This is a genomic window from Streptomyces sp. PU-14G (genome assembly GCF_041028275.1).
Classification (GTDB): Bacteria; Actinomycetota; Actinomycetes; order Streptomycetales; family Streptomycetaceae; genus Streptomyces.
The window spans coordinates 1-41,074 of record NZ_JASKYT010000029.1 but is presented as its reverse complement, the minus strand read 5'-3'; the positions used below and the strand labels follow the sequence as shown (position 1 = coordinate 41,074).

At 73.0% G+C, this 41,074-nt stretch carries 37 protein-coding genes; 11 read left to right on the top strand and 26 right to left on the bottom strand.

Going from position 1 to position 41,074, the window contains the following annotated elements:
* On the top strand, nt 1-323 hold a 323-nt coding region (locus tag AB8Z75_RS05990; RefSeq protein WP_369200311.1), incomplete at its 5' end, for an amidohydrolase family protein.
* A 72-nt stretch (nt 324-395) separates the two neighbouring features.
* On the opposite strand, the gene AB8Z75_RS05985 is transcribed toward AB8Z75_RS05990, so the two are convergent.
* Both AB8Z75_RS05985 and AB8Z75_RS05980 read right to left on the bottom strand, forming a co-directional pair.
* A complete protein-coding gene (locus AB8Z75_RS05985) occupies nt 396-974 on the bottom strand; it encodes a hypothetical protein (protein ID WP_369200310.1) in 579 nt (192 codons plus the stop codon).
* 93 nt (nt 975-1,067) lie between these two features.
* On the bottom strand, nt 1,068-1,277 hold the full coding sequence (locus tag AB8Z75_RS05980; RefSeq protein ID WP_369200309.1) for a DUF2180 family protein: 210 nt from the start codon (nt 1,275-1,277) through the stop codon (nt 1,068-1,070).
* 139 nt (nt 1,278-1,416) lie between these two features.
* Here AB8Z75_RS05980 and AB8Z75_RS05975 point away from each other — a divergent pair, with 139 nt between their 5' ends.
* Entirely contained in the window at nt 1,417-1,866 is a 450-nt protein-coding gene (locus AB8Z75_RS05975) for a Fur family transcriptional regulator (RefSeq protein ID WP_369200308.1), read from the top strand.
* Between the two features lie 213 nt (nt 1,867-2,079).
* On the opposite strand, the gene AB8Z75_RS05970 is transcribed toward AB8Z75_RS05975, so the two are convergent.
* Together AB8Z75_RS05970 and AB8Z75_RS05965 are read right to left on the bottom strand one after the other, a co-directional pair.
* Nucleotides 2,080-2,991, bottom strand: coding sequence for an LLM class flavin-dependent oxidoreductase (locus tag AB8Z75_RS05970; protein WP_369200307.1), 912 nt, complete (start codon nt 2,989-2,991; stop codon nt 2,080-2,082).
* A gap of 133 nt (nt 2,992-3,124) precedes the next feature.
* A complete protein-coding gene (locus AB8Z75_RS05965; RefSeq protein ID WP_369200306.1) occupies nt 3,125-4,129 on the bottom strand; it encodes a 2-hydroxyacid dehydrogenase in 1,005 nt (334 codons plus the stop codon).
* A 139-nt stretch (nt 4,130-4,268) separates the two neighbouring features.
* Between AB8Z75_RS05965 and AB8Z75_RS05960 the strand changes: the two genes are divergently transcribed.
* Nucleotides 4,269-5,660 carry an MFS transporter gene (locus AB8Z75_RS05960; RefSeq protein WP_369200305.1) on the top strand — a complete coding sequence of 464 codons (1,392 nt, stop codon included), beginning with the start codon at nt 4,269-4,271 and terminating at the stop codon, nt 5,658-5,660.
* Between the two features lie 42 nt (nt 5,661-5,702).
* Nucleotides 5,703-6,464 (top strand): IclR family transcriptional regulator, encoded by a 762-nt coding sequence (locus AB8Z75_RS05955; protein ID WP_369200304.1) that lies wholly within the window; start codon nt 5,703-5,705, stop codon nt 6,462-6,464.
* Between the two features lie 10 nt (nt 6,465-6,474).
* Here the strand turns inward: AB8Z75_RS05955 and AB8Z75_RS05950 are convergent, their stop codons facing one another.
* From AB8Z75_RS05950 to AB8Z75_RS05940, 3 genes are read right to left on the bottom strand one after another with little or no spacing between them, the layout of a single operon-like run.
* Nucleotides 6,475-7,758 carry a MerR family transcriptional regulator gene (locus AB8Z75_RS05950; RefSeq protein WP_369200303.1) on the bottom strand — a complete coding sequence of 428 codons (1,284 nt, stop codon included), beginning with the start codon at nt 7,756-7,758 and terminating at the stop codon, nt 6,475-6,477.
* Between the two features lie 37 nt (nt 7,759-7,795).
* Nucleotides 7,796-9,628: an SDR family oxidoreductase gene (locus tag AB8Z75_RS05945; RefSeq protein WP_369200302.1), complete on the bottom strand. Its 1,833-nt coding sequence runs from the start codon at nt 9,626-9,628 to the stop codon at nt 7,796-7,798.
* Nucleotides 9,625-10,482: a M24 family metallopeptidase gene (locus tag AB8Z75_RS05940; RefSeq protein ID WP_369200315.1), complete on the bottom strand. Its 858-nt coding sequence runs from the start codon at nt 10,480-10,482 to the stop codon at nt 9,625-9,627. The genes AB8Z75_RS05945 and AB8Z75_RS05940 overlap by 4 nt, the downstream gene beginning before the upstream one ends.
* A 294-nt stretch (nt 10,483-10,776) precedes the next feature.
* Here AB8Z75_RS05940 and AB8Z75_RS05935 point away from each other — a divergent pair, with 294 nt between their 5' ends.
* The 4 genes from AB8Z75_RS05935 to AB8Z75_RS05920 are packed head-to-tail and all read left to right on the top strand — an operon-like array spanning nt 10,777 to nt 14,392.
* Nucleotides 10,777-11,733: an ABC transporter ATP-binding protein gene (locus tag AB8Z75_RS05935; RefSeq protein WP_369200314.1), complete on the top strand. Its 957-nt coding sequence runs from the start codon at nt 10,777-10,779 to the stop codon at nt 11,731-11,733.
* Nucleotides 11,723-12,700, top strand: a complete 978-nt coding sequence (locus tag AB8Z75_RS05930; protein ID WP_369200301.1) for an ABC transporter permease subunit — start codon at nt 11,723-11,725, stop codon at nt 12,698-12,700. The genes AB8Z75_RS05935 and AB8Z75_RS05930 overlap by 11 nt, the downstream gene beginning before the upstream one ends.
* Nucleotides 12,697-13,647, top strand: coding sequence for an ABC transporter ATP-binding protein (locus AB8Z75_RS05925; protein ID WP_369200300.1), 951 nt, complete (start codon nt 12,697-12,699; stop codon nt 13,645-13,647). The genes AB8Z75_RS05930 and AB8Z75_RS05925 overlap by 4 nt, the downstream gene beginning before the upstream one ends.
* A 22-nt stretch (nt 13,648-13,669) precedes the next feature.
* Nucleotides 13,670-14,392, top strand: a complete 723-nt coding sequence (locus AB8Z75_RS05920; RefSeq protein WP_369200299.1) for an ABC transporter permease — start codon at nt 13,670-13,672, stop codon at nt 14,390-14,392.
* A 116-nt stretch (nt 14,393-14,508) separates the two neighbouring features.
* Here the strand turns inward: AB8Z75_RS05920 and AB8Z75_RS05915 are convergent, their stop codons facing one another.
* The 6 genes from AB8Z75_RS05915 to AB8Z75_RS05890 form a co-directional block, all read right to left on the bottom strand.
* Entirely contained in the window at nt 14,509-15,867 is a 1,359-nt protein-coding gene (locus AB8Z75_RS05915) for a CynX/NimT family MFS transporter (protein ID WP_369200298.1), read from the bottom strand.
* 192 nt (nt 15,868-16,059) lie between these two features.
* Nucleotides 16,060-16,770, bottom strand: a complete 711-nt coding sequence (locus tag AB8Z75_RS05910) for a FadR/GntR family transcriptional regulator (RefSeq protein WP_369200297.1) — start codon at nt 16,768-16,770, stop codon at nt 16,060-16,062.
* 145 nt (nt 16,771-16,915) lie between these two features.
* The gene (locus AB8Z75_RS05905) at nt 16,916-17,539 is read right to left on the bottom strand and encodes a chorismate mutase (RefSeq protein WP_369200296.1); all 624 of its coding nucleotides are present in this window, start codon (nt 17,537-17,539) and stop codon (nt 16,916-16,918) included.
* Nucleotides 17,540-17,685: 146 nt separating this feature from the next.
* On the bottom strand, nt 17,686-18,516 hold the full coding sequence (locus tag AB8Z75_RS05900; RefSeq protein WP_369200295.1) for a hypothetical protein: 831 nt from the start codon (nt 18,514-18,516) through the stop codon (nt 17,686-17,688).
* Nucleotides 18,517-18,848: 332 nt separating this feature from the next.
* Nucleotides 18,849-20,252 (bottom strand): FAD-binding oxidoreductase, encoded by a 1,404-nt coding sequence (locus tag AB8Z75_RS05895; RefSeq protein ID WP_369200294.1) that lies wholly within the window; start codon nt 20,250-20,252, stop codon nt 18,849-18,851.
* A gap of 45 nt (nt 20,253-20,297) precedes the next feature.
* Entirely contained in the window at nt 20,298-20,915 is a 618-nt protein-coding gene (locus AB8Z75_RS05890) for a TIGR03086 family metal-binding protein (protein WP_369200293.1), read from the bottom strand.
* Between the two features lie 208 nt (nt 20,916-21,123).
* Here AB8Z75_RS05890 and AB8Z75_RS05885 point away from each other — a divergent pair, with 208 nt between their 5' ends.
* Nucleotides 21,124-22,155 carry a helix-turn-helix transcriptional regulator gene (locus AB8Z75_RS05885; protein ID WP_369200292.1) on the top strand — a complete coding sequence of 344 codons (1,032 nt, stop codon included), beginning with the start codon at nt 21,124-21,126 and terminating at the stop codon, nt 22,153-22,155.
* A 53-nt stretch (nt 22,156-22,208) separates the two neighbouring features.
* On the opposite strand, the gene AB8Z75_RS05880 is transcribed toward AB8Z75_RS05885, so the two are convergent.
* Complete coding sequence (locus AB8Z75_RS05880) at nt 22,209-23,834, bottom strand: MFS transporter (RefSeq protein WP_369200291.1); 1,626 nt, start codon at nt 23,832-23,834, stop codon at nt 22,209-22,211.
* An 84-nt stretch (nt 23,835-23,918) separates the two neighbouring features.
* Here AB8Z75_RS05880 and AB8Z75_RS05875 point away from each other — a divergent pair, with 84 nt between their 5' ends.
* Nucleotides 23,919-24,944, top strand: coding sequence for an Lrp/AsnC family transcriptional regulator (locus tag AB8Z75_RS05875; RefSeq protein ID WP_369200290.1), 1,026 nt, complete (start codon nt 23,919-23,921; stop codon nt 24,942-24,944).
* Between the two features lie 38 nt (nt 24,945-24,982).
* Here AB8Z75_RS05875 and AB8Z75_RS05870 read toward each other — a convergent pair whose 3' ends face one another.
* The 9 genes from AB8Z75_RS05870 to AB8Z75_RS05830 all read right to left on the bottom strand — a co-directional run bounded on the left by AB8Z75_RS05870 (nt 24,983) and on the right by AB8Z75_RS05830 (nt 36,184).
* Nucleotides 24,983-25,795 carry an HAD family hydrolase gene (locus tag AB8Z75_RS05870; protein ID WP_369200313.1) on the bottom strand — a complete coding sequence of 271 codons (813 nt, stop codon included), beginning with the start codon at nt 25,793-25,795 and terminating at the stop codon, nt 24,983-24,985.
* Between the two features lie 107 nt (nt 25,796-25,902).
* The gene (gene serS / locus AB8Z75_RS05865; RefSeq protein ID WP_369200289.1) at nt 25,903-27,180 is read right to left on the bottom strand and encodes a serine--tRNA ligase; all 1,278 of its coding nucleotides are present in this window, start codon (nt 27,178-27,180) and stop codon (nt 25,903-25,905) included.
* Between the two features lie 524 nt (nt 27,181-27,704).
* Nucleotides 27,705-28,634, bottom strand: coding sequence for a prephenate dehydratase (pheA, locus tag AB8Z75_RS05860; protein WP_369200288.1), 930 nt, complete (start codon nt 28,632-28,634; stop codon nt 27,705-27,707).
* Nucleotides 28,635-28,676: 42 nt separating this feature from the next.
* Nucleotides 28,677-30,146 carry an iron uptake transporter deferrochelatase/peroxidase subunit gene (gene efeB / locus AB8Z75_RS05855; RefSeq protein ID WP_369200312.1) on the bottom strand — a complete coding sequence of 490 codons (1,470 nt, stop codon included), beginning with the start codon at nt 30,144-30,146 and terminating at the stop codon, nt 28,677-28,679.
* Between the two features lie 397 nt (nt 30,147-30,543).
* On the bottom strand, nt 30,544-32,742 hold the full coding sequence (locus tag AB8Z75_RS05850; RefSeq protein WP_369200287.1) for a copper resistance protein CopC: 2,199 nt from the start codon (nt 32,740-32,742) through the stop codon (nt 30,544-30,546).
* A gap of 188 nt (nt 32,743-32,930) precedes the next feature.
* Nucleotides 32,931-33,449 carry a copper chaperone PCu(A)C gene (locus tag AB8Z75_RS05845; protein ID WP_369200286.1) on the bottom strand — a complete coding sequence of 173 codons (519 nt, stop codon included), beginning with the start codon at nt 33,447-33,449 and terminating at the stop codon, nt 32,931-32,933.
* Nucleotides 33,446-34,111: an SCO family protein gene (locus tag AB8Z75_RS05840; protein WP_369200285.1), complete on the bottom strand. Its 666-nt coding sequence runs from the start codon at nt 34,109-34,111 to the stop codon at nt 33,446-33,448. Before AB8Z75_RS05840 ends, AB8Z75_RS05845 begins: the two co-directional genes overlap by 4 nt.
* Before the next feature lie 119 nt (nt 34,112-34,230).
* Nucleotides 34,231-34,959, bottom strand: coding sequence for a YcnI family protein (locus tag AB8Z75_RS05835; RefSeq protein ID WP_369200284.1), 729 nt, complete (start codon nt 34,957-34,959; stop codon nt 34,231-34,233).
* Nucleotides 34,960-35,296: 337 nt separating this feature from the next.
* On the bottom strand, nt 35,297-36,184 hold the full coding sequence (locus tag AB8Z75_RS05830) for a hypothetical protein (protein ID WP_369200283.1): 888 nt from the start codon (nt 36,182-36,184) through the stop codon (nt 35,297-35,299).
* Nucleotides 36,185-36,479: 295 nt separating this feature from the next.
* Here AB8Z75_RS05830 and AB8Z75_RS05825 point away from each other — a divergent pair, with 295 nt between their 5' ends.
* Entirely contained in the window at nt 36,480-36,923 is a 444-nt protein-coding gene (locus AB8Z75_RS05825; RefSeq protein ID WP_369200282.1) for an ATP-binding protein, read from the top strand.
* A 37-nt stretch (nt 36,924-36,960) separates the two neighbouring features.
* On the opposite strand, the gene AB8Z75_RS05820 is transcribed toward AB8Z75_RS05825, so the two are convergent.
* From AB8Z75_RS05820 to AB8Z75_RS05810, 3 genes are all read right to left on the bottom strand, one after another.
* Nucleotides 36,961-38,064 (bottom strand): PP2C family protein-serine/threonine phosphatase, encoded by a 1,104-nt coding sequence (locus tag AB8Z75_RS05820; protein ID WP_369200281.1) that lies wholly within the window; start codon nt 38,062-38,064, stop codon nt 36,961-36,963.
* 251 nt (nt 38,065-38,315) lie between these two features.
* Entirely contained in the window at nt 38,316-39,758 is a 1,443-nt protein-coding gene (locus tag AB8Z75_RS05815; protein WP_369200280.1) for an aminopeptidase P family protein, read from the bottom strand.
* Nucleotides 39,759-40,059: 301 nt separating this feature from the next.
* Nucleotides 40,060-41,074: PP2C family protein-serine/threonine phosphatase (locus AB8Z75_RS05810; protein WP_369200279.1), on the bottom strand; the 1,015-nt coding region annotated here is incomplete at its 5' end.

Sequence of the window (41,074 nt, the reverse complement as noted above, 5' to 3'; positions counted from 1 at the left end):
GCCTCCGCCTGGTCGTCGCCCACCTGGGCATGCCCGAGTACGCCGACTTCCTCACCCTGGCGGAGCGCTACCCGGGCGTCCTGCTGGACACGACGATGGTCTTCACCGGCTTCTCGGAGGCCGCCGCCCCGTTCCCCCGCGCGGAACTGCCCCGGCTCGCCGACCTCGGCGACCGTGTCCTGCTGGGCACCGACTTCCCCAACATCCCGTACGCGTACGCCCACGCCCTCGAAGCGCTGGAGGAGCGGACCGGGCTGGGTCCCGCCTGGCTCCGGGCGGTCTGCCACGACAACGCGGCCCGGCTCTTCGGTCTGGACCGCTGACCGGCCGCCCGGCCCACGAGGCGGGGCGGCGGCCCGAGCCGTACGAAGAGGCGGCTCGGGGACGGAGGCTGCTCAGGAACGGAGGCTGCTCATCCACCGGGAGAGCCCGCCGTAGGCCATGGGGACGACTTCCTTGTAGGAGAGCTCGCCGTCCAGCGTCACCACGAGCCGGCAGAACGGCGGATACCACGTCGTCCGCAGATGGGCGCGCCTGTCGAAGACCGCCTCCAAGAAGGCAGGGGTGGCCTCGCGGGGCAGATCGTGGAAGGTGACGCCGTCGAGCGTGATGTGCGCGTCTCCTTCCTCGAAGAGCTGGACGGCGATCCTCGGCGTGAAGGGCGCGCCGTCCGGCCCGTCGGTCGCGGGGATCTCCAACAGCGCCTCGTGGGGCAGGGAACCGTCCTCGTCGGTGACGGCGAACGCCCCCGCCGCCGTGCGCCGCGACGACTCGTCCGCACCGATCGCGTGCTCGACCGCCACCGGCAGGCCCCGGCGCTCCGCGAGCGCGGACAGCACCCCCACCGCCGCCTCCGTGCTGGGAATCGGGGGCTGCGGGCGCTGCGGCTGATGGCGCTGCGACGGCTGATGGCGCTGCGACTGGTGGCGTTGCGGCTGGTGAGGGTCGGGTGGCGGAGGCGGCGTGTGGTCCATACCACCGAGCATGCCCGCCGACCGCTCCGCGCGTGCGGGCGACACTCGCCGCCCGGGCGGCGGCGCTCGCCGTCGCGTGGGGAGGCGACGCGGTCAGTGGGGGCGTTCGGCGCTGTGGCAGGGGCTGCACAGCACGCGGCGGGCGGGCCGGTCGCTGGACGCCTTGCCCACGCCGCTGGTCCGGTGGACGAGAACCTGGGTGACGCGTCCGTGGTCGGGGCACACCACGAGACCGCAGCGGCGGCAGACACCGATGGCCACCGTGCCCTCGTTGCCGGTCACGTCGCAGTCGTAGCACTTCATGGGTCGAGAGTAGCTGAATAGTTTTGACTCAGTCAATTCTACTGGGAAGGGTGGGTGGGCCTGGACCCCTGCGTCGCCCCTGCTGGAAGGGGTACCGGCGTGGCTAGACTGGATGTAGTCAAGAAGGGGCGTGACTGCCATGGATCAGCCGGTGAGCGAGCTGCTCAAGGCCAGGGGGCTGCGCAGCACCGCACAGCGCCGCGCCGTCCTGACCGCCCTGCACGGGCACGCGCACTCCACCGCCGCCGAACTGGAGAACCGGATCCAGTCGGCGGACGGAGAACCCCCCAACCTGTCCCGCCAGGGGCTCTACAACGTGCTGGACGACCTGTCGCGGGCCGAGCTGATCCGCTGCATCGAACCTGCGGGCTCACCCGCCCGGTACGAACTGCGCGTCGGCGACAACCACCACCACCTCGTCTGCCGGAACTGCGGCCGCATCAAGGACGTCGACTGCAGCGTCGGCCGGGCCCCCTGCCTCGAACCGGGCGACGAGGCGGGGTTCAGCATCGACGAAGCGGAGATCACCTGGTGGGGTCTGTGCGCAGACTGCCGCCCCGCCACCGAACAGCCCGCGCCCCGCCACTGAAGCGCCGCACCCGCGCCGCACCCGCGCCGCACCCGCGCCGCACCCGCGCCGCGCCTCCCGCTTCCCGCTCCCTGCTTCCCGCTCCCTGCTTCCCGCTCCTCGCTCCCTCGCTCCCTGGCTTTCGCCCCCGGCTTTCTGGCCTTCCGGAGCCCTCGGGGGTTCCGGACCCGGGGGCTCCGGTTCCGGCGTTCGGCGTTCGGCGTCCGGGGCCGATCACGCCAGTTGGGCGGCGGCCTCCGTCGCGACCTTCTCGAACACCGCCTGGTCGGCGGCGAACACCGAGTCCGGGATCGGGGCATGTACGACCAACTCGGTGAAGCCCAGCTCAGCGTGGGCGCCCGCGAAGTCCACGAACGCGTCGACGGAATCCAGCAGACCTGCCCCCTCCGGCGTGAACCCGGTGAGCAGCACCTTGTCCAACTCCGCCACGTCCCGGCCGACCTCCGCACACGCCCGGCCGAGCTCGGCGATCTGCCCGCGGAGCGCTTGGCGCGACTGCTCCGGCGTCCCCGTCGCGGACAGCCTCGGGTCGCCCGTCGTGACCCACGCCTGCCCGTGACGCGCCGCGAGCCGCAGCCCGCGCGGCCCTGTGGCGGCCACCGCGAACGGCAGCCGGGGCCGCTGGACGCAACCGGGGATGCCGCGGGCCGCATGGGCGGAGTAGTAGGTGCCCTCGTGCGTCACCGTGTCCTCGGTGAGCAGCCGGTCGAGGAGCGGCACGAACTCGGCGAAACGGTCCGCCCGCTCCCGCGGCGTCCACGCCTCCCGCCCCAGCACGGTGGCGTCGAACCCGTTGCCGCCGGCGCCGATGCCCAGGGTGACGCGGCCCGAGGAGATGTCGTCGAGGGAGAGCAACTCCTTGGCGAGGGTGACAGGGTGACGGAAGTTGGGCGAGGTCACGAGGGTGCCCAACCGCATACGCGCGGTGGCCCCAGCGGCAGCAGTCAGCGTCGGGACGGCGCCGAACCAGGGGCCGTCCCGGAAGGGCACGCGCCAAGAGAGGTGGTCGTAGGTGTAGCCGGTGTGGAAGCCGAGCTGCTCGGCCCGTTCCCACAGCGCGCGCCCGCCGTCGGCCCACCGGCGGGTGGGCAGGATGCAGGTGGACAGCCTCAGAGAAGTACGCATGGCAACGAGCCTATGGCGAAGCAGTTCTCGGGCCGCTGCCGTCGTTCCCGCAATCGGGCCCCGCGGAGGCGTGGTCGGTGGCCGCCCTCGTGCCGGCGGCGGACGGGCAGGATCACGGTGCTCAGCCGCGGGCTCACGCCTCAGGGCGTACGGCGGCCACGGAAACGGAAGCGGGCCCCGTCGTCGTCTCCGCCCTCGGCGGTGCCACCGGGTTGAGCAGCTCACCGCCCGCTCCCCAGCGCCGTACCTGCTCCACGATCAGTCGCTCCGCACGCGGCCGGAAACTCGCCGAACCACCCGCGACGTGCGGCGTGACCAGCACCCCAGGCGCCTGCCGCAACGGGTGCTCGGCGGGCAGCGGTTCCGGGTCGGTGACATCCAGCGCTGCCCGCAGCCGCCCCGTGCGCGTCTCGGCCCAGAGCGCGTCCGTCTCCAGCGTCCGGCCGCGTCCCACGTTCACCACGAGGGCGCCGTCCGGGAGAGCCGCCAGCTCCTCGGTGGAGACCAGGCCCCGCGTCGCCGGCGTCTCGGGGAGGACCAGGACGAGGACGTCCACGTGCGGCAGCAGGTCCCTCAGCTCGTCCACCGCGTGGACCCGCTCCTGCGGCCGGGCCCGGCGAGCCACCCTGACGACCTCCGCCTCGCAGGCCAGCAGCCTGGCCTCCAGCGCTCTGCCGATGGAGCCGTAACCGACGATCGCGACGCGGCTGTCCGCCAGCGACCGGGTGAAGTGCGGCTCCCAGCGCCCGGCCCGCTGGTCGGCCGCCCAGCGGGGCACCTCGCGCTGGGCGGCGAGGATCAGGCCCAGCGCGTGCTCCGCCGTCGACGCGTCGTGCAGGCCGCGGCCGTTGTGGAGGGCGACGTTCGCGGGCAGCAGCGGCTGGAGCTTCTCCACGCCCGCGCTGAGCGACTGCACGGCACGCAGGTGAGGCAGCCGCGCCAGTAGACGGTGCGCGTCCGGTACGGCGTAGGGCATCACCCAGAAGCCGACCGCGTCGAGCACCTCCTGCGGCGGGACGGAGCCGGGGGTCTCCCCGTCCCACACGTGGACGGTCACGCCCGCAGGCCACGGACCGTGCCGCTCGGCGAGACCGCTGTAGGGGACGAGGACATCGGCCGGTACGTCGGTCGGGCTCATGGTGCTCCCTTCGCAAGGGGACTGGTGTGGCGCGTGTCGGGCCGGTCACGACCCATTGACCGGGACCACGTGCACTCGTAACGTCTTCCCGCCTAGTGAAACACTTTCCACCTCACGGAAAAGAAGGGGTTGGGCGACAGTGACGTCATCCGGCTTCTGGAGCTCGACGCGGGCCCGGCACCTCATCCCCGTCGCGTTCCTCACCTACTCGCTCGCCTATCTGGACAAGTCGAACTACTCGATCGCCTCCGCGGGCGGCATGGCCGAGGAACTCCACCTCTCCGCCGCCGCCGACTCCCTGATCGCCGCCTCCTTCTTCCTCGGCTACTTCTTCTTCCAGATCCCGGGCACCATCTACGCCGAGCAGCGCAGCGCCCGCCGCCTCGTCGCCTGGTCCACCGTGGCGTGGGGAGCACTCGCCGTCGTCCAGGGCCTGCTCAGCAGCCCGGGCCAGCTCATCGCCGTCCGGTTCGCCCTCGGCGTCGTCGAGGGCGCCGTACTGCCGTCGATGGTGATGCTGCTCGGCCGGTGGTTCACCCAGCGCGAGCGCGGACGCGCCAACACCCTGCTCATCCTCGGCAATCCGATCACCATGATGTGGCTCTCCGCCCTCTCCGGCTGGCTGATCGCCGTCTCCGACTGGCGCGTCATGTTCGTCGCCGAAGGCGTGCCCTCCATCCTGTGGGGACTGTGCTGCCTCTGGCTGATCAAGGACCGGCCCCAGGACGCCCGCTGGCTCGGCGCCGACGAGGGCCGGGCCCTGCGCGACGACCTGGCCGCCGAACGGACCGCGGCGCTCGCCGCCTCACCCCCCAGCGGCTCGCTGCGCACCGACTACGGACGCGTCCTGCGCTCCCGGCCCGTCCAGATCATGGCGCTGCAGTACTTCACCTGGTCGTTCGGCATGTACGGGTTCGTCTTCTGGCTGCCCGCCATCGTCAAGAAGGGCTCCGGCGAGGGCATCGGCGCCACCGGATTGCTGACCGCCGTGCCCTACGCCTTCGCCGCCGCGGCGATGCTGCTCAACTCCCGGCTCTCCGACCGCAGCGGGCGGCGCACCGCAGCCGTATGGCCCTGGCTGGCCGCCGGCGGACTCGCCCTCTTCGCCTCGTACGCCGCACACTCCTCCTTCCCCGTCTCCTTCGCCCTGCTGGTCGTGGCCGGACTGTGCATGTACGCGCCCTACGGCCCCTACTTCGCGCTGGTCTCCGCCCTCGCCCCGCCCGGGATCTCCGGAGCGGCCGTCGCCTTCGTCAACTCCCTCGGCGCGCTGGGCTCCTTCGCGGGCACCTACCTCGTCGGCTGGGTCCGCGGCACCCCGCTCGGCGACGCCGGAGCCTTCGCCCTGATGGCGGTCTGCGCCCTGCTGTCCGCCGCGCTCATGGCGCTGGTACGCGATCCCCGGCCGACACCCGGCGCGGGCCACGCCACCGGTACGGTGAGCGGACACCGCACCGCACAAGAGGGCGCCCCCGCCGACGGCGCCCCCGGGGAAGAGGGCACCGTGCCCACGGGAGGGACCGCCTCGTGAGCGCCGAGAGGCCGGGATCGTGAGCGCCGGGAGGTCTGGGTCATGAGCGGAAGCGCGCCGTCGGACGACATGCTCAGCCGCGGGCTGCGGCTGCTGACCGTCCTCGCCGACCACCCCGCGGGGCTCGGCGTCAGCGCCGCCGCACGCGCCGCAGGGCTCCCGGTCAGCAGCGCCCACCGCCTGCTGGGCCGACTGGCGGCCGAACGCTTCGTCTCCTACGACGAGGACGCCCGCCGCTACGCCCTCGGCCCCCGCGTCCTGGAACTGTCCCGCGGGTTCCAGCGCTCGCCCGCCGGCTACTCCGTCGCTGCCGCGCCTCTCCAACGGCTCGCCTCGCGCACCGGCCTGCCCGCCATCGCCGGGGTCCTCCAGGGCGCCGACGTCCTGCTCGTTCTGACCGCACAGGGCACCCAGCACCTCCAACTGCGCAGCGCCGAGGGCACCCGCAACCCGTGGCACGCCACCTCCCTCGGCAAGGCGCTGGTGGCGGCCCTGCCCGAGGCGCGCCGCGAGGAGCTGCTCACCTCCCCCCTCGCGACCGTCACCCCCCGAACCCGTAACGACCCCGGGCTCCTGCGGGAGGAACTCCACCAGGTGCGGGCCCGGGGCTGGGCCGAGGTGGACGAGGAGAACGAGATCGGCGTCCGCTCCGTCGCCGTCACCGTCCCCCGGGCCTCGGGAACCCCCTCGCTCGCCGTCTCGCTGGGGGCGACCGTGGTGCTCACCAGCACCGAGGAGTTGCGCTCGTACCTGCCCGCCCTGCGCGACTGCGTGGAGGACGTGGGCGCCCGCATGCACTCCTGAGGCCCGCGCCTCACGGCGCCTCGGCCGCCATGGCGTCCATCCGCCGGGCTCTCACCTCCCGTTCCGCCGCCGCCGCGATGAACTCCGGAACCCGGGCTTCGCCGACCAGCTCCCGCACCGTCTCCACCGTCTCCGCGGGCAGCCGCACCGCCTCACCCCCTGAGGCCCCGCACAGCGAGGCGTCCTGTGGAGAGACGTCCGAGTCCTGCGGTGCGGTGTCCTGCGGGGAGGAGACCCTTGGTTCCGCCACCGAGACGCTGCCGGCCCCTGCCTCACCCTCAGCGGCTGCCGCGACGGCGGCCGAGCGCAGGTGGGCGCGTAGGTTGCGGGAGGCCAGCTTCTGCATGGCCCGTGCCAGCTCCGCCTCCACGGTCTGCTGCGCCAGTGGCCGCAGCCGGCGCACCAGAGCGGCGGCCTCCGAGGCGTCCGTCTCACAGAGGCGGGCACCGGCGTAGCGGACGAAGACGTGCTCCTCGGTGAAGTCCAGGAAGCGGGCGGCTATGTGCTCGACCTGGCCGCGCAGCTCCCGCAGCTGCCCGGTGATCGCAGGCAGGGGGACGCCCGCCTTGTGCAGCTCGGCGGCCACCGCCAGCTCCCGTGGGCTCGGGACCCGGAATCCCTCCTCCCCGCCGGGCAGCGGCTCCAGCACGCCGAGCGCCACCGCCTCGGCGACCGCCGCCTCGGGGACGACGGCTTCGGCGACCGCCGCCTCGGCGACCGCCGCCTTGGGGGCGGATGCTTCGGTGATGGCCGCGTCGGGGGCGGATGCGTCGGGGACCGCCGCGCCGGGGACCGCCGCTTCGGGGACGACGGCTTCGGCGACCGCCGCCTCGGGGGCGGCAACTTCGGGGGCCGTCGGCTTCTCCCGCTCGGCGCCGAACAACTCCGCCAGCTCCGCGCGGGAGATGCGGCCCGGCTCCTCGCTCGTCCACGGCCCGTCCACCTCGGCCACCAGGCCCAGCACCCCGCCGAGCCCCCGGCCTTCGTCCCAGGCCTGGAGCAGTTCTTTTATCGAGGCCAGGGTGTAGCCGCGCTCCAGCAGGTCGGCGATCTGGTGCAGCCGAGCCAGGTGCGAGTCGTCGTACACGTTGGCCCGGCCGCGCCGCTCCGGCTTGGGGAGCAGGCCCTTGTCCTGGTAGGCCCGGATCGTGCGGACCGTGGCACCACTGCGGTGTGCCAGATCCTCGATGCGGTACTCCACCGGGGTGGCGGGGCCGACAGTCGGCGGCTGCTCGGGGGCCGACGGGTCTGGTGCCGGCAGCTCGGGTGCCGGCGGGTGGGGGGACGGAGCCATGGCGCTCACTCCTTCGTCGCTGCGGGAACCGGTCAGGTCATGCCGGAGGCTGGATGCGGGCTATGCCGCGCAGGGCGCGCGGTGCGAGGCGGGAGAGCAGCCGTATCCCCCGGGCCTCGGGCGTCACCGGCACCACTGCCCGGTCGGCGACGACGGCGCGCAGGATGGCCTCGGCGACCTTTTCCGGCGGGTAGTTCCGCAACCCGTACAGCCGCGAGGCGCGGTGACGGAAGCGCCGCAGCTCTTTCTCGTCCTTCCCCGCGAATCGCGCTGTGCGGGCGATGTTGGTGTTGACGAAGCCGGGGCAGACGGCCGTCACACCGATGTCCTGCCCGGCCAGCTCGGCGCGCAGGCACTCGCTGAGCATCAGCACGGCCGCCTTGGAGGTGCAGTACGCGGGCAGGGCGCGGGAGGGCTGGTAGGCGGCGGCGGAGGCGAGGTTGACGATGTGGCCGCCCTGGCCTCGCTCCGCCATCTGCCGGCCGAAGAGCCGGCAGCCGTGCAGGACGCCCCACAGGTTCACATCCAGCGTCCGCTTCCACTCCTGCGTGGTGGTGTCGAGGAAGGAGCCGGCCACACCGATGCCCGCGTTGTTGACCAGCACGTCCACGGTGCCGTACTCGGTGGCGACCTTTTCGGCCAGCTTCTCCATCGCCTCCTCGTCCGCGACGTCGACTTCCTCCGCCCACGCCTCGGCTGCCCCCGCCAGGCGGGCCAGCTCCGCAGTGCGGGCGGCGCCGTCCGCGTCGCGGTCCACGGCGACGACGCGTGCGCCCGCCTCGGCGAACGAGAAGGCCGTCGCCCTTCCGATGCCGCTGCCCGCGCCGGTGACCAGGACGAGCTGCCCTGCGAACCGGTCGGCGTGCGGTCCTGCGGGCGAGGGCTGTGCCGGGGGCACGGGAGACTCGTGCCGGGTGACGAAACCGCTGATCCAGGCGGCGAGTTGGTCGGGCCGGGTGCGCGGGACCCAGTGCTTGGCGGGCAGAGTACGGCGAGTGAGCTGCGGCGCCCACCGGTCCAGGTCGTCGTAGAGGTGCTCGCTGAGGAAGGCGTCACCGGTCGGGGTGATGAGCTGCACGGGGACGTGGGCGTAGGCGTCGGTGCGCGGGCGGCGCATCCGGGCGCGCACGTTGTCGCGGTACAGCCAGGCGCCGTGCGCCGCGTCCTGCGGGAGGGAGGCGGTGGGATAGCCGTCCCCGGGGACTTTTTCGGTCAGCTCCAGAAGGCGCGGCCAGCGCTTGCCCAGCGGGCCCCGCCATGCCAGCTCGGGCAGCACCGGGGTGTGCAGCGCGTACACGTACCAGGACTTGGCGCTCTGGCCGAGCAGGTGGGCGGCGCGGCGCGGGGTGGGCCGGGCCATCCGCTGCTTGATCCAGTGGCCGAAGTGGTCCAGCGAAGGGCCGGAGATCGAGGTGAAGGAGGCGATCCTGCCCTCCGTGCGACGCACCGTGGCGAACTCCCAGGCCTGCACCGAGCCCCAGTCGTGCCCGACCAGGTGGACCGGAGCGTCCGGGCTGACGGCGTCCGCGACCGCGAGGAAGTCATCGGTGAGCTTCTCCAGCGTGAAGCCGCCGCGCAGCGGCACGGGGGCCGTCGAGCGGCCACAGCCCCGCACGTCGTACAGCACCACGTGGAAGCGGTCCGCGAGGAGCCCGGCCACCTGCGACCAGACCTCCTTGCTGTCCGGGTAGCCGTGCACCAGCAGCACCGTCGGCTGCTGTGCGTCCCCCAGCTCGGCGACGCACAGTTCGATCCCTCCGGTGGCCACGCGGCGCTCCCGCGCCCCCTCCAGCAGGCCGCCCTTCTGCCGCGCCGCTTCGGAGCGAGGGGTGCGCACGCCGCCCCGCCGGTTGCGTTTCCCGCCGTTCATACCGCCTGTGCCTCCTCCTGCCAGCGCCGCACATGCGGCAGATCCTCGTCCAGCCAGAACGCGCTCTCTTGGGCGTCCCGGGAATCGGTCACCACCAACAGCTCCTCGAACTTCGCGCCTGTGCCGCGGAACCCCAGGTGGGGCTCGACCGCCCACAGCCCCGTCCGCGGCGGGTGGTCGGAGAAGGGGAGCGGACTCCACCGGGAAGGCCAGCCGTCCCGGTGCCGGTGTCCGCGTAAGGCGTCCCGGGCCAGCCCCTTGAGGGCGCCGGTGCCGCAGCCGCGGACCGTGGGGGTCCAGCGGCGGTGCGGGGCGCGGCCCACCTTGTGCGCGCTCACGCCGAACGGGTGGGCGCGGTGCCGGTCGGCGTAGCCCTGCGTGCGCATGAGCCGGTCCACGTCCGCGGAGATCTCCCGCAGCGGGCGCCGCTCGCGCACCCGGGCGAGGATCAGCTCGCGGTGCGCGCGCAGGTCCGCCGTCAGCCGCGCGTGCACGGGGTGGGGGCCCAGGCAGCCGGAGTAGCCGGCAGCGGCGGTGCGGCCACCGTGGACCGGGGCGAGGTCGAGGATGAAGGGCATGCCCGGCTCCAGCTTCCGGTCCGTCGGGAAGGACCGGAGGGGGACGGCGAAGCCGGCGAACGCGGTGCGGTCCCCGAACCAGGCGAAAGGAAGGTGGAACCAGTCGCGCACCCCGCGCTCGCGCAGCCACTCCCGCTGCATCCGCGCGGCTTCCCGCTCGGTCACCCCCGGCCTCAGCCGGGCGGCCACCGACTCCGCGCAGGCGTAGGCGAGTTGCTGCACTTTTCGGTATCCCCGCAGGTCAACTGCGGCGTATTCGCTCGTTGCCGGGCGCATCGCCACCCTTTCGTCCGTGCCGGGCCCTACCGGCGAGAGCACGTTGACACCGACGAATGTGACATCGGCCCGTGGCGTGGTCAAGGACGCCTCCCAGCCTGTGGATAACTTTCCCCGCGCCCCGTCCGGAGCCCGGAGAGCCCGGACCACGACCTTGGTGCAGTGGCCCCCTACGGGCCTCTCCGACCTGAGGCGTACGGCCCCACGCACCTGAGAGGTACGGGCGGAGGCCGGGAAACCGACACCGCGTCTGACGCGGACGCGACGAGCCGTTCGTACCGTCGAAGGGTGACTGTGATCGCGATCGAAAGCCTCAGCAAGCGGTACCCCAGGGTGACCGCACTGGACCGGTTGACCGTCGGCGTCGAGCCGGGCGTCACCGGCCTGGTCGGCGCCAACGGGGCCGGCAAGTCCACCCTGATCAAGATTCTGCTCGGGCTGGCCCCCGCCACGGAGGGCACGGCCTCCGTCCTCGGCATGGACGTGGCCACCCAGGGCGGCGCGATCCGGGAGCGAGTCGGCTACATGCCCGAGCACGACTGCCTGCCGCCGGACGTGTCCGCGACCGAGTTCGTCGTCCACATGGCGCGGATGTCCGGGCTGCCCACGACGGCGGCCCGCGAGCGCACCGCGGACACGCTGCGCCACGTCGGCCTGTACGAGGAGCGCTACCGTCCCATGGGCGGTTACTCGACAGGCATGAAGCAGCGGGTCAAGCTCGCGCAGGCACTCGTCCACGACCCCCGGCTCGTCCTCCTGGACGAGCCCACCAACGGCCTCGACCCCGTCGGCCGGGACGAGATGCTCGGCCTCATCCGCCGCGTCCACACCGACTTCGGCATCTCCGTGCTGGTCACCTCGCACCTGCTGGGCGAGTTGGAGCGCACCAGCGACCACATCGTCGTCATCGACGGCGGCAAGCTGTTGCGCTCCTCCTCCACCTCCGACTTCACCCAGCGCACCGCCGTCCTCGCCGTCGAGGTCACCGACACCGACGCGCACCCTGACGGCACCGCCGCGCTGCGCGAGGCCCTGCGGAAGGTGGGCTGCGCCCCGCACGAGCCGGGTCCTGCCGGTGCTCTGGCGCCCGGCGCGGGCCACCTGGTCACCCTCGACCTCGCCGACGAGTCGGTCTACGACACCGTGCGGGACGCCGCGGCACACCTCGGTCTCGGGCTGGTCCGCATGGAACAGCGCAGGCACCAGATCTCCGAGGTCTTCACGGAAAGGAGCGCCGGCGATGTCGCCTGACCGCACCCCCGCACACGCCGCACAGGCCCACGCCCCCGCATCCCCCGGCCGCGCGGACCGCGCCCCCGCGGGCGGCGGGAGCAGGCCGGGACGCGGCCAGGACGTCATCCACAACATCGGCTACCGCGGTTACGAGGGCCCCCGCCTCGGCCGTTCCTACGCGCGGCGCGCGCTGTTCAGCCAGACGCTGCGCGGCGCCTACGGGCTGGGACGCTCGGCGAAGTCGAAGGTCCTGCCGATGCTGCTGTTCGCCGCGGTGAGCGTGCCGGCCGCGATCGTCGTCGCCGTCAGCGTCGTGGCCAAGAGCGACGACCTGCCGGTCGGCTACTCCGAGTACGTGCTGATGATGCAGCCCCTCATCGGCATCTACCTGGCCGCCGCCGCGCCCCAGGCGTTCTCCCTGGACCTGCGGTTCAAGACGACACCGCTGTACTTCTCACGTCCGATGGAACGCGGCGACTACGTGGCCGCCAAGTTCGCGGCACTGTCCGCGGCGCTCTTCGTCTTCACCGCCGTGCCCGTGCTGATCATGTACGCCGGAGCGCTGCTGGCGAAACTCGGCTTCGCCGACCAGACCGGGGCAGCCGCCCAGGGACTCGTCTTCTGCGCGCTGTTCGCGCTGCTGCACGCCGCGATCGCCGCCTGGATCGCGGCCCTGACGCCGCGCCGTGGCTTCGGCATCGCGGCGATCATCGTCGCCGTCACGGTGCCGTTCTTCCTCATCACCGCGCTCCAGGGGATCGCCTGGACCTCCGACAGCAGCCAGGCCGTCGGCTGGCTCGGTGTCGCCTCGCCCGGCACTCTGCTGGACGGTATCCAAAGCAGGTTCCTCGGCGGCACCTCCCAGTTCCCCGGCGGGCAGGACCTGACCGGCGCGCAGGGCGCCGTCTACCTCGTCGTCCTCGCCGCGCTCCTGGTCTGCTTCTACGCCCTCCTGCAGCGCCGCTACCGAAAGGCCGGACTGTGACCGAGATCCACATCGACCGCGTCTCCCGCTGGTTCGGCAACGTCGTCGCGGTCAACGACATCACCATGGACATCGGCCCCGGTGTCACAGGACTGCTCGGCCCCAACGGAGCGGGAAAATCCACGCTCATCCACATGATGGGCGGATTCCTCGCCCCCTCGAACGGCAGCGTCACCCTGGAGCCCACCCCGGGCCCGGACGGCAGCCGCGCACCGGCCGCACCGATCTGGCGCAACGAGGACTCCTACCGGCACATCGGCCTGGTGCCCGAACGGGAGGGCATGTACGACTTTTTGACGGGGCACGAGTTCGTCCTGGCCAACGCCGAACTCCACGGACTGGACGACCCCCGCGGGGCAGCCGCGGAGGCGCTGGCCACCGTCGAGATGGAGTACGCGCAAGACCGCCGTATCTCCACCTACTCCAAGGGCATGCGGCAGCGCGTGAAAATGGCCTCCGCACTGGTGCACCATCCCTCCGTGCTGCTCCTGGACGAACCCTTCAACGGCATGGACCCGCGCCAGCGCATGCAGCTGATGGAACTGCTGCGCCGGATGGGCGACGAGGGACGCACCGTGCTGTTCTCCTCGCACATCCTGGAGGAGGTCGAACAGCTCGCCTCCCACATCGAGGTCATCGTCGCCGGACGGCACGCGGCCAGCGGCGACTTCCGCAAGATCCGGCGCCTGATGACCGACCGCCCGCACCGCTACCTGGTGCGCTCCAGCGACGACAGGCGGCTCGCCGCGGCGCTCATCGCGGACGCCTCCACGGCAGGCATCGAACTGGACAGGACAGAGGACGCGCTGCGCATCCAGGCCGTCGATTTCACGCGCTTCACCACCCTGCTCCCGCGCGTCGCGCAGGAGCACGGAATCCGGGTCTACACCGTCTCGCCCTCCGACGAGTCCCTGGAGAGCGTCTTCTCGTACCTCGTCGCGGCCTGAGCGGCGGAAAGGAGCTGACCTGATGTTCAACCCGACGGTCGCGCGGCTCACCTACCGCGCGCTCCTGGGCCGCCGCCGCGCCCTCATCCTGTGCGTACTGCCGGCCCTGCTGCTCATCGTGGCCGCCGCCGTACGCGCCATGAACGGCGCCGACGACGCGGTCACCAGCCAACTGCTGGGCGGTTTCGCACTCGCCACCCTGGTGCCACTGATCGGCGTGATCGCCGGAACCGGCGCCATCGGCCCCGAGATCGACGACGGTTCGGTCGTCTACCTGCTGTCCAAGCCGGTGCCGCGCCCCTCCGTCATCCTCACCAAGTTCCTCGTCGCCTCCGGCGTGACCGCGGTGTTCTCCGCCGTCCCCGTCCTGGTCGCGGGCTTCGTCCTCAACGGCAACAGCCAGCAGATCGCCGTCGCCTACGCGCTTGCCGCCGTGGTCGCCTCGATCGCCTACAGCGCGCTGTTCCTGCTGCTGGGAACGGTCAGCAGGCACGCCGTCGTGATCGGACTGGCCTACGCGCTCATCTGGGAGGCGCTTATCGGCTCCCTCGTGGGAGGCGCCAAGACCCTCAGCGTGCAGCAGTGGGCGCTGGCGCTGGCCGAGAAGGTCGCGGGCAGCGGAGCCGACATCAGCTCCGCCGTCGGGCTGCCGACCGCGGTGGTGCTCCTCGTCGTGGTCACCGTGGGCGGCACCCTCTTCGCCGGACAGAAGCTGCGCACCCTGACGCTGGCGGGGGAGGAGTGAGCGAGCGGGCTGCTGAGCGAGAGAGCGTCCGAGGGGGAGTACCCGGCGCTCCAGGGCGTTGAAAAAGGCGGGTGGGAGCGCGGTTTCCGCTCCCACCCGCCTGACCGGGCAGGGGGTCAGCTCGCCGGGGTGCCGATCCTGCGGTCACGGCCCGCGCCGAGACCGAGCAGCACGAGCGCCCCGCACACGCACAGCAGCAGCACGATCGGGATCGTCCAACCGCCCGTCACCTGGTGCACCGCGCCGAGCACGAGCGGACCCGCGGCGGCCAGCAGATAGCCCCACGTCTGTGCCATGCCCGACAGCCGCGCGGCGGTGTGCGCGTCGCCGGAGCGCAGCACCATCAGCGTCAGCGCGATACCCAGCGCGCCGCCCTGGCCCAGCCCCAGCAGCGTCGCCCACACCCAGGCGCCACCCACCGGCGCGACCAGCAGACCGGCGATGCCCAGGGCCATGAACAGCGCCACAACGGCGCACAGCAGACGCTGGCTGCGCATCCGCCCGGCCAGCGTCGGCACCACGAAAGAGCCGCCCATCTGCACCAGCGTGCTGAACGCGAAGACCAGCCCCGCGGTCGCCTTGCTCATGCCGTGGTCGGTGAAGATCGTCGGCAGCCAGGCGATCGTCACGTAGGCGATCAGCGACTGGGAGCCCATGAACAGGGTGATCTGCCAGGCCAGCGGCGAGCGGGTCAGCTTCGGGCCGGCCGTGGCGACCGGGTTCGGCGCCGTGGAACTTGCCGACCCCGCCGGCACGGCCGCTGCCTCGCCGTGGTGGGTACCGCGCCGTGCGAGGACGGCCTGGGGAAGCCACGCGCATGCCGCGATCGCCGCCAGCAGCGCCCAGGAGACCAGCGAACCCCGCCAGCCGCCCAGCGCGTGCTCCAGCGGAACGGCGGCGGCGGCCGAGACGGTCGCGCCCAGGATCATCGCCGTCGAGTACAGCGCCGTCATGCCGGCGGCCTTCTCGGGGAAGTCCCTCTTGATCAGGCCCGGCATCAGCACGTTGAGCAGCGCGATCCCGGAACCGACCACGGCGCACCCCGCGAACAGCGCGACCACCGGAGGCGCGATCCGCAGGACTATGCCGCCCGCGAGCAGCACGAGCGCACCGAAGAGCACCGCCTCCGTGCCCCAGCGCCGCGCCAGCTTCGGCGCCAGCGGCGAGACCACACCCATGAAGATCAGCGGAATGGTGGTGACCAGGCTGCTGACCGTCGAGGTCATGTGGAAGTCGTCGCTGATCTCGCTCAGCACGGGGGAAACCCCCGCGAGCGCGGCGCGCATGTTGAGCGAGGCGAGGACGATACCGACGAACAGCAGCAGCGGATGCGCCCGCAACCTCCTGCGGGCCGCCGCCACGGGTGGCGCCGGCGCCAGGTCCTCCTCGGCGTCGATCAGTTCGGCCGAAAGGAGCTCCTCGGTGGTGAGCCCTTCCGCGGGGGTGGTGAGTCCTTCCCTGGGGGACGGGGACATGCGGTGGTGCCTTTCTGACGAACGGTGGCGCGGTCTGACGGAACGGTGGCGCGTCTGACGGTGGCGCGCCCCACGGGCGGGTGATGCGCCCCACGGGCGGGTGGTGCGTCTGGCGGACGGTGGCGCGGTTGATGGGTGGCGCGAAGCGGGCGCCGTCGGGGGTGGCCTTCGCGCCGAGGGGTGAGCGGTCACTCACTCCGTGCCGAGGAGTGTGTCGACGGCCTGCTTCGGCTTGGCGAGCAGCTCCCTCGCGGCCCGCTCCGCGGCCTCGGGGTCGCCGGTCTCGATGGCGTCCACGAGATCGTGATGGTCCGTCTCGTGGATGCGGGGCATGTGCCGGTCGTGCAGCGAGGCGACCAGCGCGTCCCGCACCGAGGTGCTGAACCAGGCGTACGTCGCGCTCAGCGCGGCGTTGTGCGCCGCGTCGACGACGGCGACGTGGAACTCGATGTCGTGTTCCGCGTACAGCTCGTACTGGCCGTCCGCCGGTTGCCCCCTGCTGTCCCGGAACGCCGCCTGCGCGGCCAGCGCCGCCCGCATCCGCTCCAGGTCGGACGGCCGGTGCCGCAGGGCCGCCAGCCTGGCGCCCTCGGCCTCCAGCGCGATGCGCAGCTCCAGCACGTCGCGCACGTCGGCGCGCTGCACGCCGCGGACGATCTCGCCCGGGTCGGCCGTGGCCACGACGAACGTGCCCTCGCCCTGCCGCGAGCGCAGCATCCCGGAGTGCACCAGGACGCGCACGGCCTCCCGCACGGTGTTGCGGCCGACCTGGAGCTGCTCGGCCAGCGCGTGCTCCGTCGGGATGCGCTCGCCCACCGCCCACTCACCCGCGGTGAGCTGCGCCCGCAGCTCACCGACGACCGTGTCGACGAGCGACTGCCGTCCGGCGGCACGCAACCCCATGCCCTGGCTCCCTGTCGGTTCCGCGTTCCGGATGTCTGGGCAACCGGACTTTCGCGAGCGTTCCGCGATTCGCCCGGTTGCCCAGTCATCCTACAACCAGTCGAACGGCTGCCGAACGTCTGGCCGAAGAGATTCCTCTCACGCTTCAGCAGACCGAGGGCAGTGCCCGGAACAGGGCCCGGGTGTGCAGCCCGTCGAAACGGTGCTCACCGGCCTCGCGGACCGCGCCGGCCATGAGGCGCGGCACACACGAGAGCCGGGCCCGCGGCTGTCCGACGGAGGCGAGCCCGTCCAGCAGCCGGACGGTGATCCGATCGAGCCGCGGACGCACCTCCTCGACCAGATCCGGCCGCCGCGTCGGGCGCTCGGACGGATTCCGGGCCCACCGGGCGAACAGACCCCGCTGGACGTCCTTGCTCGCCTCGATCTGATCGCGGAAGACCGCGGTGGTCAGGTGCCGGTCGAGCCCGCGCGCCGCGGACCGCTCGGCCACATCGTCCAGTACCGCCCGTTCGCGCGCCGGATCACTGATCGGCTCGCCCGTCCCGTACTTCGCCGCGGCCACCAGGTCCGCCAGCGCCAGGCGGTCGGCGGAGGCCCTCGCGACGGCGGTCAGCGCGGAAGTCCGAGCCGACGGTGGAGGCGGCGTCCGGGTCGCCTCCACCGTGCGTACAGGCGTCGCCCCGAACGACGCCTGAGCACACATCGGGGTCGCCGCCGCCAGGGTGGCGGCGACCGCTACAGCCGTCCAGCGCTCACGCGTGCGCATTGTCGAGCTCCTTGATCGATGGGGCCGGTGGCCCCGTGTGTCCGAGGGGCGCTGTGCCAACGGGACGGCGCCCCCGGCGGTTGCGGTCCGCGGTACGGGGGCGCCGTGCGTGTCACGTTCCTTCGGGTGTCACCTTCCTTCGCGTGTCACGTCTCGTCGTGCGGCCGGGGTGATGCCTGCCGGGGCAGCAGCAACTGGGGCGGTACGGGCTTGGCATCGACGGCCCGCATCACCGAGCGCAGGTCGCGGCGCATCTCGCGCATCTCCTCGCCCATGTCGGCGAGGCGCTGACTCATCGCACACACCACCTGCTCGGTGCGCTCGGTGCGCCGGTCGGCCTCCACCAGCCGGTGGTCCATCCGCTCGATCCGTGCGGACATCCGTCCGATCACCGGACCGAGCTCCCGCAGGGCGGTCCCCAGTTCGGCCCCGGCGGTCTCCAGGCGGGTGACCCTGCGGTCGAGCGAGCCGTACCCCGCCGCCAGTGTGCGGACCGTCTGACGCAGTTCCTCCGTCGCCCGCTGGACCGCTTCGACGCCGGGGTGGACGGCGTCGGTACGGGCGTTCTCCTCGGCGTTGAGAAGGTAGGTGCGGACCCGCTGCGCGATGACGCTGTCCCGCAGCAGCATCGCCACGTTGAGGACGGCGCGGCGGTCGAAGACGGTGAGCCCGCTACGGCGCTGTGGATAACTCGAGCCTGTCTCGGATGAGACCGACAACTTGTCGGTCTCATATTTCGGCAGGTCAGAGCCCCGGAGCACGGTCATCCCGTTGTGGATGAGCTCGTCGCGGTGCCGTTCGGCGAGTTTTTCCACAGTTTTCGGTGGCACTTCGAAGTAGTTGGCCACATCCCGGGTGGTGGCCTGTGCATGGCCTGTGGAAAACGCCAGGGCCTTCACCTTGTCGAGGACTTCGACCTTGTGTGCGAGCCCGGAGCGCGCGCTGCGCGACTCCAGTAGGACTGAATCGGTGTACATGGGTGACCCCCTCGGGTCCTGGTTGCGGACATGTCCGGAAGACCCCGATCGCCTGAGGGTCGGCAGGTGTCCGTATCCAGGAACCAGGAGCGGAGATCAGCTCATGTCTTCCCATGTACCGCACTACCGGCAAGGAGCCCTTGCGGGCCGCGCCTCAACCGGCCACCACCACTTCACGCACTCTCGTCGCCAACTGCTCCAGTCGCCTCCGCGCATCCGGTTCAACGAGGCGGCTTTCGTACGGTTACGCGATGGGCGGATTTTCGCTCGAATCCCCTTCCGGGCCGGCCGTCCTCGCCCCCGACCCGACCGGCCGGCCCGTCGCGCTCCTCTCACGCCGCCCGCCCGACCCCCCACAGGTGGAACCGGAACATGCCCTCGGGGTCGTACCGCCGCGCCAGCCGCGCCAGGTGGGCCGCCGTGTCGTCCGCGTACACCGACCGGACGACGTCCCGGCTCTGCGGCCCGTAGAGGAAGTTGGCGTTGCGGCCGGTCGCCGCGCCCGCGGCCGGGGCCAGAACGCGCTCGTGCAGCGCCCGTACGGCGTCGGCATCGGCTCCCTCGGCCTCTTCGGGGGTGGCCACGGGGGAGAGGACATACAGCAGATAGCCGGCGTCGCGGTGCGGAACGGCGTCGGGCGCCGCGGGCGGACGGGAGAAGGCACCGCCCAGGTGGCGCATGCCCAGCACGCACAGGGTCTCCGCCTCGGGCCCGGAGGCGGCCGGCACCGAGCGGCGCGCCTCGTCGTCGAGACCGTCGGGGCCGAGCAGGAGGTTGGCGCTGCGGTAGCCGTGCGGGGTGTCCGGTTCGCTGAAGACGGAGGCGCACTCCGTGTACGGCATCTCGCGCACCTCGTCCACCAGCAGGGAGCCGATCGCCCGCAGGGGTTCGATCAGCCGTTCGCCCTCCTGGGGGCTGCCGGTGAACGCGAGGTGTACCTGGGCGAGGTAACGGCCGCGCAGCGGTGCGGGCACGGCGGGGAGGTCGGGGACGGGCAGCAGCGTAACGGCGGACGTCAGCTCGTCGGGCACCGAGGCGGTCCACTTCTGCCAGACGCGCAGCACGTCCTCGGCGACCTCGCCGCCGTCGAAGACCAGCCGACCACCGAAGATCTGCTCCACCGGCACCAGTTCGATTTCCATGCCGGTGACGACGCCGAAACCTCCCCCGCCCCCGCGCAGTCCCCCGAACAGCTCCGGCTCGCTGTCCGCCGTCACCTGCCGCAGCGGCGTCCCCTCGTCCCCGGTCACGAGGTCGACGCGCCGCACGGAGTCCGTCGCGTAACCGAACCGGCGGCCGAGCAGCCCCACACCGCCGCCCAGCGTGTACGAGACCATGCCGACGCCGGGCGCCGAGCCGTTGACCGGCGCGAGCCCGTACCGCGCCGCCTCGGCGACCAGGTCACCCGCGCGCACGCCCGCCTCGACCCAGGCTGTGCGGGCCTCGGGGTCGATCCGGATGCCGGCGAGGTGACGGGTGCTCACCAGGACGCCGCCGCGCGCGGCCTTGCCCAGCCCGTGTCCGGTGGCCTGCACGGCCACCGGAAGACCGTTGCGCCGGGCGAAGGCGACGGCCTCCCGCACGTCGTCCGCCGAGTGCGCCGCCACGACCACCTCGGGGGCGTGCCGGTCGCCCCTCTGGAAACCCGTGCGTTCCAGGTCGTACCCCGCCTCCCCCGGTACGAGCACGCTCCCGTGCACGGCTTGCCGCAGTGCGTCCAACCCGCTGAGCCCCATCTCTTCCCCACCTCCGTTGTCCGTCCGCTGTTCTGCAGCTCGGGGTCAGTGGCCGGCGGGCGCCGCCTTCCACTCCGGGTCCCGGCCCAGCCACGCCGCGAGCTGTGCGTACACGCCGGCGTCCTCGGGCACCTGCCGCGCCTCACCGAACGGGGTTTTCTCGCGGCCGTCGGCCGGCAGCGCCCGCTGAGCGGCGGCCAGGGCGAAGCGGGCCGGCCCCTCGTCCAGTTCGTCGTCCCGGCCGAGTGCTCGGGCCAGGTCCCAGGTGTGCGTGACGGTCTCCATCACCGAGCCGGCCATGGCGACGCGGCCGGGCATCGTGCCCCAGGGGACGGTCACGACCGCGTCCATGACCGCGTCGTTCGACCAGGCGGCGTTCATCCGGGCGCGGCCCTCGTCGTAGAGCTCCGCCCAGCGTGCGGCGGGCACCTCCTCGACCCACTCGGGGACGTCCTCTCCGAGGCCGGTGCCGCCTTCCGGAACGGTGGCGATCCGCCGCGCACCGGAGACGACGTGGCCCAGCAGCGCGCGCACGTCGTACTCCTCGCACGGGGTGGGGCGGTCCAACTCGCCGGGCTCGACGGTCGAGATCAGCCGGAGCAGCTGCTCGGCTGCGGCGGCGTACACGGGGCGGGGGTCGGGCGTCTGCGGAGTGCTGTTCACGGGATGAGCTCCTCGGTCGGTTCGAAGAAGGGACACGGCCGACCGCCACGGACGGGCGGGCGGACCGGAGGGCGGACACGGCGACGCGAGGCGGGTGACGCAGCCGGTGGCTGCGGCGCCCGGTACTCCTCTGCGACGCGGACCGGGAAGGAGTCTGCCGTCAAAACTGGACATCGACCGTCAACATTTTCTGCGGCACTGTGGTGACGTGAAATCCGACCGCCTGCTGTCCGTCCTGCTGCTCCTCCAGACGCGTGGCCGCGTGCCGGCCGACCAGTTGGCAGCGGAGCTGGAGGTCTCCCCGCGCACCATCTACCGCGACGTGGAGGCGCTCTCGGCAGCCGGAGTGCCGGTGTACGCGGAACGGGGGCGGCACGGTGGCATCCGACTGCTGCCCGGGTACCGCACGGACGTCACCGGTCTGACCGGTGACGAGGCCCGCGCACTGTTCGTCCTCGCCGCACAGGACGCGCACGCGGCCCTCGGACTCGACAGCGCGCTGGTCTCCGCGCTCCGCAAAGTGATGGCCGCGCTCCCCGCCCCGCACCGCCCGGCGGCCGAACTGACCAGCCGCCGCATCCTGGTGGACCCCGACCGGTGGCTGAGCGGGCCCCGCGCGGACATCGATCTCGACGCGCTGCACAACGCCGTCTTCGCCGACCGCAGGCTGCGCATCCGCTACCGGCACGGGGGCGAGCGGAAGCTGCGCACGTACACCGTCGATCCCTACGGCCTCGTCAGCAAGGCGGGCGTCTGGTATCTGGTCGCGGACCGGCGGCGCTCCCCGGCGCTCTTCCGCGTGGACCGGATGGCCTCGGCCAAGGTGCTCCCGGAGCCGGTGCGGCGCCGGCCCGGTGTCGAGCTCGCCGATGTCTGGCAGCCGCTGCGCCGCCGCGTGGAGGAGCGGCCCATGCCGGTGCGGGTGACGGCACGGGTGCACAGGACGCGCTTCGACATGTTCACCCGCATCGTCGGTCCGGTGCTGGTCGCCGTTCCCGAACCGCCGGACTCCGGTGCGCAGGGAGAGGACGAGTGGGTGACCGTCCGCCTTGCCTTTCCCGTCCTGGCCGCCGTCAGCCAACTCCTCCAGTTCGGGCCCTGGCTGGAGGTTCTCGACCCGCCCGAGGCCCGCGCGGAGCTGGCCCGCCGGGCCCGGGAGATCACGCGGCTGTACGCCGGCGGAGACGGTGCCGTACCGGGCCACGGCGCCGCCACGGACGACGACGCGGACGGAGGCTGACGGCGGGGACGGAGGCTGACGGCGCGGGCAGAGGCTGACGACGTTGCCGGAGGCTACGGCGTCGCCGAATGAACCTCCTCACGTGCCCGCGCGGGCGCCTCCTGCGAAGCCCGCTCCGGCTCCGCCGCCCCCGACTCCGACCCCGCTCCCAGCCCCGGCTCCCCTCCCGGCGCGTGCGCCGTCGCCGCGCGCCCGCGCACGAACAGCAGCACCGCCACGCCCGCGACGAGCGCCGCGACACCGCAGACCACGAAGACACGGTCGAGCCCGGCCGCGAACGCCTCCCGGACGAGCCCCAGCGGCACCCCCGCCTCCCGGGCACGGCCGCTCCCGGCGGCCTCGGCAGCCGCACGCGGTACCCCGAGGCCGGTCAGCACCTCGCGTATCCGGGTGGCGAACAAGGTGCCGAGCACGGCGACCCCCAGCGCGTAGCCCAACTGCCGGAAGGTGTTCACGGCGCCGCTCGCCAGCCCCGCCCGCTCGGGCGGCACGGCGCTGAGCGCGGCGGCGATCAGCACGGTGAGCGCGAGCCCGACGCCGACGCCGATGAGCAGGCACCCGGGCAGCAGCGCCGTCCAGGACGAGCCGGGCGCCACCAGCGTCTGCGCCAGCACACCGACGCCGATCACGAGCACGCCGACACCCAGGGGGTACTGCGGGCGCATCCGCTGCAGCCGTCCACCGAACAGGGCGGCGACGAGGAAGGAGACCACCGACATCGGCAGCAGGGCGAGGCCCGCGTCCAACGGGCTCATGCCCAGCACCGACTGGGCCCACAGCGCGCTGTAGACGAAGTGTGCGAACGCGGCGGCCTGGGTCAGCAGCGCCGCCCCCATGAGCACGGTGAACGATCTGTTCCGCAGCAGCGACAGGTCCAGCAGCGGCGCCGCGGCCCGGCTCCCGGGCGCCTTGGCGGCGCCCAGTACGCGCTCCACCAGCGCGAACCCCACGGCGGCGAGACCGGCGGTGACCAGGGAGGCCACCGTCAGCCGGTCGCCCCAGCCCGCGTCGCCGCCCCGCACCAGCCCGTACGTCAGCGTGCCCACGCTCACGGTGAACAGCGCGGCACCCGCCCAGTCCACGCGCGCCCGTGCGCCCCGCGCGGGACGGGAGGCGGGCACCGTGCGGTAGGTGATCCACAGGGCCAGCGCCGTCAGCGGTACGTTGACGAAGAAGATCGCGCGCCAGTCGACGTACTCGGTCAGCACGCCGCCGAGCGCGAGCCCGCATCCGGCGGCGGCGCCGTTGACCGCGCCCCACACGCCGAACGCGATGCCGCGTGCCCGCCCGTGGTACGTGGCGGTGATCAGCGGCGCGTTCGCCGCGAAGACCGCCGCCGCGCCGACGCCCTGCACGGCGCGTGCCGCGATCAGCCAGCCGGCGTCGGGGGCGAGTCCGCAGGCCAGCGAGGCGAGCGCGAAGACCACCAGGCCTCCGGTGAACACCCGCCGCCTGCCGTGCAGGTCGGCCAGCGAGCCGGCGGCCAGCAGCAGCGCGGCCAGCGCGACCGCGTAGACGTCCACCACCCACTGCAGGGAGGTGAACGAGGCGTCCAGTGCCGTCGCCATCCTCGGCAGCGCCGTGTTCACGATCGTCACATCGATCAGCAGCATGAAGCCGCCCAGCGACAGGGCGACCAGCGGCCACCAGCTCGGGCCGCTTCCCGTGTTTTTCCTCATGCCACAAGGCTCGGAGAAACCGGCTGCCAGACCGAGCCGGCGGGCGCCAGGCGGTGGATTCCGACATGGACTACCGTCCTTGTGGTGCGAACCGACACCGCTGCCTCCCGTACACCCCCGCCGCTGGACGAGCTCGACCGGCAGCTCGGACACGCCCTCCAGCTCGACGGGCGGGTGGCGTTCTCCCGTATCGCCGAGGTCCTGGGCGTCTCGGATCAGACGATCGCCCGCCGCTGGGCCAAGCTGCGCGGCGGACGCGCCATGCGCGTCCTGGGCCTGACGGAACCCGCTGCGCTCGGGGAGACCGTCTGGATGGTGCGGGTCTCGACCACTCCCGACGCGGCCGTGCCGCTCGCGGAGGCGCTCGCGCGCCGGACGGACACCTCGTGGGTGGGGCTGATGGCGGGCGGCACCGAGGTCAGCGCGGTCGCGCGCTCCAGCGGCGACTGGGCGCGGGAGGGCGGCGGTGAGGCGCTGCTGCTGCGCGAGCTGCCGCGCACCCCGCGCGTGCTGGGGGTCAGCGCCTACTGCCAGCTGCACCAGTTCTTCGGCGGCGCCGAGGGGCTGATCCTCAAGTCGGGGACGCTCTCCCCCGAGCAGGTGGCGGCGCTCTCCCCGCCGCCGCCCCGGCTGCCCGACGAACCGGTGAGGCTGTCCGCCGACGACCACAAGCTGCTCACCTGCCTGGCGCGCGACGGTCGCGCTCCCGTGCCGGAGCTCACCGCCGCGACGGGCTGGTCGCCGTCCACCGTGCGGCGCCGCATGGCGGAGCTGCGGGCGAGCGGGGTGCTCTACTTCGACCTCGACTACGGCCCTTACCTGTTCGACAAGGGGCTGCGGGCCACCATCTGGCTGTCGGTGCCGCCCGCCCGGCTGCACGCCGTCGGGCAGGCGGTGGCCGCCCACCCGCAGGTGGCGTTCGCGTGCGCCACCACGGGGGCTGCGAACCTGTTCCTGACCGTCGTGTGCGAGAACTCGGCGGCCCTGTACGCGTATCTGACAGGACCGCTCTCGCAACTGCCGGGGGTGAGCGGCCTGGAGACGTATCCGGTGGTCCGCAGCCTCAAGGGCCCGGGGCCGTTCTGGCAGGGCCCCCTCAGGGGCCAGTAGACGCCCGACCGGCCCGGCGGCACCGCCCGTGGGGGCGGTCAGCCGCGGAGCGGCCTCTCCTGCGAGGACGAGGACAGCAGCCGTTCCAGCACCAGGGCGATACCGTCCTCGTCGTTGGCGGCGGTCACCTCGTCGGCGACGGCCAGCAACTCCTCGTGGGCGTTGGCCATGGCGACACCGTGCCCGGCCCAGGCGAACATCGGCAGGTCGTTGGGCATGTCGCCGAACGCGATGGTCTCGGCCGCACGGACCTTCAGGCGGCGGGCCGCCAGCGCCAGCCCCTTGGCCTTGCTCAGCCCCAGCGGCAGCAGCTCCACGATGCCCTCGCCGGCCATCACCACGCCCACCAGGTCGCCGACGGCGGTGCGCGCCGCCTTGGCGAGCCCGTCGTCGTCGAGCTGGTCGTGCTGGATGTAGAGCTTGTTGAGGGGCTGCTGCCAGATCGTCTCCCGGTCCTCGAAGGGGACGTAGGGCAGCGGCCCGTCGTGCACGCGGTAGCCGGGCCCGGCCAGCACCTGCCCGTCGAGACCGTCGCAGGAGGCGGCCACCGCGACGGTGCCGATCTCCTTCTCCAGCAGGTCCAGCGCCTGCCGGCCGACCCGGCGGTCGAGCGTGACGGAGGTCAGCAGCTTGCCCGCGCCCGCGTCGTAGACCTGCGAGCCCTGCGCGCACACCGCCAGGCCCCGGTAGTCCAGATCCGCCAGTATCCGCTTCGTACACGGCACGGCACGCCCGGTCACCACGATGTGCGCCGCACCCCGACCGGCGGCGGCGTCCAGCGCGGCCCGGGTGCGCGCGGAGATGGTGTCGTCGGAGCGCAGGAGCGTGCCGTCGAGGTCGGTGGCGATCAGCCGGTAGGGGAACGGGGGTGCGGGGACGGGCGCGCCGGTGGCGTGGGCGTCCGCGGCGTTGGGGCCTGCGGTGTCGGCGTCTGCGGCGTTGGGGCCTGCGGCGGTGCTCACTTGGCGATCGGCTCCAGCGCCTCACGCCCGCCCAGGTAGGGGCGCAGCACCGGCGGCACCCACACCGAGCCGTCCTCCTGCTGGTGGTTCTCCAGCAGCGCGACGATCGTGCGCGGCACGGCGCACAGGGTGCCGTTCAGCGTGGCCAGCGGCTGCACGTGTTTGCCGTCCCGCATGCGGACCGACAGGCGCCGCGACTGGAACTGGGTGCAGTCCGAGGTGGAGGTCAGCTCGCGGTACTTGCCCTGGGTGGGGATCCACGCCTCGCAGTCGTACTTGCGCGCCGCCGAGGAGCCCAGGTCGCCGGTGGCCACGTCGATCACCTGGAACGGCAGCTCCAGGGACGACAGCCACTGCTTCTCCCACTCCAGCAGCCTGCGGTGCTCGGCCTGCGAGTCCTCGGGGTCGACGTAGGAGAACATCTCCACCTTGTCGAACTGGTGGACGCGGAAGATGCCCCGGGTGTCCTTGCCGTACGAGCCGGCCTCCCGCCGGAAACACGGGGAGAAGGCGGCGTAGCGCAGCGGCAGCCGGTTCGCCTCGATGATCTCGTCCATGTGATACCCGGCCAGGGCCACCTCGGAGGTGCCGACGAGGTAGAGCTCGTCCCTCTCCAGCTGGTAGACGTCCTGGGCGGCCTGGCCGAGGAACCCGGTGCCGTCCATGGCCTGCGGCTTGACCAGCGCGGGCGTGAGCATCGGCGTGAAGCCCGCCTCGGTCGCCTGGGCGATGGCCGCGTTGACCAGCGCCAGCTCCAGGAGGGCACCGACGCCGGTGAGGAAGTAGAAGCGGGAGCCCGACACCTTGGCGCCGCGCTCGACATCGATGGCGCCGAGCCGCTGGCCCAGCTCCAGGTGGTCCTTCGGCTCGAAGCCCTCCGCGCCGAAGTCGCGGGGGGTGCCGAGGGTCTCCAGGACGGTGAAGTCCTCCTCGCCGCCCACCGGAACGTCCGGGTGCACCAGGTTGCTCATCCGGCGCAGCAGCTCCTGCGCCTCGGCGGCGGCCTCGTCCTTCTCGGCGTCGGCGGCCTTGACCGCGCTCGACAGCTCGCCGGTGCGGCGCAGCAGCTCCGCCTTCTCCTCGCCCTCGGCCTTGGGGATGAGCTTGCCGAGCTGCTTCTGCTCGGCGCGGAGCTCGTCGAAGCGGACGCTGGAGGACCTGCGCCGCTCGTCGGCGGAGAGCACCGCGTCGACGAGGTCGACGTCCTCTCCACGGGCACGCTGCGAGGCGCGCGCACGGTCGGGGTCCTCACGGAGCAGGCGAAGGTCAATCACCCCGCCAGGGTACCGGTGACCTCCGACGGCGCTCGATCCGAAATCCCTTTGCGTGTAATTTGTCCGAATTGGCGGTTTTGCGGGATGTTCCTTGCGCACCCCTCCCGGAATTCCGCGCCTCTTCGGGAAGGGGGTGCCGCAGGAGGCGACTGCGGGGCCGGGCGGGGCAGTTGGGCGCCTCCTCCACCGGGTTTATCCACAGCGGTCTCCGGCGCGAGCCACTTTTCCACAGGCGGGGAAGTGGTGCTGTGGAAATGGAAGAGATCCGTTCCGGCGTCAGCTCGGTCCTCCGGGAATTCCCGCCGTAAACCCGAAATTCCCACTCTTTTGAGGGGGATCAGCTCACACCGAAGGGTTCATCGAGGGAATTGTGCTGACGAGGCGGGTGGTGGCGGCTGTGGATGGCGATGCGGTATCCATGCCGTTTTGTCGACAGAGTCCTTTTCGTCTGTCGACTTGTACACAGGTCGGCACCCGCCCCTGTGGATAACTTCGCCCCGGCTGTGTACAGCGCCGCCCGGACCTCAGTCCCGTCCGTCCAGGCACCGCGTCAGCCAGTCCGCCGCCGCCACGAAGTCCTCGTCCGCCATGCCAGGGCGCAGCGTCGGCGGCTGCTCGTCGGCGCGCGGATACGAACCCAGGAAGCGCACCGCACGGCACGAGCGCTTGAGACCCATGAGCACGTCTCCCACCCGACGGTCCTCCACGTGCCCCTCGCAGTCCACCGAGAAGCAGTACTGCCCGATGCCCTCACCCGTCGGCCGCGACTCGATCCGCATCATGTTCACCCCGCGCGAGGCGTACTCGTGCATGACCTCCAGCAGCGCACCCGGCTGGTCCCCCTGCAGCCAGAACACGACCGACGTCTTGTCGGCACCCGTCGGCGCCGCGGGGCGCGCGGGGCGCCCCAGCAGCACGAACCGCGTAGTCGCGTTCTCCGCGTCGTGGACGTCGGTGACCAGCGGCTCAAGGCCGTACCTCGCCGCCGCGAACTCGCCCGCGAACGCCGCGTCGTACCGGCCCTCCTGCACCAGACGGGCGCCGTCCGCGTTGGAGGCCGCCGACTCCCACACGGCGTCCGGCAGATGCGCGGCGAGCCAGTTGCGCACCTGCGGCTGGGCGACCGGGTGCCCCGTCACCGTCTTGACCGCCTCCAGCGTCGTCCCCGGCCGCACCAGCAGCGCGAACGCGATCGGCAGCAGCACCTCGCGGTAGATCATCAGCCTGCCCCCGCCCGCCAGCTCGTCCAGCGTGGCGGTCACCCCGCCCTCCACCGAGTTCTCGATCGGCACGAACGCCGCCTGCGCCTCCCCGTTCCGCACGGCGTCCAGCGCCGCGGGAACCGACACCATCGGGGTGAGCTGACGGGTGGCGGCCTCGGGGAGCGTGTGCAGCGCGGCTTCGGTGAACGTGCCCTCGGGACCGAGGTAGGTGTAGCGGCTCGCAGATGACATGCCGCCACGGTAGTCCCGCCGGACACCCGGCGAGTGCCGGTCTCAGCCCTCGAGCAGCCGCTGGCCCACGTACTCACCCTCCGCCGGGCCGCCAGGAACGGCGAACAGCCCGCTCGCCTCGTGCCGCAGGAAGTCCGAGAGCGCGTCCCCCCGGTCGAGCTTGCGCTGCACGGGTACGAAGCCGCGCAACGGGTCCGCCTGCCAGGCCAGGAACAGCAGCCCGGCATCCGGTGCGCCGTCGTCCCGGAAGCCGTCGTGGAAGGAGAAGGGGCGGCGCAGCATCGCCGAGCCCCCGTTCGTCTTTGGCGCCGCGACACGGACGTGCGCGTCGGCGGCGATCACCGGCAGCCCGTCCTTGCCGCGCTTGTCGAGGTCAGGGGCGGTGTGCTCGTGCCCGCCCGACAGCGGCGCGCCGTCGGACTTGCGCCGCCCGATGACCCGCTCCTGCTCGCTGAGCGCGCGCTCGTCCCAGCGGTCGAGCAGCATCCTGATGCGCCGCTGCACCACGAACGAGCCCCCCGCCATCCAGGGCGGCTCCCCCGCGGACGGCACGAAGACGCGCTCGGCGAAGTCCTCGTCCGAGGGCCGCGGATTGTTGCTGCCGTCGACCTGGCCCATCAGATTGCGCACCGTACGCGGGCGGTCCGTGGCCCCGGGGGAGCGGTTGAAACCCGACATCTGCCAGCGCACCCGCGCCACCCCCGCCGCCTCCCGCTGGAGCGCCCGCAGCGCGTGGAAGGCGACCAGCGCGTCGTCCGCACCGATCTGCACCCACAGATCGCCGTCGGAGCGCTTCTTGTCCAGCGCGTCGGCGGAGAAGTCCGGCAGGGGAGCCAGCTGCCGCGGTAGCTGGTCCTTCATACCCGTACGGGTGAAGAACGTGCGGCCGAACCCGAACGTCACCGTCAGCGACGAGGGGCCCGCGTCCAGCGCGATCCCGGTGTCCCGCTCACCGTCCCGCGGCGGCTCGCCGGCCATCATCCGCCGCGCCGCGTCCGACCAGCGCCGCAGCAGCGCCGCCGCCTGCCTGCGCCCGGCGTCCGCCACGAGGTCGAACGCCACCAGATGGCCGTGCGCCTGCGCCGGTGTCACGATGCCCGCCTGGTGCGTGCCGTGGAACTCCACCCCGGTGGAGCCCAGGGACGTCAGCGCCGTGGGCGGCTCGTCCTGCGCCGCCGCGTGCCCCCAGGCGCCGCCCGCGGCACCCAGCACCAGCCCGCCCGCGCCCGCGGCGGAGGCGGTGCCCAGCAACCGCCGCCGCGACAGCGACGCACCGGTACCGTCCGCGCCGGTGCCGCGCGCTTCCGTGCCCGTGCCGTGCGCTTCCGTGCCGCGCGCGCCCGGGCCGTCCGCCCCCGGGCCGTTCGACCCCGTGCCGTGCGCGGCAGCGCCGTCCGCCGTGGTCGGGCGCGCCGCGGTGCGGTTCGTCCCCCGGCCGGACGCCTCGGGGCGGCGGCCGTTCGCCGCGCGCTCCGTCCGCGCCCGGGTGTCGCCCGGCCGGGCCCCGGGCACGCCGCCCCGCTTGCCGCCGCGCGCGCCGCCCTTCCGGCCCGAGCGGTTCTTGCCGCCCGGGCGGCCGGGACGGCCGGAACCGTTCGGGCTGCCCGAGCCTTCCGCGCTGCCCGTGCCTCCCGCGCTGCCGGGTCCGCCGGTGTTGCCCGCGTCATCCGTGCTGCCGGGTCCGCCCGAGCCTTCCGTGCTGTCGGTGGTGCTCATGTCGCCTGTGCCGCCGTCACTGCTCTCGTCGCCTGTGCTGTGGGTGCTGCTCGCGGTGTCCCGCTTCCCGGACGCCGTCCTCCCGTGGCGGTCGCGTTCCTCCCCGCCGGGGGTCGGGGCGGTGGCTCCGTCCGTGGTGCGGTCCGCGGGCTCGTGGTCGCTGTGCGTGCTCATGGTGTCGTTCGGTTCCGGCTCAGCCGATGGTGGCGGTCTTGTAGGTGGTGACCTGGTCGATGTCCGAGGTGCGGACGGTGACCGCGAGCTTCCATTTTCCGGCCATGGGGAGCCGGACGTCCGTCGCCTTCCAGCGGCCCTTCTCCCCCGCGACCGGTTTCAGGGTGACAGGCAGCGGACCGAGATCCTTCGCGGGGAGGGTGAAGGTGACCTTCACCTCCGGTGCGTCGAGCGGCCGGCCGCTGGGGGTGGCGGTGCGCACCTGGAGGGTGTTGCGGCCGCGGGCGCCCGGGTCGAGCTCCAGCGTGGCGGTGCCCTTGCCGCCGGGGCCGCCGGTGTCGAACGGCACCTTCGCCTCCACGGGACCGGCGGAGGCGCTCGTCCCCGTGTCCCCCGCGGCGCGCGCCTGCGCCTCGGTGCGGCCCGGCTCGGTGTTGGTCAGGATCGTGGTGACGGCCAGCAGGACGACGGCGATGGAGGCCTCCGTCAGCACCGAGCGGCGCAGCCCGCTGCGCTGCGGGTCGGCTTCGCGCTTCTTGCGCTGCTGCGCGGCGGTGGCGGCGTCACGCTGCCGTGCGAGCTGCGCCGCGCGTACGGGGTCGTCCGGACGGCCGTCGGAAGAGGCGCCGCCGGAAGAAGAGGCGCCGGAGGAGGCGCTGTCCGAAGAAGTGCCGTTGGGCTTCGCAGCGGCGCCGCCGGAAGAAGCGGCGCCGCCGGAAGAGGCGCCGCCGGAAGAGGCGCCGCCGGAAGAGGCGCTGTCGGCAGGGAGGCTGTCGGCAGGGGAGCTGGCGGACGGAGCGGCGGCGCGGCGGACCGTCGGCGGTTCAGGAGAGCGCCTGCGGGGAAGCGCCGCTGTCCGGACGGTGGCGTCCGTCCGGCCGCTCCCCGCACGGCCGTTTTCTTCCTCCGTCGGGACCTCCGTCAACCTGGCTGTCCACCGGCGGGAGAACCAGCCGATTCCCACCAGCACGGCCACCAGGGCGACCTTCACCAGCAGCAGCTGTCCGTACGACGTCCCCGTCAGTGCGCCGAAGGTCCCCACCTGGCGCCACGACTGGTACAGCCCCGTCACGGCGAGCACGGTGACACAGGTGAGGGCGACCGCGGAGAAGCGCCGTACCGTCGTGCCGGAGGGCGACGGCCCCCAGCGCAGCAGACAGAAGAGCGCGGCCAGTCCGCCCAGCCACAGGGCGACGGCCAGCAGGTGCAGGATGTCCACCGGCATGGCGAGCGACGTCTGGATGCCGGTGGAGGCGTGTTCGGCCATCGCCCAGGTCGCGGCGAGCCCGGCCGCGACGACGGTGCCGCCGATGGCGAGCCCGTACAGCAGGTCGCGCCGCTCCCTGGCGGCGGGCTCGCCGTCCCGTCCCGCCGCGTCGGCAGCGCCCCCCACGCCGGCCGGCTCTTCCTGGTGGCGCCGCGCGTACGCCCCGAAGAGCACCGAGACGAACAGGGCCGCCGCCGCCAGCAGCAGCAGCCGGGACACCAGGGCCGCGCCCGGTTTGGTGGCGACCACGTCCTTGAGCCCGCCCAGGTCGAGGACGTCGGCGAGCCTGCCCGAGCCGGTGTAGGGGGTGCGCAGCAGCAACAGGGCCAGTGTCGCGGCGGTCAGGGTGACCCATCCGGCGACGGTCAGCCGCTGTACCGCCCGTGAGGTTGCGGCGCGCGGGGCGCACAGCATGACGAAGCCCGCCCCGCCGACCAGCAGCACGAAGCCCGCGTAGGCGGCGTAACGGCCGATGCCGTAGAGCGTTCCCACGGCGCCGCCACCGGTGTTCTCGTCCTGCTGGGGGACGGCCGCGCTGGTTGCGGACGGTTTCCCGACGGAGAAGGTGAACGCGCCCGAGACGGGGTGGCTGTCGGCGGAGACGGCCTGCCAGGCGACCGTGTAGGTGCCCTTGGCGAGCGCGGACTTGAGCGACACGGCGCGCTGCGTCTTCCCGCCGGTGCCGGTGTCGCGGATCGCCCCGGTGTCGGCCCGCTTGCCGTGCGGATCGAGGACGCGGATCGAGTCGTCGGACATGGCCACGCCCTCGGAGAAGTCGAGCGTGACCTGCCGGGGCGCGTCGCGTACCACCGAGCCGTCCGCCGGGTTGCTGCCGGTCAGCGCCGCGTGTGCCGCGGCGGGCCCCGCGGTGGCCAGGATGCCCAGCAGTGCCAGACCACCGGTCAGCAGGGCCATCACGAGGGCCTTCCACGCCCCGCGGGACGACGGCATGGCCGTCCGGGCACGTGAGGGCGCCACGGCCGTCCGCGCCCGCGGCGGCGCCACGGCCGTCCGGGCGCGGGACGGCGCCGGGGCCGTCGCGGCGCGGAGCGGCGTCGGAAGGCCGGCCCGGCGGGGAGGCCGGTCGGCCGCGGCGGCGGGCGGAGGGGGCTCGGTGGTGTACGGCACGCCTGCGAACCTCACTTCTCGGGTGTGTAGTTCGTCGCCTCGACGGGGGCCTTGACCGTGACGGAGCCGGACTCGGCGAAGTGCAGGACGAAGGTGACCGTCTGGCCCTTGACCGGCTTGTGCTTGAGATCCATGAGCATCAGATGGTTGCCGCCGCGCGCCAGTTTCAGGGTGCCGTGTGCGGGGACGGGCAGGGACTCGACCTGCTGCATCTGCTGCTTGACGGTCTCGTGCATCTCGACCTCACCCGCCACGTCACTGGAGACGGAGGTGAGCTTGTCGGCCTTGCCGCCGCTGTTGCGCACGGTCAGGAAGCCGCCGGCCATCTTGTCGGTGGGCGGCTGCGGCACGTACGCGCCGCTGACCTTCAACTGGGGCGGCCCCGCCGCCTCGGCGCTCCCGTCCTTGTCGCCGGACGACGAGGACGACGAGGACGACGAGCAGGCACCCAGGGCGAGTACGCAGGCGGCGCCGAGTGCGGTGGCGGTGAGCGAGCGGCGGGCCGCGGCGCCGAGGGGGCGAGGGGTCACGGGTTCTCCCCCTTGATGATCTTGGGCAGTTCCTTGTCGAGGATCTTCGGGTCGGTGTTGCCCTCGGTGTAGAGGACGTGCGCCTTGTCGTCCTTGGGGGAGAAGGCGAGCACCTGGGCGCCGTGGGTGGAGACGATGTCGCCGTTCTTCTTCTTGTACGACGGCTCGACGCTCACGCCCAGGCTGCGGGCGCCCGCCTGGATGGAGTCGAAGTCACCGGTCAGCCCGATGAACGACGGGTCCTGGCCGCGCAGCCACTTCCCGAGCTCCTTGGGGGTGTCCCGCTTCGGGTCGGTGGTGACGAAGACGACCCGCAGCTTCTTCTGCTTCTCCTTGGACAGCTTCGACTTGGCCACCGCGATGTTGCTCATCGTCAGCGGGCAGACGTCCGGGCAGTTGGTGTAGCCGAAGTAGAGGAGCGTGGGGTGGCCCTTGGTCTCCTCGATGAAGTCGTACTTCTCGCCGTGGGTGTCGGTGAGCGTCAGATCGGGTTTGTCGAAGGGCTGGTCGAGGACCGTGCCGCCCTTCTCCTGCTTCTCGACGGAGGCCGGCTTGTCGGCGGCCTTGCCGCCTCTGCCGTCGTCGGTTCCGCAGCCGGTCAGGGCGAGGGCGGCGGCTGCGACAAGGGCGGCTGCCGCCGGGACCGTTCTGGTAGTGCGCATGGTGAGGATCCGCTTCGTACTGGTTCGGGGTCGGTGTCGGGTTGGGGGAGGGGATGGGACGTGGGCCGTGCCCGCGGGTGGTGGGGCCCCCACCACCCGGCGGGACCGGGACCGTGGGATCAGGAGGTGCGGCGGCGGCCCGCCAGGACGCCGAAGGCGATACCGGCGACGCCCACGACGATGCCCACCACACCCAGGACGCGTGCGGTGGTGTCGGAGTCGTCACCGGAGCCGGTGTCCGTGCCGGAGGAGGCCGCCGTCTGCTCGGTGGCCTTGCCGTCGCCGGAGGCGGACCCTGCGGCCTTCCCGTCCTCCTCGGCGGCGGCGAGCTTCAGCACCGGCGCCGGGTGCTCGGGCTCGGGCGCGCCCTTCTGCGGCTCCTCGATCCACCGTACGACGTCGTCATCGTCGTAGGTCTGGAGGGCCTTGAAGACGAGCTGATCCCCGTCCTCGGGGAGTTGGCCCATGGAGACCGGGAACTGCTGGAACTCGCCCGGCTTGACCTTGCCGCCGCTCCAGGTGACCTTCGAGACGGCCTCGGTGATCTTCTCGCCGTGGGTCTCGATCGGCTTGTCCAGCTTCTTCTTGTCGACCTTGATGTCCCAGCCGGGCACCGGCTGCGGCATCACCGAGGCCAGCGGGTGGTCGGTCGGGAAGGTGACCTCCAGCTTCACGGTGGAGGCGTCGTCCTTCTCGTTGGGGACCTTGAAGTCGACGGTGCTGTAACCGCCCTTGGGGGCCTCCTGCGGGTCGACGCTGACGTGTGCCGAGGCGGGTCCGGCGACCAGCACGACGGTGCCGGCGGCGAGCGCGCCGACGGTCACGGCACGGCGATTGGCGATCTTCATGAATCTGCTCCTGAAGGACAGGACGGGTGACGGGCAGCATGCGTGCGGACGCGCGCGGGCGTGCGGTACGGCCCGCACGGCGCGGCTGCCGGACCACGCGCCCCTCACTCGCACGACACTCCGACCGAGTACGGCGCCCAGGTGTCGCGTACGTCGCCCAGGCGCCGAGTACGGCGCTGAGACTGCGTACGTCGCCCAGGTGTCGCGTACGGCGCTGAGGCAGGCCGCCGGCGCTCAGGCCGCGCATGTCGCTCAGGTAGCGCACGGCTTGGTCGCCGCAGTAGCGCCGATGGGTGGGGTGGAGGGGCGCGGGCGGTCGTCGTCCGTGTGCGGGCTGTCAGGCCGCGAGCGCGAAGGCGTCCGCCGGGCGTGCGGGCGGGCCCCGCCGGTGGACGGTGTGGTCGAGCGTGACGGAGCGGGGCGCCCGCTCGTCACGCGGCCGGGACAAGACGGACCGTACCGGTGTGCCCGGCAGCAGCCCGGCGTGCAGCGCCCGTACGTACGCCAGAGCCCGGCGCAGGGCCAGTGCGGCCACCAGTTCGTCGGCCGCCGCGGCGGCGTCGGCCGACAGCCGCACCAGCCGCCACAGCGCCGCCTCGCCGCGCCGCAGCAGCCAGCCGAGCAACAGTCCGGCGCACAGGTGGCCGAGCAGCATCGGGGCGTCGAACATGCCGACGGCGGCGCGCGCCGCGTCCCGCAGGCAGTCGAGCGGGGTGTCGGGGAAAGGCACCGAGGAGGCCGCGTGCGCGGCGTGGTGCGCCGAGTGCCCGGCCGAGCCGCTGCCCGCCGCGGCGGAGGCGGCGGCGTCCGGGTCGAGCCCCGCGCGGGAGACGATCCGGCGCGCGTCGGCTTCGCTCATGCCCGCTCCGCTGTGGTTGCACAGCAGTTTCCCGGCCAGCGCCCGTACCCCGCCCGGACCGCCGGAGGAGCCCGGTTGCGTGCCGCTCGCGGTCTGTGCGGAGCCCCCGGCGCCCATCGACCCGAAGGAGAAGAGCACGTGCAGGGCGAACTGGCCCAGCGTGAGGAGCCCGGCGATGCCCGGCAGCGAGCGCTCCCGTCCGGCGAGAGCCACGGCGAGCGCGAACACGCAGCCGAAGCCCAGCGCGAGGGGGCCCAGCGGGACCATCGTGCCCGCGGCGAGGATGTGACCGGCAGCGGACACGGTGACACAGGCCGCGGCGAACACCGCGGCCCGCAGCAGTCTCAGGTCCGCTCCGGCAGTCATGGCGGCGCCATCATCTCACCGTGCCCGCTTTCGGTATACGGCAGGTACAGGCCGGATGTACGGCACAGGTACGAGCCCGGATGTGCGGCAGGTACGGGCCGTGTGGACGGGCGGGGCGGCCGGCGCGGACGGTCGAGGTGGCCGAGGTGGCCGGTGCGGACGGCCGAGGTGGCCGGCGCGGACGGTCGGTACAGTCCGCGCTTCCGCCGTACGGGGGTCATCGCGACGCGCCCGAGTAGTGCTCGGACGCGCAGGCAATAGGTAACCCGTGTGTCGAGCCGCATGGAGGGTGAGCATGAGCAGCCTGTGGTGGTCTCTCCGGCTACGGCGCGAAGCCGCCAGTGTGCCGCTCGCGCGGCACCTTCTGCTGAGCTCCATGGAAGCGGCCGGAGTGGACCCCGACGTGGCCTACGACATGTCCCTCGCACTGTCCGAGGCGTGCGCGAACGCCGTCGAGCACGGCAGCGCGGCCGGTGATCTGGCGGGTGCCTACCGCGTCTCGGCCTATCTGGAGGGTGACCGCTGCCGCATCGAGGTGGCCGACGCGGGGCCCGGTTTTCCCGCCGGGTACGACCCGGCACGGTGCGGGAACGAGGCGGAGAGCGGACGCGGCCTCCACCTGATCGAGTGCCTCGCCGACCACGTGCGGTTCTGCAACCGGCCGGGGCAGGGCGGCGCGGTCGTCAGCTTCGACAAGGTACTGGCCCGCCGCGACGGAGCCCTGCTGCCCGCCTTCTGAGTGGCCGGTTCCCGAGGTGGGCTCGGCGCGTGCCGGCTCACGCGCTCGGCTCCACCCGATCGTTCTCGGCGGCGTCGGACTCGGGTGCGGCGCGGAAGTTGCGGTAGCGCAGCAGCAGCATCGCCGCGTCGTCGTTGAGGGGGGAGCGCACGTGTTCCTCGATGTCCTGGTGGACGGCCTCCAGCGCCCCCTCGGGGTCGGGGTCCTTGAGCAGGTGGGCGCGCTGGTCGAGGGGGTAGAAGTGGTTGTCGGCGTTCCGGGCCTCGGTGACGCCGTCGGTGTACAGCAGCAGCTGGTCGCCGGGTGCGAAGGGCACCTGGTGCGGGAACGGCGGTTCGCTGCCGTGCAGCCCCAGGCCCAGCGGCAGGCACCGGCGGGGCGGCTCGGCGAAGTGGACGCTGCCGTCGTGGCGGACCGCGAGCGGCGCCGGGTGACCGAAGTTGAGCAGCGTCGCCGTCCGGGGGCGCTCGCTGTGCTCCACCTCGACCAGTACCGCCGTCACGAACTTCTCGCCCAGCAGGTGCCGGTCCAGCGCCCGCTCCAGGCGCTCCCCCACCGCGGGCAGGTCGGACTCGTCGTAGGCGGCCTCCCGGAAGGCGCCGAGCACGACGGCCGCGGTCTCCACGGCCTCCAGGCCCTTGCCCTGGACGTCCCCGATGATGACGCGCACGCCGTGCGGCGAGGTGACCACCTCGTACAGGTCGCCGCCGATCCGGGCCTCGGCGACGGCCGACGTGTAGGAGACGGCGACGCGCAGCCGCCCGGCGCTGCGCGGCACCGGGCGCAGCAGCACCCGCTGGGCGGCCTCCGCGATGGAGCGCACGTTGGCCAGTTCGGCCTCCCGCCGCTGCCGCATCGCGGTGGCGACCAGCGCCGCCACCGACACGCCCGCGACGGAGATCAGCGTGGCGTTGCCGCGCCGCTCCCCGAACTGGTCGTTGTAGAGGCTCAGCGCGACGGTCAGCACCAGCGCCAGCGCGCCGACAGCGGCCGTGCGCCGTTTGCCGCCGGTGAGCCCGGCGAACGCGGGGCCGAGCGCCATCATCGGCTGGAGCCCGATCCCGGGCCCGCCCGTCATGTCGGCGGCACCGACGACGGCCATGGCGAGGAAGGGAAACGCGGACAGCATTCCGGTCCTCATCCGGGAGACCAAAGCGCGCTCTCTTCCTTGTCGGTGACAGGCCACTGTCGGTGCGGTCCACTCGCCGGTGCGGACCCCTCGCCGGTGTGGGCCACCTGTCGGTGGCCACCCATCGGGGTGTACCCGTCGGGTGCCGGGGTCGCTCGCCGGGCGCCGGGCCGCTCGCCGGTGACGGGCTCAGCGGGCGCGTTGTCGTCGCTCGTGTCTCCTGACCTCGCCGCTGTGCTCGGATTTTAGGACTTCGACGGCCGTTACGACCTGAGTTCCGCCATCCAGCTCTCCACCGCGGAGCTGCTGCGGGGCAGCGCGGCGGACAGGTTGCGGTTGCCGTCCTCGGTGACCAGGATGTCGTCCTCGATGCGCACGCCGATGCCGCGGTACTCCTCGGGCACCGTCTCGTCGTTCGCCTGGAAGTACAGACCCGGCTCGACGGTCAGGCACATGCCGGGCTCGAGCGTGCCGTCGGCGTAGGTCTCGCGCCGGGCGACCGCGCAGTCGTGCACGTCCATGCCGAGCATGTGCCCGGTGCCGTGCAGCGTCCAGCGCCGCTGGAGGCCCAGCTCCAGCACCCGCTCCACCGGGCCCTCGACCAGGCCCCACTCGACCAGCTTGGCGGCCAGCACCCGCTGCGCCGCGTGGTGGAAGTCCACGTACTTGGCGCCCGGCTTGACGGCGGCGATGCCCGCCTCCTGCGCCTCGTACACGGCGTCGTAGATCTTCCGCTGGAGGTCGGTGAAGCGGCCGTCGATCGGCAGGGTGCGGGTCACGTCGGCGGTGTAGAGGGTGTGGGTCTCCACTCCGGCGTCGAGCAGCAGCAGCTCGCCCGAGCGCACGGGGCCGTCGTTGCGCATCCAGTGCAGCGTGGTGGCGTGCGGGCCCGCGGCGCAGATCGAGCCGTAGCCGACGTCGTTGCCCTCCACGCGCGCACGCAGGAAGAACGTTCCCTCGATGTAGCGCTCGGAGGTGGCCTGCGCCTTGTCGAGCACGCGGACGACGTCCTCGAAACCGCGCACGGTCGAGTCGACAGCCTTCTGCAGCTCGCCGACCTCGAACGCGTCCTTGACCACGCGCATCTCGGACAGGAAGCCGCGCAGCTCCTCGTCCCGCTCGGCGGTCACCTTGTCCGCCAGCGCCGCCTCGACGCCGGCGTCGTACCCCCGCACGGCGCGGACCGGGCCGGTCGCCTGGCGCAGCACGTCGGTGACGGTGCGTACGTCGGCACACGGCAGGCCGTAGAGCTTCTCGCTCTCGGTGAGGCTGTGCCGCCGGCCGACCCACAGCTCACCCTGGCCGTCCAGCCAGAACTCGCCGTTCTCCCGGTCGGAGCGCGGCAGGAGGTAGAGCGTGGCGGTGTGGCCGCGCGGACCGGCCGGCTCCAGCACGAGCACGCCGTCCTCGGTCAGGTCGCCGGTCAGGTAGGCGTACTCCACGGACGACCTGAAGGGGTACTCGGTGTCGTTGGAACGGGTCTTGAGATTGCCCGCGGGGACGACCAGCCGCTCGCCGGGGAACCGCGCCGACAGCCTCTCGCGCCGCTCGGCCAGCTCGGCGGCCTGCGCGATGGGCGCCAGGTCGTGCCGCTCGGTGTCCGCCCAGCCGGTCTTCATGTTCTCGGCCAGCTCGTCGGAGACGCCCGTGTACAGGCCGTTCTTCCGCTGCTTGATCGGCTGCTCGTCAGCGGCGTCGTCTGCCACGTCTGCCTCCTCTTCGACGGATAAAACCACCTTCCATCGTATGGGTGGCGTCTGGCTGGTCCAGAGCCGTGCGGATGTGACCTTTCCCCGGGCGCGACGGCGGCTCGTGCGGTGCGCGCGGCCCCTCCGGGCAGAGCGACGGCCCGCGGGCGTGCGAGCGGCCTGCGGGCGTGCGAGTGCCGACGGGGAGGCGACGAGTCCAGTGAGGGCGTACGGCTCCGGGGGATGGCCGGGACCGTGCGAGGTGCGTACGGCTCGGCGGGACGGTGAGGCCTGCGCGGGCGCGCGGGTGTGCGGTGGCTCAGAAGCGGGCGGCCAGCAGGACGACGTCCTCGGGGTGGTCCGGCAGGTCGGCCAGGGGGCCGGGCAGGACGGTGCGCAGCACGTGGTCGACGAGCGCCTCGGGGTCCTCGCGCGTGGCGCGCGGTGCACCGGCGGCGGCCGACCGCAGCCGCGCGAAGGCGCGGTCCATGGACTGGCCCGTGCGGTGCAGCAGCCCGTCGGTGTAGCACAGGAGTGTTTCGCCCTCGCCCAGCACGACCTCGGCGCTGGGCGCCTCCCAGCAGGCCAGCATCCCCAGCGGTGCCGAGACCGCCGTCTCCACCGGTTCGACGCGGCGGGGGCCCACGATCACAGGCGCGCAGTGCCCCGCCCCGGCGAGCAGCACCTTGCGCGCTGCCGGCTCGGCGTACGCGAACAGGGCTGTCGCCGAGGCGGCCGGCTCGGTCAGCCGCAACAGCAGCTCCAGGTCGGACAGGACGGCGACCGGATCCTCGCCCTCCATCACCGCGTACGCGCGCAGGGAGGCGCGCAGCCGTCCCATCGCGGCCACCGCGGCGGGGCCGCTTCCGGTGACAGAGCCGACGGCCAGCCCCACGGCACGGTCGGGCAGCGCGAGCGCGTCGTACCAGTCGCCGCCGCCGGACGGGGTCGTACGGTGCCGCACCGCGAGGGTGACCCCGGGGAGGCGGGGCAGTGTGCTGGGCAGCAGCTCCGCTCCGAGGGCGGCCGATTCGTCGCGCGTACGGGCGAGTTCGCTCAGGTGGGCGCAGTGCTCGGTGGCGTGCCGCAGGTAGCCGCCCAGCAGCTCCCGCTGGCGCACGGTGGGCTCGCCGGGCTCGTCGTAGAGCCAGACGGCCGTACCGAGGCGGGCGCCCGACCCGGTGGTGAGCGCCACCGCGTAGGTGGCGGAGTAACCGAGGCGGGTGGCGACCTGCCGGTGGTGCGCGCTCAGGTCGGGGGCGGCGCCGATGTCGGGGCAGGCGACGCCGGGCTCCTGGTCCGCGTCGGGCGCTCCGGCAGGCAGGGAGGGGGCG

Coding starts and splice junctions, on each gene's coding strand:
- AB8Z75_RS05835 (WP_369200284.1), bottom strand. CDS start 34,959: ATGAAGATCGCCAATCGCCGTGCCGTGACCGTCGGCGCGCTCGCCGCC.
- AB8Z75_RS05895 (WP_369200294.1), bottom strand. CDS start 20,252: ATGGGGCTCAGCGGGTTGGACGCACTGCGGCAAGCCGTGCACGGGAGC.
- AB8Z75_RS05930 (WP_369200301.1), top strand. CDS start 11,723: ATGTCGCCTGACCGCACCCCCGCACACGCCGCACAGGCCCACGCCCCC.
- AB8Z75_RS05840 (WP_369200285.1), bottom strand. CDS start 34,111: ATGCGCACTACCAGAACGGTCCCGGCGGCAGCCGCCCTTGTCGCAGCC.
- AB8Z75_RS05945 (WP_369200302.1), bottom strand. CDS start 9,628: ATGAACGGCGGGAAACGCAACCGGCGGGGCGGCGTGCGCACCCCTCGC.
- AB8Z75_RS05975 (WP_369200308.1), top strand. CDS start 1,417: ATGGATCAGCCGGTGAGCGAGCTGCTCAAGGCCAGGGGGCTGCGCAGC.
- AB8Z75_RS05915 (WP_369200298.1), bottom strand. CDS start 15,867: ATGTCCCCGTCCCCCAGGGAAGGACTCACCACCCCCGCGGAAGGGCTC.
- AB8Z75_RS05820 (WP_369200281.1), bottom strand. CDS start 38,064: ATGAGGACCGGAATGCTGTCCGCGTTTCCCTTCCTCGCCATGGCCGTC.
- AB8Z75_RS05825 (WP_369200282.1), top strand. CDS start 36,480: ATGAGCAGCCTGTGGTGGTCTCTCCGGCTACGGCGCGAAGCCGCCAGT.
- AB8Z75_RS05830 (WP_369200283.1), bottom strand. CDS start 36,184: ATGACTGCCGGAGCGGACCTGAGACTGCTGCGGGCCGCGGTGTTCGCC.
- AB8Z75_RS05955 (WP_369200304.1), top strand. CDS start 5,703: ATGAGCGGAAGCGCGCCGTCGGACGACATGCTCAGCCGCGGGCTGCGG.
- AB8Z75_RS05980 (WP_369200309.1), bottom strand. CDS start 1,277: ATGAAGTGCTACGACTGCGACGTGACCGGCAACGAGGGCACGGTGGCC.
- AB8Z75_RS05850 (WP_369200287.1), bottom strand. CDS start 32,742: ATGCCGTCGTCCCGCGGGGCGTGGAAGGCCCTCGTGATGGCCCTGCTG.
- AB8Z75_RS05970 (WP_369200307.1), bottom strand. CDS start 2,991: ATGCGTACTTCTCTGAGGCTGTCCACCTGCATCCTGCCCACCCGCCGG.
- AB8Z75_RS05950 (WP_369200303.1), bottom strand. CDS start 7,758: ATGGCTCCGTCCCCCCACCCGCCGGCACCCGAGCTGCCGGCACCAGAC.
- AB8Z75_RS05920 (WP_369200299.1), top strand. CDS start 13,670: ATGTTCAACCCGACGGTCGCGCGGCTCACCTACCGCGCGCTCCTGGGC.
- AB8Z75_RS05910 (WP_369200297.1), bottom strand. CDS start 16,770: ATGGGGTTGCGTGCCGCCGGACGGCAGTCGCTCGTCGACACGGTCGTC.
- AB8Z75_RS05900 (WP_369200295.1), bottom strand. CDS start 18,516: ATGTACACCGATTCAGTCCTACTGGAGTCGCGCAGCGCGCGCTCCGGG.
- AB8Z75_RS05985 (WP_369200310.1), bottom strand. CDS start 974: ATGGACCACACGCCGCCTCCGCCACCCGACCCTCACCAGCCGCAACGC.
- AB8Z75_RS05905 (WP_369200296.1), bottom strand. CDS start 17,539: ATGCGCACGCGTGAGCGCTGGACGGCTGTAGCGGTCGCCGCCACCCTG.
- AB8Z75_RS05940 (WP_369200315.1), bottom strand. CDS start 10,482: ATGCGCCCGGCAACGAGCGAATACGCCGCAGTTGACCTGCGGGGATAC.
- AB8Z75_RS05965 (WP_369200306.1), bottom strand. CDS start 4,129: ATGAGCCCGACCGACGTACCGGCCGATGTCCTCGTCCCCTACAGCGGT.
- pheA (WP_369200288.1), bottom strand. CDS start 28,634: ATGTCATCTGCGAGCCGCTACACCTACCTCGGTCCCGAGGGCACGTTC.
- AB8Z75_RS05880 (WP_369200291.1), bottom strand. CDS start 23,834: ATGAGGAAAAACACGGGAAGCGGCCCGAGCTGGTGGCCGCTGGTCGCC.